Source organism: Nonomuraea sp. NPDC050153 (genome assembly GCF_044460125.1).
Lineage (GTDB): Bacteria > Actinomycetota > Actinomycetes > Streptosporangiales > Streptosporangiaceae > Nonomuraea.
Window position 1 is genome coordinate 1 of sequence record NZ_JBITJQ010000053.1, and the last position, 57,286, is coordinate 57,286.

Annotated in this window: 50 protein-coding genes and 1 pseudogene (1 of these 51 cut by a window edge); 32 read left to right on the top strand and 19 right to left on the bottom strand. The window is 69.6% G+C overall.

Translation table 11 applies throughout. The annotated features are described in order from the left end of the window. Positions 1-126: 126 nt before the first annotated feature. The 6 genes from ACIBQ1_RS58175 (at position 127) to ACIBQ1_RS58200 (ending at position 10,282) form a co-directional block, all read left to right on the top strand. Entirely contained in the window at positions 127-1,893 is a 1,767-nt protein-coding gene (locus ACIBQ1_RS58175; RefSeq protein WP_397291884.1) for an aldehyde ferredoxin oxidoreductase family protein, read from the top strand. 206 nt (positions 1,894-2,099) lie between these two features. Then, positions 2,100-5,051: a formate dehydrogenase subunit alpha gene (fdhF, locus tag ACIBQ1_RS58180; protein WP_397291885.1), complete on the top strand. Its 2,952-nt coding sequence runs from the start codon at positions 2,100-2,102 to the stop codon at positions 5,049-5,051. Beyond that, the gene (locus ACIBQ1_RS58185; protein WP_397291886.1) at positions 5,052-6,797 is read left to right on the top strand and encodes an NAD(P)H-dependent oxidoreductase subunit E; all 1,746 of its coding nucleotides are present in this window, start codon (positions 5,052-5,054) and stop codon (positions 6,795-6,797) included. Then, positions 6,794-8,014 (top strand): gephyrin-like molybdotransferase Glp, encoded by a 1,221-nt coding sequence (gene glp / locus ACIBQ1_RS58190; protein ID WP_397291888.1) that lies wholly within the window; start codon positions 6,794-6,796, stop codon positions 8,012-8,014. The genes ACIBQ1_RS58185 and glp overlap by 4 nt, the downstream gene beginning before the upstream one ends. Then, positions 8,011-9,930 (top strand): molybdopterin biosynthesis protein, encoded by a 1,920-nt coding sequence (locus tag ACIBQ1_RS58195; RefSeq protein ID WP_397291889.1) that lies wholly within the window; start codon positions 8,011-8,013, stop codon positions 9,928-9,930. Before glp ends, ACIBQ1_RS58195 begins: the two co-directional genes overlap by 4 nt. Positions 9,931-10,072: 142 nt before the next feature. After that, positions 10,073-10,282: a molybdopterin-binding protein gene (locus ACIBQ1_RS58200; RefSeq protein ID WP_397291890.1), complete on the top strand. Its 210-nt coding sequence runs from the start codon at positions 10,073-10,075 to the stop codon at positions 10,280-10,282. Positions 10,283-10,385: 103 nt separating this feature from the next. Here the strand turns inward: ACIBQ1_RS58200 and ACIBQ1_RS58205 are convergent, their stop codons facing one another. Then, on the bottom strand, positions 10,386-10,613 hold the full coding sequence (locus ACIBQ1_RS58205) for a hypothetical protein (protein ID WP_397291892.1): 228 nt from the start codon (positions 10,611-10,613) through the stop codon (positions 10,386-10,388). A 267-nt stretch (positions 10,614-10,880) separates the two neighbouring features. On the opposite strand from ACIBQ1_RS58205, the gene ACIBQ1_RS58210 reads away from it, so the two are divergent. The 4 genes from ACIBQ1_RS58210 to ACIBQ1_RS58225 are packed head-to-tail and all read left to right on the top strand — an operon-like array spanning position 10,881 to position 12,707. Next, a complete protein-coding gene (locus ACIBQ1_RS58210; protein ID WP_397291893.1) occupies positions 10,881-11,294 on the top strand; it encodes a molybdopterin-binding protein in 414 nt (137 codons plus the stop codon). 13 nt (positions 11,295-11,307) lie between these two features. Beyond that, positions 11,308-12,111 carry a molybdate ABC transporter substrate-binding protein gene (gene modA, locus ACIBQ1_RS58215; protein WP_397291894.1) on the top strand — a complete coding sequence of 268 codons (804 nt, stop codon included), beginning with the start codon at positions 11,308-11,310 and terminating at the stop codon, positions 12,109-12,111. A gap of 6 nt (positions 12,112-12,117) precedes the next feature. Then, complete coding sequence (locus ACIBQ1_RS58220) at positions 12,118-12,462, top strand: TOBE domain-containing protein (RefSeq protein WP_397291896.1); 345 nt, start codon at positions 12,118-12,120, stop codon at positions 12,460-12,462. Continuing rightward, positions 12,459-12,707 (top strand): hypothetical protein, encoded by a 249-nt coding sequence (locus tag ACIBQ1_RS58225; protein ID WP_397291897.1) that lies wholly within the window; start codon positions 12,459-12,461, stop codon positions 12,705-12,707. Before ACIBQ1_RS58220 ends, ACIBQ1_RS58225 begins: the two co-directional genes overlap by 4 nt. Before the next feature lie 73 nt (positions 12,708-12,780). Here the strand turns inward: ACIBQ1_RS58225 and ACIBQ1_RS58230 are convergent, their stop codons facing one another. Together ACIBQ1_RS58230 and ACIBQ1_RS58235 are read right to left on the bottom strand one after the other, a co-directional pair. Then, positions 12,781-13,806, bottom strand: coding sequence for a M24 family metallopeptidase (locus ACIBQ1_RS58230; RefSeq protein ID WP_397291898.1), 1,026 nt, complete (start codon positions 13,804-13,806; stop codon positions 12,781-12,783). A gap of 177 nt (positions 13,807-13,983) precedes the next feature. Continuing rightward, a complete protein-coding gene (locus tag ACIBQ1_RS58235; RefSeq protein ID WP_397291900.1) occupies positions 13,984-15,171 on the bottom strand; it encodes a molybdopterin molybdotransferase MoeA in 1,188 nt (395 codons plus the stop codon). A gap of 284 nt (positions 15,172-15,455) precedes the next feature. On the opposite strand from ACIBQ1_RS58235, the gene ACIBQ1_RS58240 reads away from it, so the two are divergent. From ACIBQ1_RS58240 to chrA, 3 genes are all read left to right on the top strand, one after another. Beyond that, complete coding sequence (locus ACIBQ1_RS58240; RefSeq protein ID WP_397291901.1) at positions 15,456-15,932, top strand: Chromate resistance protein ChrB; 477 nt, start codon at positions 15,456-15,458, stop codon at positions 15,930-15,932. After that, positions 15,929-16,360, top strand: a complete 432-nt coding sequence (locus ACIBQ1_RS58245) for a chromate resistance protein ChrB domain-containing protein (protein WP_397291903.1) — start codon at positions 15,929-15,931, stop codon at positions 16,358-16,360. The genes ACIBQ1_RS58240 and ACIBQ1_RS58245 overlap by 4 nt, the downstream gene beginning before the upstream one ends. Before the next feature lie 145 nt (positions 16,361-16,505). Continuing rightward, entirely contained in the window at positions 16,506-17,861 is a 1,356-nt protein-coding gene (chrA, locus tag ACIBQ1_RS58250) for a chromate efflux transporter (RefSeq protein WP_397291904.1), read from the top strand. A gap of 151 nt (positions 17,862-18,012) precedes the next feature. Here chrA and ACIBQ1_RS58255 read toward each other — a convergent pair whose 3' ends face one another. Further along, positions 18,013-18,369, bottom strand: coding sequence for an ArsR/SmtB family transcription factor (locus ACIBQ1_RS58255; RefSeq protein WP_397291905.1), 357 nt, complete (start codon positions 18,367-18,369; stop codon positions 18,013-18,015). A 132-nt stretch (positions 18,370-18,501) separates the two neighbouring features. On the opposite strand from ACIBQ1_RS58255, the gene ACIBQ1_RS58260 reads away from it, so the two are divergent. Both ACIBQ1_RS58260 and ACIBQ1_RS58265 read left to right on the top strand, forming a co-directional pair. Further along, positions 18,502-19,470 carry a cation diffusion facilitator family transporter gene (locus tag ACIBQ1_RS58260; RefSeq protein ID WP_397291907.1) on the top strand — a complete coding sequence of 323 codons (969 nt, stop codon included), beginning with the start codon at positions 18,502-18,504 and terminating at the stop codon, positions 19,468-19,470. A 222-nt stretch (positions 19,471-19,692) separates the two neighbouring features. Then, positions 19,693-19,932, top strand: coding sequence for an aldehyde dehydrogenase family protein (locus ACIBQ1_RS58265; RefSeq protein ID WP_397291952.1), 240 nt, complete (start codon positions 19,693-19,695; stop codon positions 19,930-19,932). Positions 19,933-20,029: 97 nt separating this feature from the next. Here ACIBQ1_RS58265 and ACIBQ1_RS58270 read toward each other — a convergent pair whose 3' ends face one another. The 5 genes from ACIBQ1_RS58270 to ACIBQ1_RS58290 form a co-directional block, all read right to left on the bottom strand. Then, positions 20,030-21,208, bottom strand: a complete 1,179-nt coding sequence (locus ACIBQ1_RS58270; protein ID WP_397291908.1) for a cytochrome P450 — start codon at positions 21,206-21,208, stop codon at positions 20,030-20,032. 49 nt (positions 21,209-21,257) lie between these two features. Then, positions 21,258-22,190, bottom strand: coding sequence for a hypothetical protein (locus ACIBQ1_RS58275; RefSeq protein ID WP_397291910.1), 933 nt, complete (start codon positions 22,188-22,190; stop codon positions 21,258-21,260). 52 nt (positions 22,191-22,242) lie between these two features. Continuing rightward, complete coding sequence (locus tag ACIBQ1_RS58280) at positions 22,243-23,388, bottom strand: NAD(P)/FAD-dependent oxidoreductase (protein ID WP_397291911.1); 1,146 nt, start codon at positions 23,386-23,388, stop codon at positions 22,243-22,245. Positions 23,389-23,426: 38 nt separating this feature from the next. Beyond that, positions 23,427-24,755, bottom strand: a complete 1,329-nt coding sequence (locus ACIBQ1_RS58285) for a class II 3-deoxy-7-phosphoheptulonate synthase (protein ID WP_397291912.1) — start codon at positions 24,753-24,755, stop codon at positions 23,427-23,429. A gap of 325 nt (positions 24,756-25,080) precedes the next feature. Then, complete coding sequence (locus ACIBQ1_RS58290; RefSeq protein WP_397291914.1) at positions 25,081-26,463, bottom strand: PLP-dependent aminotransferase family protein; 1,383 nt, start codon at positions 26,461-26,463, stop codon at positions 25,081-25,083. 373 nt (positions 26,464-26,836) lie between these two features. On the opposite strand from ACIBQ1_RS58290, the gene ACIBQ1_RS58295 reads away from it, so the two are divergent. Further along, on the top strand, positions 26,837-27,241 hold the full coding sequence (locus ACIBQ1_RS58295; RefSeq protein ID WP_397291953.1) for a hypothetical protein: 405 nt from the start codon (positions 26,837-26,839) through the stop codon (positions 27,239-27,241). A gap of 54 nt (positions 27,242-27,295) precedes the next feature. Here the strand turns inward: ACIBQ1_RS58295 and ACIBQ1_RS58300 are convergent, their stop codons facing one another. After that, the gene (locus ACIBQ1_RS58300) at positions 27,296-28,510 is read right to left on the bottom strand and encodes a CynX/NimT family MFS transporter (protein WP_397291915.1); all 1,215 of its coding nucleotides are present in this window, start codon (positions 28,508-28,510) and stop codon (positions 27,296-27,298) included. A 129-nt stretch (positions 28,511-28,639) separates the two neighbouring features. Here ACIBQ1_RS58300 and ACIBQ1_RS58305 point away from each other — a divergent pair, with 129 nt between their 5' ends. Beyond that, positions 28,640-29,476, top strand: a complete 837-nt coding sequence (locus ACIBQ1_RS58305; protein WP_397291916.1) for a helix-turn-helix transcriptional regulator — start codon at positions 28,640-28,642, stop codon at positions 29,474-29,476. Positions 29,477-29,613: 137 nt separating this feature from the next. Here the strand turns inward: ACIBQ1_RS58305 and ACIBQ1_RS58310 are convergent, their stop codons facing one another. Both ACIBQ1_RS58310 and ACIBQ1_RS58315 read right to left on the bottom strand, forming a co-directional pair. Next, entirely contained in the window at positions 29,614-30,636 is a 1,023-nt protein-coding gene (locus ACIBQ1_RS58310) for a hypothetical protein (RefSeq protein ID WP_397291918.1), read from the bottom strand. Positions 30,637-30,784: 148 nt separating this feature from the next. Further along, a complete protein-coding gene (locus ACIBQ1_RS58315) occupies positions 30,785-31,513 on the bottom strand; it encodes a FadR/GntR family transcriptional regulator (RefSeq protein ID WP_397291919.1) in 729 nt (242 codons plus the stop codon). A 170-nt stretch (positions 31,514-31,683) separates the two neighbouring features. Between ACIBQ1_RS58315 and ACIBQ1_RS58320 the strand changes: the two genes are divergently transcribed. The 5 genes from ACIBQ1_RS58320 to ACIBQ1_RS58340 are packed head-to-tail and all read left to right on the top strand — an operon-like array spanning position 31,684 to position 38,878. Beyond that, a complete protein-coding gene (locus ACIBQ1_RS58320) occupies positions 31,684-32,976 on the top strand; it encodes an enolase C-terminal domain-like protein (RefSeq protein WP_397291921.1) in 1,293 nt (430 codons plus the stop codon). Beyond that, on the top strand, positions 32,973-33,890 hold the full coding sequence (locus tag ACIBQ1_RS58325) for an ABC transporter permease (protein WP_397291923.1): 918 nt from the start codon (positions 32,973-32,975) through the stop codon (positions 33,888-33,890). Before ACIBQ1_RS58320 ends, ACIBQ1_RS58325 begins: the two co-directional genes overlap by 4 nt. Positions 33,891-33,918: 28 nt before the next feature. After that, a complete protein-coding gene (locus ACIBQ1_RS58330) occupies positions 33,919-34,857 on the top strand; it encodes a carbohydrate ABC transporter permease (RefSeq protein WP_397291925.1) in 939 nt (312 codons plus the stop codon). Between the two features lie 32 nt (positions 34,858-34,889). Further along, complete coding sequence (locus ACIBQ1_RS58335; RefSeq protein ID WP_397291926.1) at positions 34,890-36,539, top strand: hypothetical protein; 1,650 nt, start codon at positions 34,890-34,892, stop codon at positions 36,537-36,539. A gap of 17 nt (positions 36,540-36,556) precedes the next feature. Further along, positions 36,557-38,878 carry a glycosyl hydrolase family 95 catalytic domain-containing protein gene (locus ACIBQ1_RS58340; protein WP_397291927.1) on the top strand — a complete coding sequence of 774 codons (2,322 nt, stop codon included), beginning with the start codon at positions 36,557-36,559 and terminating at the stop codon, positions 38,876-38,878. 11 nt (positions 38,879-38,889) lie between these two features. Here the strand turns inward: ACIBQ1_RS58340 and ACIBQ1_RS58345 are convergent, their stop codons facing one another. From ACIBQ1_RS58345 to ACIBQ1_RS58355, 3 genes are all read right to left on the bottom strand, one after another. Further along, on the bottom strand, positions 38,890-41,742 hold the full coding sequence (locus ACIBQ1_RS58345; RefSeq protein ID WP_397291929.1) for a hypothetical protein: 2,853 nt from the start codon (positions 41,740-41,742) through the stop codon (positions 38,890-38,892). A gap of 91 nt (positions 41,743-41,833) precedes the next feature. Beyond that, entirely contained in the window at positions 41,834-42,847 is a 1,014-nt protein-coding gene (locus ACIBQ1_RS58350) for a hydroxyacid dehydrogenase (RefSeq protein ID WP_397291930.1), read from the bottom strand. 215 nt (positions 42,848-43,062) lie between these two features. Continuing rightward, a complete protein-coding gene (locus tag ACIBQ1_RS58355) occupies positions 43,063-44,136 on the bottom strand; it encodes a LacI family DNA-binding transcriptional regulator (RefSeq protein WP_397291931.1) in 1,074 nt (357 codons plus the stop codon). A gap of 276 nt (positions 44,137-44,412) precedes the next feature. Between ACIBQ1_RS58355 and ACIBQ1_RS58360 the strand changes: the two genes are divergently transcribed. From ACIBQ1_RS58360 to ACIBQ1_RS58380, 5 genes are all read left to right on the top strand, one after another. Next, on the top strand, positions 44,413-45,753 hold the full coding sequence (locus ACIBQ1_RS58360; RefSeq protein ID WP_397291933.1) for an ABC transporter substrate-binding protein: 1,341 nt from the start codon (positions 44,413-44,415) through the stop codon (positions 45,751-45,753). 22 nt (positions 45,754-45,775) lie between these two features. Further along, entirely contained in the window at positions 45,776-46,777 is a 1,002-nt protein-coding gene (locus tag ACIBQ1_RS58365) for a carbohydrate ABC transporter permease (RefSeq protein WP_397291934.1), read from the top strand. Beyond that, positions 46,774-47,649, top strand: coding sequence for a carbohydrate ABC transporter permease (locus ACIBQ1_RS58370; protein ID WP_397291935.1), 876 nt, complete (start codon positions 46,774-46,776; stop codon positions 47,647-47,649). Before ACIBQ1_RS58365 ends, ACIBQ1_RS58370 begins: the two co-directional genes overlap by 4 nt. After that, the gene (locus tag ACIBQ1_RS58375; protein ID WP_397291937.1) at positions 47,646-48,320 is read left to right on the top strand and encodes a hypothetical protein; all 675 of its coding nucleotides are present in this window, start codon (positions 47,646-47,648) and stop codon (positions 48,318-48,320) included. Before ACIBQ1_RS58370 ends, ACIBQ1_RS58375 begins: the two co-directional genes overlap by 4 nt. Positions 48,321-48,382: 62 nt before the next feature. Beyond that, positions 48,383-49,168 (top strand): alpha/beta fold hydrolase, encoded by a 786-nt coding sequence (locus ACIBQ1_RS58380; protein ID WP_397291938.1) that lies wholly within the window; start codon positions 48,383-48,385, stop codon positions 49,166-49,168. Positions 49,169-49,286: 118 nt separating this feature from the next. On the opposite strand, the gene ACIBQ1_RS58385 is transcribed toward ACIBQ1_RS58380, so the two are convergent. Then, positions 49,287-49,682, bottom strand: a complete 396-nt coding sequence (locus tag ACIBQ1_RS58385; protein WP_397291939.1) for an ArsR/SmtB family transcription factor — start codon at positions 49,680-49,682, stop codon at positions 49,287-49,289. A gap of 66 nt (positions 49,683-49,748) precedes the next feature. On the opposite strand from ACIBQ1_RS58385, the gene ACIBQ1_RS58390 reads away from it, so the two are divergent. Continuing rightward, complete coding sequence (locus ACIBQ1_RS58390) at positions 49,749-51,785, top strand: heavy metal translocating P-type ATPase (RefSeq protein ID WP_397291941.1); 2,037 nt, start codon at positions 49,749-49,751, stop codon at positions 51,783-51,785. Here ACIBQ1_RS58390 and ACIBQ1_RS58395 read toward each other — a convergent pair. Together ACIBQ1_RS58395 and lepB are read right to left on the bottom strand one after the other, a co-directional pair. Further along, positions 51,700-52,299 (bottom strand): class I SAM-dependent methyltransferase, encoded by a 600-nt coding sequence (locus tag ACIBQ1_RS58395; protein ID WP_397291942.1) that lies wholly within the window; start codon positions 52,297-52,299, stop codon positions 51,700-51,702. The genes ACIBQ1_RS58390 and ACIBQ1_RS58395 overlap by 86 nt on opposite strands. Further along, the gene (gene lepB / locus ACIBQ1_RS58400; RefSeq protein ID WP_397291944.1) at positions 52,283-52,810 is read right to left on the bottom strand and encodes a signal peptidase I; all 528 of its coding nucleotides are present in this window, start codon (positions 52,808-52,810) and stop codon (positions 52,283-52,285) included. The genes ACIBQ1_RS58395 and lepB overlap by 17 nt, the downstream gene beginning before the upstream one ends. A 331-nt stretch (positions 52,811-53,141) precedes the next feature. Between lepB and ACIBQ1_RS58405 the strand changes: the two genes are divergently transcribed. Then, the gene (locus tag ACIBQ1_RS58405; protein ID WP_397291945.1) at positions 53,142-53,495 is read left to right on the top strand and encodes a hypothetical protein; all 354 of its coding nucleotides are present in this window, start codon (positions 53,142-53,144) and stop codon (positions 53,493-53,495) included. Between the two features lie 369 nt (positions 53,496-53,864). Further along, positions 53,865-54,356, top strand: coding sequence for an SRPBCC family protein (locus tag ACIBQ1_RS58410; RefSeq protein WP_397291946.1), 492 nt, complete (start codon positions 53,865-53,867; stop codon positions 54,354-54,356). Between the two features lie 255 nt (positions 54,357-54,611). On the opposite strand, the pseudogene ACIBQ1_RS58415 reads toward ACIBQ1_RS58410, so the two are convergent. Further along, positions 54,612-55,145, bottom strand: a pseudogene (locus ACIBQ1_RS58415) (recombinase family protein); the annotation flags it as partial. A gap of 195 nt (positions 55,146-55,340) precedes the next feature. Here ACIBQ1_RS58415 and ACIBQ1_RS58420 point away from each other — a divergent pair. Together ACIBQ1_RS58420 and ACIBQ1_RS58425 are read left to right on the top strand one after the other, a co-directional pair. Next, complete coding sequence (locus ACIBQ1_RS58420) at positions 55,341-56,906, top strand: serine hydrolase domain-containing protein (protein ID WP_397291948.1); 1,566 nt, start codon at positions 55,341-55,343, stop codon at positions 56,904-56,906. A 131-nt stretch (positions 56,907-57,037) separates the two neighbouring features. Then, positions 57,038-57,286, top strand: partial view of a MerR family transcriptional regulator gene (locus ACIBQ1_RS58425; protein ID WP_397291949.1) — the beginning only. Its footprint extends 534 nt past the window's final position; the window shows 249 of its 783 coding nt (coding positions 1-249); the start codon lies at positions 57,038-57,040; its stop codon lies beyond the right edge, outside the window.

Here is a 57,286-nt window from a genome sequence, read left to right on the forward strand (position 1 = left end):
TCGGTAAGCCGTATGCGGGAAAACCGCACGTACGGAATTGAAAGGGGGATGGGGAACCGGGCCTTCACGGCACCGCGCCCCTGACTACCAATGGCGCCTGGTGGATTCTTCGGACGAGCGTTGCTCGTGGACGTCGCCGGCCGGGGGGCGAGAGGCGCCTCCTATGAGCTGAGCGATCGAGTGTTGCGGTCGTATGTGGGCGGGGTGGGGCTCGGCACGTGGCTGTTGCACCGGTTGGCGCCCGCGGGGGTCGATCCCCTGGATCCTGAGGCGCCGCTGGCCTTCGTCTTCTCCTCGCTGGTCGGGACCCCGTTGACGACCAGTGCGAAGTTCGCGGTGGTGGCCAAGTCGCCGTTGACCGGACTGCTGACCGATGCTCTCGCGTCCAGCCAGTTCGCCATCGCCGGCAAGCTGACCGGGCATGACGCGATCGTGATCCGTGGCCGTGCCGACGAGCTGTCGGTGCTGCTGATCGACGGCGACGGCGTCCGGCTCGAACCGGCTCCCGAGCTCGCCGGACTGCCCGCGTCCGAGGCGGAGACCGCGGCGAGGGCGCGGTTCGGCCGCACCTGGCGCACCGCGGCCATCGGCCCGGCGGGCGAACGCCAGGTGAGATACGCGACCATCAGCCATGACGGCCGCCACGCCGGCCGGGGCGGCCTGGGTGCCGTGATGGGTGCGAAGAACCTCAAGGCCGTGCTGGTCAGAGCGGCGACCAAGGTGTCGGTCGCGGACCAGGCCGGGGTCCTTGCCGCCGCCCGCGACCTGCGCCGGCGCAGTTTCGGCCCGGCCACCGCGAAATACCGGGAGCTGGGCACGCTGGCCAACCTCCTGGCTTTCAACGCCGTCAGCACCCTGCCCACCCGCAACTTCACCGCGGCGACCTTCGAAGGTGCGCCCCGGCTGGCCGCCGAGGAGCTGCACGAGCTGCGGGGGGTGGCGCGTAACAGCTGCGCGTCGTGCTCCATCGGCTGCGAGCACATCTACTCGCGCAAGGGCGGTGGCCGCCAGCGGATGGAGTACGAGAATGTCTTCGCGCTCGGCCCGCTGTGCGGGGTGTCCGATCCCGACGAGGTGTTCGCCGCCAGTGCGCGCTGCGATGAGCTGGGCATCGACACCATCTCGGCGGGGGGCACGATCGCGTGGGCCATGGAGTGCGTCGAACGTGGTCTGCTCGATGAGCCGTGGCTGCGGTTCGGTGACGGTACGGCGTTGTTGCGCGCGCTGGACGCGATCGGGGAGCGGTCGCCGGGCGTGGGAGAGTTGCTCGCGCAGGGCTCGCGGCGGGCTGCCGGTGTGGTCGGGCAGTCCTCGATCGATTTCGCGCCGCAGGTCAAGGGGCTGGAGCTGCCCGGTTATGAGCCGCGTAGCCTGCAGACGATGGCGCTCGGGCTCGCGGTGAACGCCAGGGGAGCCGACCACAATCGGTCGGGTGCCTACGAGGCCGACCTGTCGGGTGAGCTCGACCGGCTGGCCGGCGGCGCGGCCCATGTCGCCGCCGCGGTCGACACCGAGGACCGAGCCGCGGTCATGGACTCGATGATTCTCTGTAAGTTCCTGCGGGGTGTATTCGATGACCCCTTCACGGAGTGGGCCAGGTTGCTCGCGCTGGTCACCGGGTGGCGGCTGGACGCGGATGAGCTGCGGGACACCGCCCGGCGGATCGTCCGGGCGAAACGCGCGTTCAACCTGCGCGAGGGGGCCACCGCGGCCGACGACACGCTGCCGGCCCGGATGCTCGAAACGCCGCTGGAGCTCGGCTCCGGCCGCCGTGCGGTGCTGGACGCGGGCCGCCTGAAGTCGATGATCGCCGGTTACTATGCTGCGCGCGGCCTGGACGAGGAAGGGCGCGTCGCGGCGGCTGATCTTGAGGATTTGCTGCTCGACGCTTAGCACGGTGCGGTGTCAGCAGTGTGCGCGCAGATGCCCTGGTAGGGAACCCCCACCGGAGCCGCGAAAGCACACGGTCACGAATCTTGACAATTTGCCCATATTGGTACTAGCACCGGATTTAGTGCGAAACGTTACCGCTGACATTGTAGCGAGAACTGTATGCCGTATTCTGTATGCTCTCTAACCGCTCGACTGACGGGGTTGAGATGACGACTCTCGAAGAGCCGGTGACGGTGGTCCGGACCGTGACAGCCGAGATCGACGGCCGTACCGTGACCGTGCCGGAGGGCACCAGTATCTACGACGCCGCGAAGCAGGTCGGCATCGACATCCCGGTGTTGTGCCACGACGAGCGCTATGACCCCGTCGGGGTCTGCCGCATGTGCGTGGTGGACACAGGCGGGCGGGCCTTCGCCGCCGCGTGCGTACGCCCTTGCGAGGAGGGCATGCAGGTCAGGACCAGCACCCCGGAGCTGGAGCGCAACCGGGCCACCTTGACCGAGCTGCTGATCTCCGACCAGCCGCCGCGCGTGGAGGACCCGAAACAGACGACCACCGGCGACAACCTGCTCCTCGGTCTCGCCGACCGGTTCGACGTGGCCAAGGAGACGACCGACCTGCCGTGCGGTTCGGGCCGGGGGCTGGACTCGTCGAACCCGGTGATCGAGGTCGACCACGACGCGTGCATTCTGTGCGACCGCTGTGTCCGCGCGTGCGACGACATCCAGGGCAACGACGTCATCGGCCGCTCGGGCAAGGGCTACTCGACCAGGATCGCCTTCGACCTCAACGACCCGATGGGCGCCAGCTCGTGTGTGACCTGCGGCGAGTGCGTGCAGGCCTGTCCCACCGGAGCCCTGACCAACAAGGCGATCAACAACATCCCCATCCGGCCCCGCGAGGAGCTGGACGCGGTGGACAGCGTGTGCCCGTACTGCGGCGTCGGCTGCGCGCTCACCTACTACGTCGACCGGTCGCGCGGCGCGATCGCCTTCGCGGAGGGGCGTGACCAGCCGGGCTCGAAGAGCAGGCTGTGCGTCAAGGGCCGGTACGGCTGGGACTACGCGGCCTCGCCGCAGCGCCTGACCGTTCCCCTGATCCGGAAGGAGTCGTCCTATCCCAAGGGCCCGCTGTCGGCGGACGTGCGCGGCGAGGCGTACAACGACCGGGGACGCGGCGGCGCCGGCGGGAACCGCAGCGGCGGCGGTCGCAGCGCCGAGCTGAGCAGGAACGGCAAGGACAGGCGCCGCAAACCGGGCGGTCTGGTCGACTACGACGAGGTGTTGCCGCACTTCCGCGAGGCCACCTGGGAGGAGGCGCTCGAGCTCGTCGCCCGGCGGCTGAGGGAGATCCACGCGCAGCAGGGCGCCGGGGCCATCGCCGGGTTCGGCTTCGCGAAGTGCTCCAACGAGGAGGCCTACCTCTTCCAGAAGCTGATCCGGACCGGGTTCGGCACGAACAACGTCGACCACTGCACGCGGCTCTGCCACGCCTCGTCGGTGGCCGCGCTCTTCGAGGGGGTGGGCTCCGGCGCGGTGTCGACCACGTACGGCGACGTCGCCAACGCCGAGGTCGTGATCATCACCGGTTCCAATCCGACGGCGAACCACCCCGTCGCCAGCTCCTTCTTCAAGCAGGCCCGCCGGCGCGGTACGAAGATCATCTATGTCGACCCGCGGGCCAGCACCGTCGCTGAGCACGCCGACTACTACTGCCAGGTCAAGCCCGGCACCGACGTGGCGTTCTACAACGGTGTCATGCGTGAGGTGATCCGGCTCGGCCTGATCGACCGGGAGTTCATCAAGGCCCGGGTCTCCAACTTCGAGGAACTGGTCCGCACGGTCGACGACTACCCGCCGGAGCGGGCCGCGCAGATCACCGGTGTCGACGCGGACCTGATCCGGCAGGTCGCGCGAGTCTGGGGTGAGGCCAGATCCGGCGTCATCTACTGGGGCATGGGCATCTCCCAGCACACCACCGGCACCGACAACGCCCGGTGCCTGATCGCGATGTGCTCGATCACCGGCAACGTGGGCAAGCCGGGGGCCGGCCTGCACCCGCTGCGCGGGCAGAACAACGTCCAGGGCGCCTCCGACGCCGGGTTGATCCCCATGTTCTACCCCGACTACCAGGGCGTCGACCGGGAGGCCGCCCGCCGGCGGTTCGAGGAGGCCTGGGGCACGGAGCTCGACCCCAACCGCGGCCTCACCGTCACCGAGATCATCGGTTCGGTGCTCAAGCCCGGCGGCGTGCGCGGCATGTACATGCTGGGCGAGAACCCGTTCCTGTCCGACCCCAACATCAACAAGGTCCGCAAAGCGCTGTCGAAGCTGGACTTCCTGGTGGTCCAGGACATTTTCCTGACCGAGACCGCGGAGTTCGCCGACGTCATCCTTCCCGCGTCGTCGTACCTGGAGAAAGAGGGCAGCTACACCAACACCGATCGCCGGGTGCAGCTCGGCCGTAAGGTGATGGACCCGCCGGGCCAGGCCCGGGTGGACTGGGAGATCATCCAGGACATCGCCCGGCGGATCGGGCTGGACTGGTCGTACGCCTCGCCCAGCGAGGTGTTCGACGAGATGGTCGCGCTCATGCCGTCGTATGCGAACCTGCGCCACGACAACCTCGGGCTGACCGGCAAGCTCTACCCGAACCACGACCCCGACCACTCCGACGGGACCGTGGTCCTGTTCGACGAGCGGTTCAACACCGACGACGGCCTGGCTCACCTTGTACCGGCGCACTGGCTGCCGGCGAAGGAGCTGCCGGACGCGGAGTACCCGCTGGTGCTCAACACCGGCCGGCTGCTCGAACACTGGCACACCGGGTCGATGACGCGCCGGTCGTACGCGCTGGACACCATCTCGCCGATCGCCGAGGTGTACATGCATCCCAAGGACGTCGCCGACCGCGGGCTGTCGCATGGCCAGCTGGTCCGGGTGAGGTCCCGGCGCGGGGCCATCGAGTTGCAGGTGCGGGTCTCCCACCGCGAGCAGCTGGGCAACTGCTTCATCCCGTTCCACTTCCGGGAGGCGGCGGCGAACCTGCTGACGATCGACGAGATCGACCCCTACGGCAAGATCCCCGAGTTCAAGTTCTGCGCGATTCAGGTCGAGGCGCCGGGCGCGGAGCCCCTCAGCAGCATGGGAAGTGACTGAATGACCCTGAGTTTCGAGCTGGGACGTCGCCAGGTGCCGGGTGTGGAGGCACGGGCTGGGAAGTTCCCGGGGCCGTCGCTGATCCCGGCTCTCAACGCCATCCAAGCGCGGTTGGGCTGGTTGCCGCGGGAGGAACTCGAAGAGCTCGCCCGCACCATGCGGCGTCCGCGGTACGAGATCGAGGGCCTCATCTCGTTCTACCCGCACTTCCGCACGACCCCGCCCGCCAAAGTCGCGATCAACGTTTGCCACGACCTGTCGTGCTGGTTGCGCTCCGCGGACGACCGGATCGCCGAGATGCGTGCACGCTACGGCGACGACACCGAGATCGAGCTCGTCGAGGTGTCCTGCCTCGGCCGCTGCGACAACGCCCCGGCGCTGGCCGTCAACGAGTATCCGGCACCGGTTGCCGACGTTGACGCGCTCGTGGCCGCCGCGCGTGAGGAGGAGCTCGCCGAGGCCACCGTGACGGGACGTCCCGAGCCCTGGCCGAACGACCCGTACCCGGCCGGATCGGATGTCCCGGCGCGGTACGCGAGCCTGCGCGCGCTGCTGGCCGGCGAGATGAGCGCCGAGAGCGTGGTGGCCACGCTGGAGGCCTCCGGATTGCGCGGTATGGGGGGCGCGGGGTTCCCCACGGGCAGGAAGTGGGGCCTGGTCGCCTCCACCGAACCGGGCAGCGTCAAATACGCGATCTGCAACGCCGACGAGTCCGAGCCGGGCACCTTCAAGGACCGTCAGATCCTGACCGATCAGCCGCACCTGGTGATCGAGGGTCTCCTGCTCGGCATGGCCGTGGTCGGGGCCGAGCAGGGCTGGATCTTCATCCGTCACGAGTACGGCCCCGAGGAGCGCGTGCTGCACGCGGAGATCGCGGCACTGCGCCAGGCCGGGGTGATCGGCGAGAACGCCTGCGGCAGCGGCCGCCGCCTCGAACTCGACATCTTCGTCTCGCCCGGCGGCTACATCCTCGGCGAGGAGACCGCGCTGCTGGAGTGCATGGAGGGGCACCGCGGCGAGCCGCGCAACAAGCCGCCCTTCCCGGGCAACTACGGTTTGCACGGCCGTCCCACGTTGATCAACTCGGTGGAGACCTTCGCCGACGTGCCGGTGATCCTGCAACGCGGTGCCGAGTGGTGGGCCGGGCAGGGCGAGGGAGACTCCGCCGGCTGGAAGTTCTTCGCCGTGTCCGGGCACGTGGAGCGCCCCGGCGTGTACTGCGTGCCGATGGGCACGACGGTGCGCAGCCTGATAGACCTCGCCGGCGGCGTGCTCGGCGGCGCCCAGGTCGGCGCCGTGCAGCCGGGTGGGGCTTCCTCGAACTTCATCGGCCCCGACAAGCTGGATCTGGCACTGGACTTCGGCACGCTCGCCGAAGCCGGGACCATGCTGGGTTCGGGCGCCCTGGTGGTGCTCGCCGAGGGTACCGATCTGCTGGCCGCCTCGACGAACGTGCTGCGCTTCTTCCGCAACGAGTCGTGTGGCAAGTGCGTGCCCTGCCGGGTCGGGTCCACCAAGGCCCACGAGCTGCTGCGCGGCGTGCTGGACGCGGGTTCCTCCGCCCTCGACGACGCGCGGAGCAGGCGGATCCTGCAGTTGGAGGAGACCATGCGCAAGACGTCGATCTGCGGGCTCGGGCAGGTGGCGCTGGGCCCGGTGGTGTCCGTGCTCGGGCTGAACAAGGGGGCTGCGGCGGCCGGGCCGCAGCCCCGGCCCGAAGGCTCGAAGGAGCGGCCGGACCGTTGAGCGGCAGGGAGTTCTTCACCGTCCGTACCCTCGCCGAGGTCCGGTCCGGCTTCCGGCCCGCTCACCGTACGCCCGCGGAGCGCGTGCCGCTGTCGGCGGCGCTGCACCGGGTGCCCGTCGCGGACATCTCGGCGCCCGCCGCCCTGCCCGGCTTCGCGCGGTCCACCGTGGACGGCTTCGCGGTTCGGGCGATGGACACCTACGGCGCCTCCGATGCGCTCCCGTCCTACCTCGATCTGCTCGGCGCGGTGCGGATGGGCGCCGAGCCCACCGTGGCGGTCCGGGCAGGCGGATGCGTGGCGATGCCGACCGGGGGAGTGCTTCCGGCCGGCGCCGACGCGGTGGTGATGGTCGAGTACACCGCCGAGACGATGCCGGGCACGATCGAGGTCACCCGGCCCGTCGCACCGGGCGGCGGCATCGTCCGCGCTGACGAGGACGTGGCGGCCGGCGGCGTGCTGGCGCCCGGCGGCCGGTCGCTGCGCGCCCCTGACCTCGGCTTCCTCGCCGCCGCCGGGGTGACCGCGATCCCCGTGCACGCCCGGCCCCGGGTGGCGATCATCTCCACCGGCGACGAGGTGGTGCCGCCCGGCACCGTGGAGCTCGCACCCGGACAAGTGCGCGACGCGACCGCCTCCGCGCTGGCGGGACTGGTCGCCGACGCGGGTGGCGAGCCGGTGATCGCCGGCATCGTCCCGGACGAGCCCGGGGCTTTGAAGGACCGGCTGACCGCGGTCGTGGCCGAGTCCGACCTGGTCGTCGTGTCGGCGGGCTCGTCGGTCGGCGCGAGGGACGAGACGGCGGGCGCGGTGGCCGCCATCGGCGACATCTGGTGTCACGGCATCGCCATCAAGCCGGGCAAGCCCACGCTGCTGGCCGAATGCTCCGGGATCCCGCTCATCGGGCTGCCGGGCAACCCGCTGTCCGCGCTGGTCGTGTTCGGGCAGGTCGGGGTGCCGCTGCTGTGGCGCATCGCCGGGTGCGAGGCTCCGCCGCCGCAGCCGAGCACGCGTGCGCGGCTCTCGCGCGACCTGGCTTCGGCGGCCGGCCGGCTTGACGTGGTCCAGGTCACGGTCCGGGACGGCGTGGCCGAGCCGATCTTCGGCCCGTCGGCGCTGTTGTCGGTGCTGACCCGCGCCGACGGATACGTGATCGTGCCCGAACCTGCCACCGGCTTGGACGCGGGCACCGAGGTTGAGGTCATCCTGTACAGATGAGCGCAGAAAGTCCTTTCGTTTCCGACGTTCCCGCGGCGCAGGCCCTCGCCGTCTGGCGCGAGGCACGTGCCGCGGCGGGATGCCCCGCCCGGGTCGAAGCGGTCCGGGTATCGGTCGGTGCCGCCGTGGGCCGGGTGACGGCCGAGCCGGTGTGGGCGCTGCGGTCCTCGCCCGCCTTCGACTCCGCGGCCATGGACGGCATCGCCGTACGCGCCGCCGACACCGTCGGCGCGGCCGAGACCAGCCCCATCCTGCTCGCCAGGGGCGACTTCGAGGTCGTGGACACCGGCGACCCGCTGCCTGATGGATACGACGCCGTGGTGATGCGCGAACACGTACATCGCACCGCGCAAGGGGAGGCCGAGCTCCGGGCGGCCGTACCGCCCTACCAGCACGTCCGATCCATCGGGGAGGACATCAGCGCCGGCGAGCTGCTCCTGCCGGAAGGCCACCGGCTGCGTCCCGTCGACGTCGCCGCCTGCGCCGCGGCGGGAGTCGTCGAGCTCGGCGTCCGGCGCGCACCACGGGTGGTGATCGTGCCGACCGGTGACGAGATCCGCCCGATCGGTGCGGAGCTCGCCCCCGGGGACATCCTCGACACGAACTCGATGATGCTGGCCGCGCAGGCACGGGACGCGGGCTGCGAGGCCCGGGTCACCGAGATCGTCCACGACGACCCCGAGGCGATCACCGCGGTGCTCCGGGCCGCCACCTGCGACGCCGACCTGGTCCTGCTCATCGCCGGCTCCAGTGCGGGGCGGGACGACTACACCGCCCGCGTGGTCGCCGGGGCCGGCGTCCTCGCGGTCCACGGGGTCGCCGTCCGTCCCGGCCATCCCGTCGTCCTCGGCGCGGTCGTGGCGACGCCTGTGATCGGCGTTCCCGGCTATCCGGTGTCCGCGGCGCTGACCTTCGACATCTTCGCGGCTCCGATGCTGGCCGAGCTGGAGGGAGCCGCACCGCGAGAACGCCCGTCGGCCACGGCTTATCTGGCCAGGAAGCTGCCGTCCGCCATCGGCATGGACGACTGGGTGCGGGTACGCCTGGGACGGGTGCGGGACCAGCTCGTCGCCACCCCGCTGCCCCGGGGCGCCGGCGTGCTCACCTCGCTCGTCCGCGCCGACGGCCTGCTCGTCGTACCCGCAGGTGTGGAGGGGCATCACGCCGGGGAGCAGGTCCGGGTCGAACTGCTACGCGGCCTGTCCGAGATCGGCCGGACCATCGTCGCGATCGGCTCGCACGACATGGTGCTCGACCTCGCGGCCTCTGCCCTGCGCGCCGCCGACCCGTTGATCACGCTGGCGTCGTCGAACGTCGGCTCACTGGGCGGCCTCGTGGCGCTGCGCGACGGCCTGTGCCACCTGGCCGGGTCGCACCTGCTGGACCCGGCCACCGGCGAGTACACCCTGCCGTACGTGGACAAACTCCTGGGCCTGGACGCCGACGTGGTCGTGGTCCGGCTGGTCCACCGCGAGCAGGGGCTGATCGTCGCGCCCGGCAACCCGCTCGGCCTGACCGGGATCAAGGACCTGACCAGGCCCGACCTGCGGTACGTGAACCGGCAGCGCGGCGCCGGCACGCGGGCGCTGCTGGACCACGAACTGGCCGGCCTCGGCATCGACGCGAGCGAGGTGCCCGGCTACTCCCGCGAGGAGCACACCCACCTGGCGGTGGCCGCGGCGGTGGCCGCGGGACGCGCGGACGCCGGCCTGGGCATCCTCGCCGCCGCCCGCGCCTTCGGACTCGACTTCGTCCCGGTGGCCCAGGAGCCTTACGACCTGGTGCTGCGTACCGACGCGCTGTCCGAGGAGCTGCTGGCTCCGCTGTGGGCACTCCTGGGGCGGCCGGACTTCCGCGCCGAGGTGGAGGCGCTGGGCGGCTACTCCTGCGCGGAGACAGGGCGCCGCATTCGCTGACTGTCGCTGACTCCCCGTTCTCACCGGCCGGCATGAGTCCGGTACGCGACTCGTGGGCGGCGGGCGGACGGCAGAGACGTGATCTCAATGCTGGTGGGCAGAGGGCTGGATGGCTCGGTTGCCAGTGGAGGGAGCGGACACCATGCGGTTGAGCGCGCGTAACAGGATCCCGGCGAGGGTGGTCGGCGTCACGAGGGGCGAGGCGACGGCGAATGTGGAGCTGGACGCCAATGGCGTGCGGCTGGTGGCGGCCATCACGGTGGAGGCCGCCGAAGATCTTGGGCTGGAGCCGGGCAGGGAGGTCATTGCGGTGATCAAGGCGTCCGACCTCATGCTGGGTGTGGACAACTAGCCCGGCAGCGGGGCCTGGCCAGGCTGCCGCGGCCCCGCCTCGGCAGGGTGGTCAGGCAGGGTGGTCAGGCAGGGTGGTCAGGCAGGGTGGTCAGGCAGGGTGGTCAGGCAGGGTCGAGGGCGTCGGTGTCGCCGACGTACAGGCGGACGACGCCGCTGACGTAGCGGCCGCCCTTGACGTCGCCGGGCACGACCAGGCGCGGGCCTTGCTTGTCCAGCTTCGCGCCGTCCTGGGCGACGGCGAGCAGGACCTTCTTGCCGGAGAAGGACGGGTCGAGTTCGGCCCAGGCCACGGTGGCGTGGTAGCCGTCGGAGCCGGTGGCGGTGACCACCAGGCGTAGCTGCGCGTTCTTGATGCCGGGGTCGATGCGGGGCTCGGTCAGTTTGAGGACGTCGGCGAGCAGGGGGCCGGAAGAGGCGCAAGCGTGGTCAGCAGCGCTGCCGCGAGCGCGGACGCGGCGGCCCGGCGGCGGGAGGTACCGAGGGTCATGACGAACTCTCCGATCTCGTGGATGCCATGGCAGAACGGTAGATCATGCCGCTGATGCGGTGGAAGGCGGGTATTCAGGCTGGAATGTGCGGAGGGTATCGTGAGGCATGTGACGACGTTTCGGATCAGCGAGGCCGCGGCGTTGCTCGGGGTCAGCTCCGACACGGTCCGCCGGTGGGTGGACGCGGGTCGGCTGGGAGCCGAGCGGGACGAGCATGGCCACCGCCAGGTCAACGGCGCCGACCTGGCCGCTTTCGCCCGTTCGCAGATCGAGGAGAGCAGCGATGGCGGCCGTTCCTCGGCGCGTAACCGTTTTCGCGGGATCGTCACCGACGTGATCCGCGATGCGGTGATGGCGCAGGTGGAGATCGCCGCCGGGCCGTTCCGGGTGGTGTCGCTGATGAGCCGCCAGGCCGCGGACGAGTTGGGCCTGGAGGTGGGGGTGGTGGCGGTCGCCGTGATCAAGTCCACCAACGTCGTCGTGGAGATTCCCGGTCACGAGCGCGTGGCCAGCTATTTGTGAGGAGCCCCCCTTGGTGTTCAGGCGTTTTTCCCGATGGGCGATTGCCCTGCCCGTCGCACTCGCGCTGGCGGGCCTGTCCGGTTGCGGCTCCGGCGAACCGACCTCGGCCTCGACCTCTGCGTCAGCCTCCGCGGGCGGTGGCGGGGCCAAGGAGGTGACGGTGTTCGCGGCTGCCTCGCTGACCGGTACGTTCACCGAACTCGCCAAGACCTTCGAGGCCGCGCACCCGGGTACGACGGTGAAGTTCAACTTCGGCTCCAGCGCGACCTTGGCTCAGCAGATCATCCAAGGGGCGCCGGCCGACGTGTTCGCCGCGGCGAGCCCGGCCACGATGAAGACGGTCACCGACGCGTCGCTGGCGAGTTCGCCGACCACGTTCGTGCGTAACAAGCTGGAGATCGCCGTGCCGAAGGACAACCCGGCCAAGGTGGACGAGCTGAAGGACCTGACCGACAGCAAGGTGAAGGTGGCGTTGTGCGCCGAGCAGGTGCCGTGCGGGGCGGCGGCGATCAAGGCGCTGGACGCGGCCGGGCTCAAGGTCAAGCCTGTGACCCTGGAGCAGGACGTCAAGGCCACGCTGACCAAGGTCGAGCTGGGTGAGGTGGACGCGGCGCTGGTCTACAAGACCGACGTGATCGCCTCGGCGGGCAAGGTGCAGGGCATCGAGTTCCCGGAGGCGGACAAGGCCATCAACGACTACCCGATCGCCACCTTGGCCAAGGCCCCGGAGGGTGACCTGGCCAAGCAGTTCGTGGATCTGGTGCTGTCGCAGCAGGGCAAGGACGTGCTGACCAAGGCCGGCTTCGAGGCGCCCTGATCCCGGATGAGCCCTTCGGCGCCGGAGCAGCTCGACCCGGCGGGCCCGCGTGGCGGGCCCGCCGGGGGTCCCGCCACGGGCCGTGAGGTCTCCGACCGGCTGGCGTGGATGCCGGCGCTGCCGCCGGTGGCGTTGTACCGCTCGCGGCCGGACGGCAGCCCGCGTAACGTCCGGCAGGCCCGCATCGACGGCGTCGAACGGCACGGCGGCAACGTCCGGGTGCACCTCGACGGCCCGATCATGGCCGTCGCCGACATCACCCCCGCCGCCCTGGCCGGCCTCGACCTGCCCCCCGGCCAGACCATCTGGGCCCCGGTCAGGGCCACTGAGACCCGCAGCTACCCGGCATGAACGCCGAACGGCCCGGTGACGGCCACGACTGCAACGCCATCTGCCTGGGCGGGCCCTGCCACGGCCTGCTCACCCACATCGACCAGGAGATCGGCATCCTGGTCATCCCCGTGCCGCGCAGCTCGTCCGGAGAGCCCGAGGAGTGCGCCCGCTACCGCATCACCCGCGAACGGGTCCGCTACTGGGGCCAGGCCGAGCCGTACATCGCCCTGCACTGGGCCGACCCGCCCTGCTCCTGCGTCTAGCCGTATCGACCCGCGGGGTTGTCGACGCGGGTGATCGGTGGCCCGGTGCGGCGATCAGGAAGCGCAACCGGGCTCAGCCGAGGTCGAGGAGTTGTTCGTAGAAGCCGCCGTAGCCGCCGGCGGCGTCGATCAGGTGGACCTCCAGAATCCAGTGGCAGACGCGGCCCGCACGGTCGGTGCGCCGCATCGGCGTGGTGTTCCCGGGGGCGATGTAGGACTCGATCTTGGCGGCGTCGATCTCCTCGTGGGGGAACTCGCCGACGAGATGTCCTGCGTGCGTGCCGCCGAGCGTCCAGCCGGCCTCTCGCGCGAGTCTGCCGACCTCGGCATGGAGCTGGGCTCCGGTGACGTCGGGGTGGTCGGCGAAGTAACGGCGCCCGGCCTCGAAGATGGCGGGCAGGTCGGCGGCCAGGCGGTGTTTGACGGGGTCGTCGCCCAGAACGTAGGTACGGCCGAGATCGGCTTCGAACTCCTGGAAGATCGGGCCGAAGTCGGCGAAGACGATGTCGCCGTCCTCGACGGTCCGGTCCGGCGGGTTCTCGCGGTAGGGGAAGAGGGTGTTCGGGCCGGACCGGATGATGCGCTTGTGCCAGTGGCGGGTGGTCCCGAACATCTCGTTCGCCAGATCGCGGATCTTGTCGCTGATCACCCGTTCGGTCTCGCCCGCGACGATGAGGTCTCGCTTGACGATCTCGTCGAACAGCGTGATCGCCTTGTCCTGGGCGTCGAGCAGGCGCTGGGCGCGGAAGTCCTCGGCGGTCGCGACGTCGACGTAGACCCAGGCCTTCTCGCCGGATCGCAGATCAGCCTTCACCCTCAGGTAGTCGTCGACCTCGTAGGCGTCGGCGGCCGCGAGATCCTCCGGAGTGAGGGTGAACACCATGCCGTCGATCGCGTCCTGCGGGTCCTCGGAGCGTACGGCCATGGGGTGCTCGTCGCTTCCGCTGTCGGCGATCACCGCAGGATCGGTGATGGTCACCGTCTCCAGGCGGAAGCCCAGCAGCGCGTCCGGGCGCCCGTCGAGCTCGCGTCCGAACCGGGCCACCTGCACCTGCGGCAGCCGCAAGGTTCCGTAGGAGAACAGCAGATGATTGGACAAGTGAGCTCCCTGAAGGCCTGCCGCATCTTCGAGATGGGACCACGTACGGTTTTCGCAATCGCCAGGATATATGGGCATCTGTCTTGTGATCTGAGGGGACCTTCTGGACGTCGCCGACCGGCGGGCGTCGCCCCCAGGGGAGCAGCGGCACCGGGTAACGACCCCATCGGCCGGTGTTCAACCGCGCAGCAGGACCAGCGGCACCGGCTGGCCGGGTTCGGCGCCGTGCGGGATCGCGGCCAGGGCGTCCCCGACGGCCGCGCCGTTGAGGAACGCCGGACGGTCTCCGCCGAGGGCCCGCACGCCGGGGCCGTCCCAGACGACCGGGACGATCCGGGTGCGGCCGGCAGGCGCCGGGACCTGAGTGATCAGCGGAGCGTGCGGCAGGCCGACGAGTGTCCGGCCGGACAGTCCGGCGAGGAGCGGGCCGAGCAGCGTGTGCGCGGCGACCAGCGCGGCGAACGGATTGCCGGGAAGGCCGATGACGTAAGGGCCGCCGCGCGACCGGGCGAGGAGTTGGGGGTGGCCGGGCCGGCACGCGACCGCGTCGACGATCCAGCGGGCGGAGCTTTCGGCGAGCAGGCGGCGCAGCCCGTCGGTGGCGCCGACCGAGGTCGACCCGGTGACCACGATGACATCGGCGTCGGCGGACGCCTCCACCGCCTCGCTCAGCGCGGTGTCGGGCCGGTCGGGGACATGGACGAGGCCGTCGAGGCACCCGCCGAGCTCCTCGATCAGCGACGGCAGCAGCGGGCCGAGGGCATCGCGGACCCGGCCCGGACCCGGCGGGCCGTGATGGACCAGCTCATCTCCGGTGACGATCGCCCGTACGGCCGGCTTGCGACGGACCGGCAGCTCATCATACCCGCAGGAGGCGGCCAGGCCGAGGAGCGCGGGACCCACAGGGATACCCGCGGGAACCAGCCGCGCACCGGCGCACGCGTCCTCTCCCGCGTGCCGGATGTGCATTCCGCTCGGCAACTCGGGACCGGCCACACCCCCGTCGCCGGGAACGGCCGACTCGACCGGAAGCACCGCCCACGCCCCGGGAGGAACGACGGCCCCGGTCGAGATCTCCACGGCGCGACCGGCCTCCAGCCGCTCACCCGTCCATGGCCCGCCGGGGCGGGAGCTGCCGACGATCAGCCACGGACCGGCGCCCGCCACGGCGAACCCGTCCATCGCGGCCGTGTCGAAGGCCGGCAGCGGCGTCGCCGCGACGAGCTCCTCGGCGAGCACCAGGCCTGCCGCCTGACCGAGTGCCACGCGCACGGGTGAGGTCGGCTCGGCCGCCGCATGCGCGTACTCCCTCGCCGTCGCCCAGGCGACGTCACGACGTGTTCGCCGATCGGCTGTAATGATCATGTGTCACTCTCCCATCTGCAAGTTTGGGCTGTGGTTCGTAGAGCCTCACACCTTGTACCCGCGATGGCGAGTCGGATGGGACTTTCGATCACGTGGAAAGCGATGCGCTTGCGAATCGTGTTGAGGCCGCGTCCGCCCCCGAGCTCACCGGGCCGCCCCGCCCGCGGGCGTCGGCCTGCCCGCAGTCTTCGAGGGCTCCACCGCGCCCGCCGTTGCCTACTGTCGTCTGGACTCCTAGGTGCAACCATGGTTACAGTAACTGTGGTTGCGAAGAAGGAGGTCTGATGACAGGGACGGTGGGGCAGTGGGTGCTGCTGGCGTACCGGATCCCGCGCCAGCCCTCGACGTTGCGGATCACGATCTGGCGCAAGCTGGACCGGCTCGGGGTGGCGCGGCTGGGCGACGGGCTGGTCGCGTTGCCTGCCGACGCGCGTACCCGTGAGCATTTGGAGTGGATCGCCGAGGAGATCGGTGAGATGGGCGGCAGCGCGACCATCTGGCTGGCCGCCGCCGGCAACGTGGCGCAGGAGAGGGCCATCGCCGCGGACATGCGCCAGGCGCGGGCCGAGGAGTACCGCGCGGTGATCGCGGAGGTCGAGGCGGCGGCGCGGGCGCGGCCCGGCGAGCGCAGCCGGGCGGTCAAGCGGTTGCAGGCCGAGCTGCGCAGGATCGGCCGCCGCGACTACTTCCCACCCGTCGAGCGTGAGGTCGCGCAGCAGGCGGTACGCGTTCTGGCCCAGACGGCGGAGGGCGTCGTATGAGGTGGGCCACGCGTGCGGGAGTGCACATCGACCGGGCCGCGTGTGCCTGGCTCATCCGTCGCCGTGTCGACGCCGAGGCGGAGTTCGTGTTCGTGGGGGATCCCGCCGAGGTCCCGGACGATGCCACGCCGTTCGACATGCGGGGTGTGGAGCTGTCGCACCACGGCGGCTACTGCAGCTTCGAGACGATCCTGCGCCGGTACGAGCTGGACGATCCGGTGCTGTGGAAGCTGGCCGAGATCGTGCACGAGGCCGACATCGACGACGAGAAGTTCGACGCCCCGGAGGCGGCCGGTCTGGATGTGGTCCTGCGCGGGTTGTCGATGATCTGTGACGATCCGCGCGTTCTGGAGATCACGGGGCCGGTCTTCGACGGGCTGTACGAGTTCTACCGGCGCTCGCTGCTGCTGGGACGCGAGCCGTCGTGATCCGGAATGTCGTCGGCGTCCTGCCGAACCGGCGGGCCTGCTGCTTGGCGCCGGCGTTCGTGATCGCCGGGAGTCATCAAGACCGGCTACGACCTGACCTTGTGGCGGATCTTCCGCTCCGTTCGTCTGCCCTCATGAGGTGGCTGTGAGTATTGACGTCCATACCGACGTGATTCCGTTCCGCCAGGCCGTGCGCGCCTGGTTCCTGATCTCGCTGCAGACGTTCGGCGGTCCGGCCGGGCAGATCGCCGTCATGCAGCGCACGCTCGTGGAGGAGCGGCGCTGGATCGGCCAGCAGCGGTTCAACCACGCGCTCAACTACTGCATGCTGCTGCCGGGCCCGGAGGCCCAGCAACTGGCCATCTACGTGGGCTGGCTGCTGAACGGCACGCGCGGCGGCCTGGTGGCCGGGACGCTGTTCGTGCTGCCGGGCATGCTCGCGTTGCTGGCCCTGTCGGCGGTCTACGTGCTGTGGCAGGACACCGCGGTGGTGACCGCCCTGTTCGCCGGGATCGCCCCGGCGGTGCTCGCCATCGTGGCCCAGGCCGTCATCCGGGTGGCCAGGCGTTCGCTCACGCATCCGATCCTCGTCGTCACCGCCGTGGCCGCCTTCGCCGCGCTGGCGCTGTTCGGCGTGCCGTTCCCCATGGTCATCGCCTTCGCCGCGCTCGTCGGCTGGACCGCTCACAAGCTGGCGCCGCACGCCTTCAAGCCCGGTAACGGGCACGGCGGGGAGGATGGGCCCGCCCCGCTGATCTCCGACGACGCGCTGCACCACGCCCGGCCGAGCCGGCGTTCCGCGGTCAGGGTCCTGGCGGTCGGGCTGGCGGCGTGGTGGTTGCCGGTGGCGGCGGTCGCGCTGCTCACCGGGACCGACAGCGTCTTCACCACCCAGGGGCTGTTCTTCTCCGGCACCGCGCTGGTCACCTTCGGCGGCGCGTACGCGGTGCTGGCCTTCGTGGCGCAGCGGGCCGTCGAGACGTACGCCTGGCTGAGCCCAGGCGAGATGGTCCGCGGCCTGGCCATGGCGGAGACCACGCCGGGGCCGCTGATCATGGTGGTGCAGTTCGTGGCGTTCCTGGGCGCGTACCGGGATCCCGGGGCGCTGCCGCCGTGGGGCGGCGCGCTGGTGGGGGCGTTGCTGACGACGTGGGTCACGTTCGTGCCGTGCTTCCTGTTCATCTTCCTCGGTGCCCCGTACGTGGAGCGGCTGCGGCACAACCGGGCCATCAGTGCCGCGCTGACCGGCATCACCGCCTCGGTCGTGGGGGTCATCGCCAACCTGGCGCTGTACTTCTCCGAGCACACCCTGTTCGCCAGGACCTTCACCTGGGAGGCGGGCCCGCTCCACGTCCAACTGCCCGAACTGGGCACGGCGAGCCCGGTGGCTCTGGCGATCACGGTGGCCGCGCTGGTGATGACGTTCACCCTCAAATGGCCGATGCTGCGCATCCTGGCCATATGTGCGGTGCTGGGCATGGGCACGGCGCTCCTTCCCTGAGCCGGTCAGGCGGCATCGTGCGCGAAGGGGGCGATCCTCCGGCCCATGCTCCGGGCGGCTCCTGGCCTGATGGACAAGGTGCGATGGCCTCGAGGCGTTCTGGCGACTCCGAGCTCCACAGCGGCGTTCGCGCCGGCAGTCGCCGGCTCGCTCAGTCGTGCCGGGGGAGGCCTGACACCTCGTGGCCGGCGTGGAAGAGGGCCTCCTTGATGAGGGAGCGGACGTGGGCGTCGCGTGCCCGGTACAGCACGCGGCGACCGTCCCTGCGCGTCTCCACCAGCCCGGCGTAGCGGAGTTTCGCCAGGTGCTGGGAGACCGAGGGGCGTGCGACCGCGATGGCCCCGGTGAGGCTGGTGACGTCGTACTCGCCGGACGAGAGCAGCCACATCAGCCGCAGCCGGGTGCCGTCGCTGAGCAGGCGGAAGGCGTCGACAGCCGCTCTGACCTGCCTGTCGGTGGGTTGCTCCTGCGCAGAGTTGGCACCTGATTCGTTGTCGCGTGCGTACATGACTACATATACTGCCGCCGGGAGTCATTTCAGGCAAGGAAGGTGGACATGTCGGATCAGCACGGACACGGACATGGGCATGGACACGGGCATGGACACGGGCACGGGCATGACCGTGGGATCAAGCGGGCCTTGGGCTCTCTCAAGCACGTGATCACCCCGCACAGCCACGACAGCGCGGACAAGACCGACGCGGCCCTGGAGTCCAGCAGCCGCGGCATGCGGGTGCTGGCCATCTCGTTCGCCGCGCTCATGGTCACCGCCGTGGCCCAGGCGGTCATCGTCGCCTACTCCGGCTCGGTCGCGCTGCTCGGCGACACCTTGCACAACTTCGCCGACGCGCTCACGGCCGTCCCGCTGGCCATCGCGTTCTCGCTCGGCAGGCGTGCGGCGACGCGCCGCTTCACCTACGGGTACGGCCGGGCCGAGGACCTGGCGGGCATCGTCATCGTGCTGCTGATCGCGGCGTCGGCGGGGCTGGCGGGCTACGAGGCGGTCAAGCGCCTCATCGATCCGCAGAACGTCGAAGCGCTCGCCTGGGTGGCCGGGGCCGGTTTCGTCGGGTTCCTGGGCAACGAACTCGTGGCCCGGTATCGGATCAAGGTCGGCCGGGAGATCGGCTCGGCCGCGCTGGTGGCCGACGGGCTGCACGCGCGTACCGACGGCTTCACCTCGCTGGCCGTGCTCATCGGCGCCGGCGGCACCGCGCTGGGCTTCCCCGTCGCCGACCCGATCGTGGGCCTGCTGATCACCGTGGCCATCTGCTTCGTGCTGCGCGACGCCGCCCGCGAGATCTACCACCGGCTGATGGACGGCGTCGACCCGGCACTGGTCGAGCAGGCCGAGCAGATCCTGACCGCGGTGCCCGGCGTCCGGCGGGTGGGGGCCGTACGGCTGCGCTGGATCGGACACGCGATGCGCGCGGAGGTGGACATCCAGGTCGATCACGAGCTGTCGCTGGTCGAGGCGCACGCCGTGGCCGTGGCGGCCGAGCACCGGCTGATCCACGACCTGCCGAGGCTGAGCGCCGCCACCGTCCACGCCGACCCCGACGGCCCGCACGGGACGGATCACCACGCGCCGCTGCTGGCCCACCGCTAGCCTGAGCATGCCGGCCCGAGCGGCTCCAGGATCTCGGCGCCCGGCGGGGGGTGACATGGCCACCGTGCCCGGAGGCCACTCCGCGTCCGGCGGCAACGGGACGTCGTAGGCGTTGAGCACCATCGAGATGGCGGCGTACTGGGCGATCAGGAAGACGAGCTCCGCCGTGCCGAACTCGCCGAAGCAGTCGATCACGGAGCGATAGAGTGCGAGCTCGTCGCCATCGCGAACTCCTCGCGCTACGGACAGAGCAGCAGCCTGTGGAGCACCGGCACCGAGCACGCCGCATCCGTGAGCGGAAGGATCCACGCGGGAGCCGTCTTCGTCAACATGATCTCCACGACCGATCCGCGCCTTCCCACCGGCGGCATCAAGGTCAGCGGCTACGGGCGGGAGCTCGGTAAGTGGGGGGTGTACGAACTGGCCAACCTCCAGACGCTGCGGATCCGCCGCAGAACCTGATCGAGGCGGCAGAGGGGGTGAGTGAATGTCACCTCCTCTGCCGCCTCGATGGCGCCACCTGCGTCGCCTTTGCCGCAGGTGGCCGGCTGGCAGAATGTCAGGAAACGGTGCCGTTCGACGGCGTCAGGACCACATCAAGCGACACGATGTAGTCCTTCATCTGATCCAGAGATCGCATGGGCTTCTCCGAAGAAAAGCGAATGTCGGAGAAGGAGCCGACGATCCGCTCCAGCACAATGCGCCCCAGCACCCGCACCAGCGGCAGGCCAAGACAGATGTACATGCCCTGTCCGAAGGTCAGGTGAGGATTCGGGGAGCGCCTGATGTCGAATCGTTCCGCGTTCGGGAAGTAGTTCTCGTCGAAGTTGGCCGACGAGTCCCAGACCACTACGTACTGACCTGCCCTGATCTCGCGCCCGCCCAGCACGGTGTCGCTCCGGGCCGTGCGCCAAAGGTTGAACCACGAGAAGTCGTAGCGCAGGATCTCCTCGATGGCTCCCGGAATCAGCGAGGGGTCGCGCCGCAGCGTCAGGTAGAGCTGCGGATCCAGGCAGAAACGAGCAATGGCGTAGGCCAGCATGAGGGACAGCGGGGCATTGCCCGCGGTCGCCAGATCCAGGCACATGTGGATGATTTTCTCCTCCGCCAATCGTCCGTCCCTGCTCCGCTCCGCGAGCAGGGCGCTCATCAGATCGTCGCTCGGGTTGCGCTTGCGCTCGTCGAGTTGCTCCGTGAACAGGGCGACCACGTCGGCGTGATCCGGAGAACGGACCCCGATCAGCTGGCCGAACATCTGGTCGGACCATTCCCGAAAACGGCCGACGCCGGTGATCCGCAGCCCGAACATGTCCGCGACGACGCGTTCCATGAGCGGATAACACAGCTCCCCGAGTATCTCCATCCTGCCGGAGGTCAGGGCGTGCGCCAGCAGCGAGTCGACCATCGAGGTGAATTCCGGCGCCCGGCTCTCGATGTTGCCCGGCACGAACGACCGCGCGACGAAACCGCGCAGGAAACGATGCTCCGGGATGTCCGCCCGGCCGAAGGAGAACGGCAGACCCAGGTGGGTCTTGTTGGTCACCGAGAAAGTGTCTGGATTCTTGAGCACGTGATTGACGTCTTCGTACCGGAACACCTCCCAGAGGTTGTACTCCGGGCGGAAGCGTAATGGTTCGTCCTTCTGCATCTGCTGAAACCAGGATATCCGCTTCTCGATCGAGTCGCTCAGCTCGGGAAACAGCAGGTCCCTCGTCGGCTTGCTTGATGTGCTGGTCATGTCGTCACCTTTTCTCCGGCGGGTCGCGCGTCCTGGTGCGTGATGGTCACTACAGGAGCTCGGCCGTGAGCCAGATGTGCTCCTTCGTGCGGAACGTGCTTTCCCACACGGCCTTGCCGACCTCGGGGAGCCTGTCGGTGTGCTCGTCGACCACCTTGCCCAGAACGGGACTGCTGAGCGTCTCCGAGGTCGGCCCGTACTGGACGATGAGCTTGTTGCCCGTCGCCTGGCTGAACCGGAGCCTGCCGACCGGCGCGTCGCAGATGCGTTCCCGTACCGGCGTCGGCGCCACGCTCACCAACGGCGCCCAGGCGTACATGGACTCGCCACTGACGACCGCGTGGTCCTGCAGCACCGTGAACGGCAGCGACTTGACGAAGTCCACGCAGAGCTCCTCGTTGAGATCGCAGGCGAGCTCGGCGGTGACCTCCACTCCCAGGGGTTGCCACGTGAGCCTGATGGGAATGCGCCGGAGCGGATCGTCCTCGATGTCGACCGGCGCGGGCGCGTACCCCGGTCGCATCGTGACGTCGCTCGTGGCGTACCGGTAATGCTCGCCGACATGCCACGGGAAGTAGTGATGCGACCAGGCCGTCAACCGGTTCGCGTATTCGGTGAACGTCGACAGCCGGTCCACGAGCTCTCGGCGATCCTCGGCGGGCTGACCGACCTTGACGGCGTACTCCGCCAACGTCGGGAAACCGTTGTAGCCGAGAAAGGTGCTGTAGATGGGATCCAGCGTTCGGAAGACCGTGAGCACGTTCTCGACGGGCAGGCTCGCGTCCGCCGCCATTTTTGTCAGCTGGTAGAGATTCATGGCATAGTCGCGCACGATGCTGTTCGCGAAATCCCACGCGGTGAAATACTGATCGTAGGATCCGGGCAGATCGGGGAGTGTTCCCGTCCGCATCTTCTGGATCTCCGAGGGCTCCTCGGAAATGAACGTCGTGATGAGTTCCCTGAGCTCTGGGTAAACAGACACCTATTCCCCCAATTGATGTGCGCGTTGCCGCGCCTGGTTTTCTCGAGAGTCCTTACGACGCCACCCGCAGCCGATCGGGCGAGCATCGGGCCCACAGGGGGTGGATCTCTCCCGTGACGATCTGCGTTGCCAGGGTCCGTCCGATGAACGGGGCGAGAGTGATGCCACTGTTGGCGAACGCCTCGTAGTAGCCGTAGACGCCGGACAATGCGCCGACGCTCGGAAAGCCGTCCGCCGGGAACACCGCGGTGCCGATGCGGATCCGCTCGACGGTGGACGACGCCAACGCCGGAACCGTGCCGTACACGCGCTCCAGCAGGTCCTTGACGATCTCGTCGCCGGGCTCGGACCGGATTCCGGCCGGAAGACAGGCGTCGACCTGATCGGATCGCACCCGCACGCGACCGGGCCCCGCCGACCTGACGTGCGCCTCTGCTCCGCGCAGGACATGTTTTACCGGATCGCCGTCGGTCGCGAGGTCGATCACGAGGCTGCCGCGTGTCGCGACCGCCCCGGCCATGGGAGCTCCGAGCGCCGCGGCCACCGTGACGGCCTCCGGACCGGCGGCGTTGACGACGGCGTCGACCTCGATGCGGTCCTGGTTCTCCAACCGGAGCGCCACGACCCGGTCGCCGTGGACCTCGATGTCCTCGACCGCGCCGTTCCACAACCTCAGACAGCCGGACTGCTTCGCGGTCTCGATCAATGCGGAGACCAGTTGCGGCCCGTCGATCCAACCCTCGTCGGGGAACCGCACGATCGGCGCTTGAGCGGGCGAGAACGCGATGCCCGGCTCCCACTCCCGGTTCACCCGGGCAGCGTCACACCAGATCGCACGATAACCCCAAGCGCTGAGTCGGTCGACAACCTCCACGAACGACTCGCCGGTGCGGGCGCCGCCCGCGCCGGCGGCGTCGCTCCACGCCAAACTGCCGGTGGGATGCCACCAGGCAGCGGAGGCGAACTGCTTGGCGAAGCGTACATGTTCGATCATCCCGGTGTGACTCAGTTCGAACCGCGGGTATGTCGGCTGCTGGTAGGCGCTCAATCGCGCGAAGCTGACATCCGTCGTCAGACCCCCAGGTTGCGCGCGCTCCACGCAATGAACCCGCACCCCGCGTTGCGCGAGGGAGAACGCCACGCAGGCTCCGATCACACCGGTCCCCACGACCCCTACGGTTTTCACTGTCTCCTCCATGTCTTGCGGCAGAGCGCGAACTCGAATCCGGCGCACGGTCACAGGAGTTCGGCGAGGTCGAAGGCCAGGTCGAGAGACTGGCCGCGGTTGAGCCTCGGGTCGCACGCGGACTCGTAGCGGTGGTGCAGGTCGCCGGCCAGGATCTCGTCGCCGCCGCCGATGCACTCGGTCACGTCCTCGCCGGTGAACTCGATGTGGATGCCGCCGGGGTGGGTGCCGAGCGCGCGATGGACGTCGAAGAATCCGCGCACCTCGTCGAGGATGTCGGCGAGGTGCCGGGTTTTGTGGCCGCTCGGCGCGAGGAAGGTGTTGCCGTGCATGGGATCGCTGATCCAGGTCGGCTTCCCACCGGTCTCCTGGGCGGCACGGATCAGCTCGGGCAGCCGGTCGCGGATCTGCCGCGCGCCCATTCTGGTGATGAAGGTCAACCGCCCCGGCTGCCGGTCCGGATCGAGGATCTCCACATAGGAACGAACCTCGTCCGGCGTCGTCGTCGGGCCGAGTTTGACCCCGATGGGGTTCGCGATGCTCCGGCAGAAGGCGACGTGCGCGCTGCCCGGCGCGCGCGTGCGCTCGCCGATCCAGAGCATGTGGCCGCTGGTGGCATACGTCAGGCCGCTGTCGGGGTCGATGCGCGTGAGCGCGTCCTCGTAGTCCAGCAGCAGGCCCTCGTGGCTGGCGAAGATCTCGACCGAACGCAGCTCGTCGAGCCGGACCCCGCAGGCGCCCATGAACCGCAGCGCGTGGTCGATCTCGTAGGCCAGCTCCTCGTAGCGGGCGCCTGCCGGCGAGCTCGCCACGAAGTCCCTGTTCCACCGGTGCAGCTGATCCAGGCCCGCGTACCCGTCGCGCGCGTGGCCGGCCACGATGTCCAAGGTGAACCGCGAGGCCTCGTACATCCGCCACAGCCGAGCCGGGTCCGGCACGCGGGCCGCCGGGTCGAAGTCGAAGCCGTTCACCGCGTCGCCCAGATACACCGGGAGCGTCACGCCGTCGCGGGTCTCGCTGGGGCTGGAGCGCGGTTTGGCGTATTGGCCCGCCATCCGACCGATCTTCACGACCGGCCTGGCCGTCGCGTAGGTGAGGACGACGGCCATCTGCAGCAAGGTCTTGGTCTTGTTGCGGATCGCGTCCGGGGTCACTCCGTCGAACGTCTCCGCGCAGTCGCCGCCCTGCAACGCGAACGCCTCGCCGTCGGCCACCGCCGCCAGCCGGGAGCGCAGGCTGTCGCACGCGTTCGGCGTGACCAGACCGGGTGCGGCGGACAGCCTGGTCAGCACGTCCCCCAGGGCCGCGCGGTCCGGCCACTCCGGTTGGTGCGTCGCGGGCGCGTCACGCCATGAGACGAGTAACTCGGAATTCGTCACGGAGAGCAGATCACCACAATTTCTCGCCGACGCGCAATGAATAGGCCGAGTGGTCCGGTCAGGCGGCCATCGAATGGTACGGCCGACTACGACGGAGTTTGTTTCTCCGTGCACTTGACAAAGAAGGGGTGTGTATTCTCCGGAATGGCTGAATTGCTAAACGTCACCGTGATCGCGATTTCCGTGACACCGCCACCCGCCCCAGCTCGATCATCGTGCCCGAGCCGTTGCCACCGGAACTCGCCGGGACGGCACCCTCGACGGCGGGTCCCGGTGACGCAGTCCCATCGCCTCGACGGCATGACGGTGACGGCTCCCGGCTGGATTACGACGCGAGCAGCCCGGTGACCTGGCGCATCGCGGCGGCGAGCACGCCGACGGCCTCCGGGAGCCGGCCGCTGCGCACTGCGCCGTAGCCGACCGCCACCCCGGGTGCGGACGGCCGGCGGCCGAGCCGGAAGTGCCCGCCGGGGTGTACGAGAACCGACCTCGCCCGTGCGACAGCGGCCAGCCGGACGTCGTCGACCCCGTTGGGCCACTGGATGTACGCGTGCGTACCGGCAGGCACGCCGGTCATCCTGGCACCCGGCAGGTGCCGCTCGACGGCGTCCCGCAGCGCCGAGCGCCGTTCCCTGAGGACGCTCCGGACCTGCCGGACGTGCTGGTCCATCACGCCTGACGACACGAAGTGGGCGAATGTCAGCTGGGTGAGCGGGTCCGGGGCGCCCAGCTGCATCCGACCGAGCCGGTTCGTCACGGGGTCCGGCGCCACCGCCCAGCCGAGCCGTATGCACGGACCGAGCAGGGTCCCGGTCGCCCCGATGTAGATCACCCGTTCCGGACGATGCCGTTGCAGGGCGAGCGGGCCACTTCCGGCGCCGAACCACAGGTGCCCGTCCCGGTCGTATTCGATCACCCAGCCGTCCACGTCGGCGGCCCAGCGCAGCAACGCCTCCCGCCGGCCCGGTGACAGCCCGACCCCCGTCGGCACCTGCGACAGCGGTGTGACCAGCACGGCGCGCGCCCCGGACCGTTCGAGCGCGTCGACGTCGATGCCCTCGCCATCCACGGGGACACCGGTCACCGCCAGGCCGGCATGCTCGGCGAGCCTGGCCTGCCAGGGCGGGCCGGGGCTCTCCACGGCGAGGTGGTAGTCCCCGAGCTCGCGCAGGACGTGGCACACCACGCCGACGGTGTGGTCGAAGTCCGCGGTGACGGCGACTTCCGCGGCGGTCGCCAGGACTCCCCGCGAACGGCCCAGGTATGCCGCGAGTTCGGCTCGGAGTTCCGGAACACCGAGGGGGTGCCGCCGCGGACCGGGTTCGCCGATCGATCGCCCCACGTGCTCGTAGGCCTGCAGCCATTCACGCGAGGGGAAGAACACCGTGCTCGTCGCGTCGACCCGCAGGTCGAAGCGGGCTTCCGCGCTTCTGGTCGGCTCGACCGCGGCTCGTCCGGGATGAGGCAGATGTGTCGCCACCCTGGTGCCCGACCCCTGAGCCGCCCGGACATAGCCTTCGGCGATCAGCTGTCCATAGGCCTGGACCACGACGCTGCGGGAGACCCCGAGGTCTCTGGCGAGATCGCGGCTTGACGGCAACCGGACGCCTGGATGCAGGGTGCCGTCCTGTATCCGTCCGCGGATGGCTGACTGGATCTGCGCGGTCATGGGCAGCCGCGACTTCCGTTCGATGGCGATCGGCAACATTCTTCCCCCCGGCGCTGATTTTCCATTCAGCGCGAATTTCCCCTCGGCGCCGGCTTTCCTCTCAGTACGGAAATGGCCCGCCCGCGGGGGCGTGAAATGGACTTGGCCGGCGCCGTTGCCGACTGGAACGCGTGGCACGAAAGAACAGCGAAGAAGCAGCGGCGACCGGCCGGGAAACCGCACTCGACCCGGCTCGAAGACGACGGGCGGAGATTCTTTCGCCGCGCACGGACGAGTGGTCCATGGGTGAGGTCATGCGTGGCGATGCCGGGCTGGTCGGTCTGCGTCCAGGGGAGAATCCGTCGCGGAGCTCGACGGGCCGGTGCGCATTATGGACGCGGTCAGGGTCGCTGTCGACTGACCTCCGCTGGACATCGTCGGCACCGGCGGAGACAAGGCCGACACGGTGACCATCTCCACCGTCGCCGCGGCACCGGGCGCGCGGATCGTCAAGCACGGCAACCGGTCCATGTCCTCGGCGGACCTGTGGGCTCCGGTCGTCGCCGGTCACCCGCGCGGCGACGGGCCGGCGCGCGACGCGGGGAGCACCCTGGGGATCCTCGCGGGACCACGCGGGCCGGTCCTGCTGCCCGCGGGTGGCGGGACTCACCGCTGCCACCCGCGCCCATCACGGAGCGGTTGGGTGCCTGCGTCGTACGGGCCGCTCGCGCCGCCGGTCGTCAGCTCGAACAGCGCGACCACGACCCGCCCGCCGAATCGTCGGAAGTGGCCGGTGTGGTCCGGCGGCCTGCTCGCGTTGGTCGGCATGCTCACCTGACAACGCCCTGCCCCCGCGTTCGTGGCACACCCGGTTCCCCTGCCCGGATGGAGATCAGTGTCCGGGGGAGGGGACGCGATCGGGCACCTGGCCGTCGGCGGAGTGCACCGTGCCCCAGCCGGCCACCAGCGCAACGATCGTCTGACCGGCCGCGGCCACGCACATCAACGTGATCGGTGCCTGCCAGCCGGAGCTCATCGTGTGCAGCAGCCCGAAGATCACCGGCCCCACGGCGGCCAGCAGGTAACCGATCGACTGCGCCATGGCCGACAACGCGCCCGCCACGGTCGCGTCCTGGGCGCGCAGGCTGATGAAGGCCAGCGCGAGCACCAGGCAGGCCCCGCCGCCCAGCCCGAGGACGACACTCCACAGCAACGCCGATCCCGGCGCCACGAGAAGTCCCAGGTAGCCGAGGAGCATGATCGCCGAGCAGATCGTCGCCAGCGCGCGCTGGTCACGCGCCCACCGCAGCGCGCCGGGCACCGCCAGGCTGGTCAGCACCGCGACCGCCTGGAACAGGAACAGCAGCCATCCCGCCCCGGCCGCGCTCATGCCGTTGTCCTGGAAGACCTGCGGCAACCACGTCACGACGACATAGAAGCCCAGCGACTGCAGTCCCATGAACGCCGTGACCGCCCACGCCAGCCCGGAACCCCACGGCAACCGGTGTGCGCGAATCGCCTGTGCGGCCCGCCGCGGAGCCCGCATCTGAGGAAGCCACAGCAGGACGGCCACCAGCGAGAACAAGACCCAGCAGCCCAACGCGGTATACCAACCACCGGGGGCGACCTCACTGATCGGCACCGCCACCCCGGACGCCACCGCGGCGACACCGCCCATCACCGTGGCATAGGCGCTGGTCAGCAGTCCCACCTTGCTGGGGAAATCGCGCTTTATGAGGCTCGGCAGCAGCACGTTGCCCACGGCGATGCCCGTTCCGATCAGCACCGTTCCCGCGAACAGCCCGACTGCCGTCGGCACCCACCGGAGCGCGATCCCCAGCGTCAGCACCACGAGCGCGTACCCGAGGAGCTGGTCGGCTCCCCATCGCGCGGCCAGTCGAGGCACCAGCGGGGACACCGCCGCGAACGCCAGCAATGGCAGTGTGTTCAGCAGACCCGCCACGGCCGGGGCCAGACCCAGATCAGCCTGTACGCGATCCAACAACGGCCCGACGCCGGTCAGACTCGCTCGCAGGTTCGCTGCCACCACAAGCAGCCCCCATACCAGCAACGCCTGACCGGAACGGCGCGTCAACGTGTTCTCCATGGACACCACGATCAAGCCGCACCGCGGCCGACAACCAGGCCGTGCTCAGGCTAGCCCCCAAAAGGCCACCCTCCGCATCGCGCGACGAGGCACTGCGCGATCAACGGGCGGCCCCGGTACCCTGTCGACGTGGGGACGCCATTGGGGAATTTCATCCGGGCCAAGCGCGACAGCATCCAGCCGGAATCCCTCGGACTGCCGGACCGCGGCCGCCGCCGTTCACCGGGGCTGCGCCGACAGGACCTCGCCACGTGGGCCGGCATCAGCGTCGAATACCTGACGCGCATCGAGCAGGGCCGCGACCGCAATCCATCGCCGGCGGTGATCAACGCCGTCGCCGACGCGCTCCGCCTCGACCCCTCGGAGCGCAACCACCTGCGCTACCTCGCGAAGATCACCGGCGACGAATGCTCCGTCCACATCCGGCCCGTGCCACCGTCCCGACGCGTGCGACCGTCTGTCCTGCAGACGCTCGGCCTCCTCGAACCCGGCGTCGCCATCGTGACCAACCGGCTGGGCGACGTCCTCGCCCACACCAGCAGCTACCAGCTGGTCACCAGCGGGACCGGACTGCTCGACGCCCCCCGTCCCAACCTCAACCGCTACCTGTTCACCGACCCCCGCGCCCGGACGTTTTTCGTCGACTGGGACGACATCGCGGACGAGCAGGCCTTCGACCTGTGGCAGGCCCCGTCCCTCGAGAATCTCGAGTGGCTCACCGCGGAGCTCACCCCCATCGCCGGGCCCGACTTCACCCGCCGCCTGAACCGTCATATGGTGCCGCGACGTGGCATTCTCCGGCTCAACCACCCGGCCGGGCACCAGCTTCGACTGCTTCGTGAGACGCTCGAACTGCCCGTGGAGGCCCAGCAGCTCGTCGTCTTCCTCCCGGCCGACGACCAGACGGCCGAGGCCATCGACCAGCTCCAACGCCAGTCCCACGGCCGGCTCCGGTCCATCTCGTGACACACCGCGAGTTGCTTGCCGTCGGGTGAGGGGGAGCGGGCGTACGGTGATGGACGGGGGAGTCGGCGGTCGGTTTGAGCGAGCCGTCCGCGAGGATCGCGAAGCCGAGCAGACCACCGGGGGGTGTGGCGCCGTCGCTACCGGGTGTCGGTGAGGCGGAAGACGCCGAGCATGTCGGAGTAGCGCGGATCGCTGCCCGAAGGGTAGAAGGACGCCTCGGCGCCCACCCAGCCGTGGAAGCCGCCGTCGTCGTCGAGGATCTGCAACAGCGGCTTGACGTGGGAGTTGCCGGTGTAGCAGAACTCGCCGCGCTCCCTGGCCAGGCACGTGCACCAGTGCCAGAGCGTGTCGCGCCGGTCGTTGCTGGAGACCTTGACCAGGTAGTACTGGATCGAGCTGTCATCGGTGGCCGTGCCGCCGCCGTAGTTGGGGCAGCCGCCGCTCGCCTGGCACGCGCTCGCCGACGACGGCTGGGCGTAGGTCAGGCACCAGGTCGTCGTCGTGCAGGTGCGATAGGCCGTGTTGGTGAACACCTGCCCGTTCGAGGTGGTCACGTTCTCCTTGGTCCAGGAGGCGAGATCCTGCTTGAGCGTCCCGGAGAAGGCTTGCACGGTGCTCATCGCCCGGCGCGTGGACAGCGCCGCGTTGCTGCCGTAGCCGTAGGCGTGGGTGGCGAAGGTGTTGTACTTGCTTTCCAGCCGGACGAGCGTGCCGTTGCTGTTGGGCCGCAGGTACCACTGTTCGGACCAGGTCTGGGCGAAGTTCCACGTGATGTTCAGGACGTCGTCGGCGACGCTGAAGGTTCCGGTGCGCGACTCGGACGGGGAGTCCATGAACCCGCCCGCCGTCAGCACCTCGCAGTGGCGGGCGCGGGTGTGGCCGACCGCGCCGCTGATGGTCGAGCAGCTGTCGAGGTCGGGGGTGGTGCCGGTGCCCTCGCGGGCGGCAGGCGCGCTCTGCCGCCACAGGTACGTGCGCGCCGTGACGGTGCCGTCGGTCGCGAACTGGTACGTGCCCAGACGCACCCAGTTGTCGCGGACGTCGGCGCGCAGCCGGCCCAGGGTGACGACGTAGTTGGCCTTGCCGCCGGGCAGGTCGACGGCGTAGGCGGGGGTCGGAAGCAGCGGTAACAGCAGCAGGACGAGGGCAACGAATCGCATCGTGGCTCCATATTTCGGCCAAGTCCGGAATGCTCTCTGATGGCAGAGAATAGCGCCTTCTTGGCTTCCGGTCATGACCCTTATTGAGCGACTCTTCCTGCGGGGCTCGTGACCCCGTGCCCGCCGGGGCACGGGTCGTCGCCGGCTGTCAGGCGGGGCGAAGGTTCGGTTTGGCGGGGCGCCATCCGGGCTCCCCCTCCTGGAGGTGCGCCTTCAGCCAGGTTTCGGTTGTGGTGACGTGCATCAACGCAGCGGCCTCGGCTCGGATCGCGTCATTGGCGACCAGCGCCGCGTAGATGGCCTGGTGTTCGATCAGCGTACGGCCTGCGGCGTCGGCGTCGAGGAGCCCGCGCCACACGCGGGCGCGCAGGGTCCGGCTGGCGATGCCGTCGAGAACGGCCGACAGCGTCTCGTTGCCCGTTGCCGCCACGACCGCGCGATGGAACTCGGCGTCGTGGTGGTTGAGCAGCTCGACGTCGTCCTTCGCCTCGCGCATCGCGTCGAGATGCGCCCTGACCTGGGCCAGTTGTTGCTGGTTGATCCGAGTGGCCGCCAGCCCGGTGGCGGCGGGTTCGAAGAGGCGGCGTACCTCGGTGAGCTCCAGCATGGTCTCACCCTGGAGCAGCTCGACAGCCTCGGAGATGCCCTCTTGGAGGAGGAGGCGCGGCTCCAGGCTGGTGACGTAGGTGCCGCTGCCGCGCCGGACTTCGAGGACGCGGGTGGCCACGAGCGCCTGTACGGCCTCGCGCATCAGATTGCGTCCGACGCCCAGCTCGGCCGCGAGTTGCTGCTCCGGTGGCAGCTTCGAGCCGGGCGGCAGCTCGCCGGACTGGATGAGCTCCCGGATCCGGGCGATGGCTTTGTCGGTCAGCGACATGTTCGAAATCGTAGCAGGCAATCCCATGTCTCTGTAGATGACATCCCATGGCTTGAGGTGCTTCTGCCGGGTTTCGTCCATATATCTAGACGACAGAGGGGAGGTGAGCTATAAAGACATCCCATATCTACGGGATGTCTTTGGGATGTCTGACGCGGAAGAGGGCCCGCATGACCCATACGCGAGAGGTCGTCACAGCAATCGAGGCGGTCGACGTCCGCTTCCCCACCTCGCAGGAGCTCGACGGTTCGGACGCGATGAACCCGGAGCCGGACTATTCAGCCGCCTACGTCACCATCCGGACCAGCGCGGGCCGGGAAGGGTACGGCCTGGCGTTCACGGTCGGGCGCGGCAACGACGTACAGGTCGCCGCGGTGAGAGCACTGGCGCCCCTGGTGACCGGCCTGCCGCTCGTCCGGATTCTCGCCGATCCGGGCGGGTTCTCCCGGCTGCTGACCGGTGACAGCCAGCTGCGGTGGCTCGGCCCGTACAAGGGGGCGATCCACATGGCCGCCGCCGCGATCATCAATGCCGCCTGGGACCTCCACGCGCGCATCGAGGGCAAACCGGTCTGGCGCCTGCTGGCGGAGATGACGCCCCGCCAGCTGGTCGATCTCGTCGACTTCCGGTACCTACGCGACGCGCTCACGCCCGAGGAGGCGCTGGAGATCCTCGAACGGGCGGAGCCGGGCCGCGCCGAGCGGATGGACGATCTCCTCGCCCGCGGCTATCCGGCCTACACCACGACGCCGGGTTGGCTGGGCTACTCCGACGACAAGCTGGTCCGGCTGTCGAAGCAGGCCGTGGCCGACGGGTTCACCCTGATCAAGCTGAAGGTCGGCGCCGACCTCGACGACGACGTACGGCGGCTGCGGCTGGCCAGGCAGGCCGTGGGGCCCGGCATCCGCATCGCCATCGACGCCAACCAGGCGTGGGGCGTGGGCGAGGCGATCGACTGGCTCCGGCCTCTGGCGGAGTTCGACCCGTACTGGATCGAGGAGCCCACCTCCCCGGACGACGTGCTGGGCCACGCCGCGATCCGCAAGGCGGTCTCGCCCGTCAAGGTCGCCACCGGCGAGCACGTCGCCAACCAGGTCATGTTCAAGCAACTTCTGCAGGCGGACGCCGTCGACGTGGTGCAGATCGACGCCAGCCGGGTGGCCGGGGTGAGCGAGAACGTGGCGATCCTGCTGCTGGCCGCCAAGTACGGCGTGCCGGTGTGCCCCCATGCGGGCGGTGTGGGCCTGTGCGAGATGGTGCAGCACCTGGCGATGTTCGACTACGTCGCGGTCAGCGGCAGCACCGAGGACCGGGCCATCGAGTACGTGGACCACCTGCACGAGCATTTCGTCGACCCGGTGTCGATCCGCTCCGGCCGCTACGTCGCGCCGGCGTCTCCCGGCCTCGGCGCCCGGCTGCACCCCGGATCGGTGGAGACCTATCGCCACGTGGAAGCGCCGTGAGCTCGCTGAAGGCGGACGCGGCCCGCAGCTTCCGCCGCCACTGGCAGCTCTACCTGCTCCTGCTGATCCCGCTCGGCTACTTCGTCGTCTTCAAGTACGTCCCGATGATCAACGCGGTCATCGCGTTCAAGGACTACAGCGTCATCGACGGGATCTGGGGCAGCCCGTGGGCAGGCCCGAAGCACTTCCTGGCCTTCTTCGACAATCCGGTCTTCTGGACCCTGGTGCGCAACACCTTCCTGCTGTCGGTGTACTTCCTCATCGCGAGCTTCCCCATCCCGATCATCCTGGCGCTCGCGCTCAACGAGGTTCGGCGGGGACTGTTCCAGCGCACCGTCCAGATGGTCACCTACGCGCCCTACTTCATCTCGACGGTCGTGGTCGTCTCGATGACCATCCTGATCCTGTCGCCGAGCATCGGCCTGGTGAACGACGCGATCGGCCTGTTCGGGATCAGCTCCGTCGACTTCCTCGGCGATCCAGACTATTTCCGGCACATCTATGTCTGGAGTGACGTCTGGCAGACCGCCGGGTACTCCGCCGTCGTCTACATGGCCGCCCTGTCGGGGATCGACCCCGGCCTGTACGAGGCCGCCAGGGTCGACGGCGCCAACCGCCTGCAGAAGATCATCCACGTTGACCTGCCGGGCATCATGCCCACGGCGGCGATCGTGCTGATCCTCGGCGTGGGCAACATCATGGCGATCGGATTCGAGAAGGCGTTCCTCCTGCAGAACCCGCTGAACCTCAGCCAGTCCGAGATCATCGCGACCTACGTCTACAAGACCGGGCTGCTGAACGCCGACTTCAGCCAGGCCACGGCCGTCGGCCTGTTCAACTCGGTCGTCAATCTCGGCCTGCTCGTCGGCGTCAACTTCGTCGCCAAGCGCGTGTCCGGGTCCGGTCTGTGGTGACCGGCGCCGTGGAAGGGAGCACCCGGCAATGACCATGACAACCGCGGCCCGCAAGCCGCGAGCGGCCGTGCCGGCACGGCCGGGCCGGGTGCGGGACTCGCGCGTCGACCGCCTGTTCATGGTGGCCGTCCACGTGCTCCTCGTGACGTTCCTCGCCGTGGTCCTGGTCCCGCTGATCTACATCGTCGCCAGCTCACTGAGCAGTGCCGACGCGGTCTCCTCCGGGCGGGTCACCCTCTGGCCGGTCGACTTCAGCCTGCGCGGTTACGAGGTGGCGCTGTCCGATCCGCAGATCGTGACCGGATTCGCCAACTCGCTGTTCTACACGGTCGTGGGGACGCTGATCAGCGTCACCCTCACCATCGCCATCGCCTATCCGCTGTCCAGGAAGGACTTCTTCGGCCGCAACCTCATCACCCGCTTCATCGTCTTCACGATGCTCTTCGCGGGCGGCGTCATCCCGACGTACCTGGTGGTCAAGTCCCTCGGGATGATCGACACCAGGTGGGCGCTGATCGTCCCGAACGCGATCGGCGTCTGGCAGGTGATCATCGCTCGCACCTACCTGCGCCACGCGATCCCTGAGGAGCTCTACGAGGCCGCCGAGCTCGACGGCGCCAGTGATCTGCGCGTCCTGTGGTCGGTGGTCCTGCCGCTGGCCAAACCGATGATCGCGGTCATCGCGCTGGTGTACGCGATCGCGCAGTGGAACTCCTATTTCGACGCCCTGATCTACCTCAAGAACGACGACCTCTACCCGCTCCAGCTCGTCCTGCGGAACATCCTCATCCTCAACACCCAGGGCGACAGCAGCATGGACGTCGCGACCATGCTCGAACGCCAGCAGATGGCCGACCTGCTCAAATACTCCCTCATCGTCATCTCCACCGTGCCCGTCCTGCTCATCTATCCCTTCGTCGCCCGCCACTTCACCAAGGGCGTCATGCTCGGGGCGCTCAAGGGCTGATCCACCCCCCAACTGCCACACGAGGTGCTGACATGTTGTCCACAATCAGAAAGCCGCTCGCCGTCCTCACCGCCACGGGCCTGCTGTCACTGGCCGCCTGCTCGGGCGCTCAGGAGGACAAGCAGCAGCAGGCATCGAACGCGATCACCATATTCGCGCCCCAGGGACCCGAGTACGACCTCGCCAACAGCACGTTCACCAGACATCTCCAGCAGAAGTTCGGCATCAAGCTCCAGTTCGAGACCACCACCTACGACGCCGCCGCGGCCAAGGAGAAGCGGCAGATCTCCCTGGCCAGCGGCGACTTCCCCGACGTCTACATGCTGATCGCGTGGGTCGACGTGTTCAGCCAGTCGGAGCTGCTTCGCCTGGCCAAGCAGGGTGTCCCGGTGCCGCTCAACGACCTGATCGACAAGTACGCGCCGAACATCAAGAAGGCCTTCGAGCAGTCGCCCGAATACAAGAAGATGGCGACCGCGCCGGACGGCAAGATCTACGGCCTGCCGCAGTGGAACGACTGCTTCCACTGCTCCTACTCGGCCAAGCTGTGGATGAACTCCGCCTGGCTCAAGAAGCTGAACCTGAAACAGCCGACCACGACGGAGGAGATGCGGGAGGTCCTCAAGGCGTTCAAGACCAAGGACCCCAACGGCAACGGCAAGGCCGACGAGATCCCGCTCAGCGGCAGCACCTCCGACACGCTGCTGTCGTACTTCATGAACGCCTTCCTGTACGACCCGCAGGCCGGTGGCACCTACCCCTCGACCCTTGCGCTGGGCAACGGCAAGGTGCAATACCAGCCCGCACAGCCCGGATGGCGCGAGGGTTTGCGCTACGTCGCCTCCCTGTACAAGGACGGGCTCATCGACAAGGGGGCCTTCACCCAGAACCGGGACGCTCTGAAGGCCACGGGCAGCAAGGCCGACGCGGCGATCGTGGGTGCCGCGACCGTGCAGCATCCGGGCATTCTCGTGTCGGACGGGCTGAAGGACGACCGCCGCAAGCACTACGACGCCGTGCCACCGCTGGCCGGCCCGACCGGAGTCCGGTACACCGCCTACAATCTGCCGAGTGTCCCCGGGGCCGCGTTCGTCATCACCAGCAAGGCGAGCGAGCAGACCCGGATCTCCGCGATCAAGATGCTGGACTACGTCTTCACCACCGAGGGCCATCTGCTCGGGGAGTTCGGCGACGAAGGCGTCTGGTGGACCAAGCCCGGCCCCGGCGACGTCGCGCTGGACGAGAAGCTGACACCGCTGTTCAAGACGATTCCCGCCAAGCCCGATGTCCAGGCCGACAAGGCGGCCAGACCGTGGGGCGCCATGGCGCAGTACTACGCCCCCAAGGAGTTCCGCAACGCGCAGGTGCAGGCGACCGACGTCTACAGCCCCGACGGGTACGAGCGCAGACTGTTCGACGCCACCAAGCTGTATGAAGGCAAGGAGCCGAAGGACCAGATCTACCCGTACTGGAACGTCTGGATCTCGCCGGACGTCGCCAACGAGGTGGCGACCCTGCAGACCAACATCGAGAACTTCGCCACCCAGTCCAGCCTGCAGTTCGTCACCGGACAGAAGAACATCGACGACGACGTCGCCTGGAACGCCTATCTGAAGGGCCTGAACGATCTGGGCCTTCCCCGCTACCTCGAACTTCAGCAGCAGGCCTACCAGGGCCGATAAGCACAGAGAGAAGCCCCATGTCCGCACGCCACCGCATCCGCTTGTCCACTCCCGCCGCCCACTTCCACGACGGCTTCCCTCTGGGCAACGGCGCTCTGGGCGCGATGCTCCACGGCAGCGCCGGCGCCGAGCGTTTCGACCTCAACCTCGACACGCTGTGGTCAGGTGGCCCGTTGCCGGCCGAAGAAGGGCCCGCGCCCAGCCTGCTCCTGCCGGAGCTGCGCGAAGTCATCCGCAAGGGCGACTTCGTCCAGGCCGACGGCCTGGCCAGACGGATGCAGGGGCCCGGCTGGACCGAGTCCTACCAGCCGCTCGGCCGGCTGGACTGGCGCTACGCCACCACCGGCCAGGCCGACGACTACGGCCGGGAGCTCGATCTCGCCCAGGCGATCACCACCACGCGCCACCGCGGCGACGGCGGCCCGGTCGAGCTCTCCGCCTTCGTCTCGGCGCCCGCCAACGTGCTCGTCGCCTCGGTGACCGGCGCCGAGCCGCTCGCGCCGCCCTCGTTCACCTCCCCGCACCCCGGCGTCCAGGTGTCCGAATTCGAGGAGGGCGGCGCGCGCTGGCTGGTGGCCACAGGGAGGGTGCCCGCGCACGTCCTGCCCAACTACGTCGACCAGCAGAACGCGATCGTCTACGCCGACGACGAGCCCGACCAGGACGGGACGGTCGCCGCCGGCATGGGCTTCGCCGTCGCGGTGGCCCTGCAGCGGACCGCCTCGGGGGAGGTCCGCCTCATCGCCTCGGCGGCCGGCGGTTTCCGCGGCTTCGACCAGCGCCCCAGCGCCGACCTCGCGGCACTCGCCGAGCAGGCGCGCGGGCCCGTCGCGTCCGCGCTGGCCAGCAGCACGGCCGAGCTGCGGGCCGGGCACATCGAGGACTACCGAGGCTACTTCGACCGGGTCGACCTGGACCTGTCCGCCTCGCCGGACGCCGCCCGCGCCGAGCTCTTCTACCACTACGGCCGCTACCTGCTGATTTCCAGTTCGCGTCCGGGCACCCAGGCCGCCAATCTCCAAGGCATCTGGAACGCCGACGTCCGCCCCGGCTGGAGCTGCAACTACACCACCAACATCAACGTTCAGATGAACTACTGGCCCGCCGAACCCACGGGCCTGCAGGACCTGCACGGGCCACTGCTCGACCTGATCCGCGACCTGGTCGCCACCGGCGCGACCACGGCGCGGCGCTACTACGGGGCCGCCGGATCGGCCGCGCACCACAACACCGACATCTGGCGCTTCACCACGCCCGTGATCGGCGAGCCCTGGTTCACCACGTGGCCCTCCGCGCTGTTGTGGCTGGCCGCCCACGCGTGGGACCACGCGGAGTACGGAGGCGCCGGCGACCTCGCGCTCCCCGTTCTGCGTGCCGGGACGGAGTTCGCCCTCGACATGCTGGTCCCCGACGAGGACGGCCGGCTCGTGATGAGCCCGTCGACCTCGCCGGAGCATCGTTTCCTGGTCGCGGGCTCCGACGCCGCCACCTCCGAGGGCGCGGCGATGGATCAGGAACTCATCCACGAGGTGCTCACCCGCTACACCCGGCTGGCCTCCGACGACCTCGCCGAGCGCGCCCGCTCGGCGCTGGCCCTCCTGCGTCCGGTCGCCATCGGCGACGACGGCGCGCTGCTGGAGTGGTACGGCGAGCGCCCCTCGCACGAACCCGGGCACCGCCACGTCTCCCATCTCTACGGCCTGTATCCAGGCACGCGCATCACCGAAACCGGCACTCCGCGCGACTTCGACGCGGCGCGACGCGCGCTGCGCACGCGGCTGGAGAACGGCAGCGGCCACACCGGCTGGAGCCAGGCGTGGATCCTGTGCCTGGCCGCCCGGCTGCGCGACGCCGAGCTCGCCGAGCGGTCGATCTCGATCCTCCTCGACGAGCTCAGCTCCGAGTCCCTTCTCGACCTGCATCCCCACGGCAGCTGGCCGGGCGGCCACATCTTCCAGATCGACGGCAACTTCGGCGCCGTCGCGGGCATGACCGAGCTGCTCGTCCAGAGCCACGAGCAGATGATCAGCCTGCTCAAGACGCTGCCGCCCAGCTGGCACAGCGGATCCGTCCGCGGCGTCCGGTGCCGCGGCGGACACCGCGTCGGCCTCACCTGGCGAGCGGGGACACTGGTGGGCGCGGACATCACGATCGGCCGCCCCGGTCCGGCGATCCTCGACATACCCGGCGACACTCCGCCCCTGACCATCGTCGACGAGGACGGCACCCTCGTGCCTCATGCCGAGGCCGAGGGAGCGATCCCCGGACGGCGCCGCCTGACCTGGGACGGCCTGCCCGCCCGTCGCTACACGGCCCGTACGACGACAAGTGAGAGGTGACGCGGATCCGGTCAGCGGCGACGCAGCACGACGGTGGTGCCAGGTGGCACCGTCAGCGTGGCGTCGTCACGGACCCCGGCGCCGGTGACGAGGTTCACCGAAGGGCCGAAGCCCTTGGTGGTGAAGGTGTACCTGCGGTTGCCGGTGGTGTTCATGGCGATGAGATACGGCCCGTACCGGCACCGGTAGAAGGCGGCCCGCCCGACGAACGGGGTCTCCTGCCCGAGAGGGGAGGCGGGCACGTCCGGCGGCGCGGCCGCGAGGGGCAGCTTCTGCCCGGCGAACGCCTGATGGACAGGCTCGCCGGGCGGCGGGAAGCCGCCGGGAGGGATGGGCGCGTCGGCACCGACGGAGAACTCCCAGTTGACCCAGTCGGGTTCGGTGTGGACGCGGCCGTCGCCGATGACCTCCACCTCCTGCCAGACGGTTCCGGAACGTTCGACGCCGTCGGGGGTGATGTGGTGGATGCGGGCCAGGCGGTTGACGCCCCAGCGAGCCCGCCAGTAGAGGGAGACGTAGAGGATCTCGTCCCCGTGCTTGACGGCGACCACGCCGTTCTCCTCGTCGGCGAAGACGAGGCCGGGCTGCCCGGGGGTCATGGGCAGCGGGCGCTTGCCGGCGGAGGCGGTGGTGATGACCTCGTAGTCGCGCCTGACCGACAGCAGGTTCCGGTCGACGACGGCGCTGTTGGCCGCGTTGTGGGCGTCGAGCAGGATGCTGAACAGCTGGTTGTCGGCGATGGCCTGGCGGGTGTACGCGATCAGGTCGGGGTCCTTGAGCAGGGCGGCGAGCTGCATCGGCTGCCCTTCCCAGCTCTGGCCCTGGTCGTAGACGCGCTTCCCCGGGTACAGCGGGTCACGCCAGCCGGTGAGCGCTTCCAGCCGCATCGTGCGATACCCGTCCGCGTCCAGGGCGGGGTGGTGGAAGTAGCCGCGGGTTTTGGCGATCTTGATCAGGTGATCGCGCAGCCGGTCGTCGCGGACGCCGCCGAAGACGGTGACCACCTCGTAGACGAGCCGGAGCCAGCCCTGGAGCTCGCCGTAGCTGCCGACGTACCCGAGCTCCTTGGACAGGCCCTTCTTGGTCACCTGGTAGTAGGACCCGCCGAGGGGCCGGCTGGGGGTGCCCTGCTCGTCCTCGGCGCCCAGCCAGGGGGTCAGGCCGACGGCCTCGTACAGGTAGCGGCGCGCCCGCTTCTCGCCCCAGGCCTCGGGGGCGCTGAGGAGCTCCAGGCCGCGGTCGGCGAGGTAGATGCCGAGGTCGACGATCATCGCCTGGTTGGTGTACGAGCGGCGGTTCCTGCGCCAGTACTCGCGGCTGCCGAGCAGCAGCTCGCGCCAGGCGTCGCGGCGGACGACCGGCCTGTAGGGCGAGCCGGCGGGCGGCGTGAGCGCCAGGTCGTCGAACCACGCGGTGCCGGGGCCCTTGAGCCGGACCTGGAGCTCCACGGCGACGGCGCCGGCCGGAGTGTCCAGAGCGGTGCTGACCTGTTCCCAGTCGTGCGTGCCGGCGGCGGCGAAGACCTTCTTCTCCGCGCCGACGACCTTCCCGGCGGCGTCGAAGAAGAGCACGTCCAGGTAGGCGCCGTCGGCGCTCACGTTCTCGGTCCTGATCCAGGCGGAGTAGGCGTGGGTGCCGGGACCGATCGGGATCCTGCTGTGCGGGACCAGGCCGACGACGCCGGCGGACGGGACGGTGATCTTCGCTGAGGCCGCGCCGCTCCGGGTCACGGTGGCGTCGCGGGTGGCCGTGCCCGAGCCGGTCCAGGTGCTGCCGCGCCAGCCGGTGGGATAGCCGTGGCCGTCGTCGAAGCCCGGATTGTTGATCACCGCGGGTTCCCCGGTGAGCGGGGCGTCGAGCCGCGCGGTCAGGGTCTTCCCGAGCTGGAGGAGGAACTGGGCGACGATGCCGGCGCCCATCCAGTTGCCCTCGACCACCGCCGGGTCGGCGAGGTATCGGCGGTAGTAGTCGTCCACGCTCTGCACGATCTGGGCGGCCACGGCCGGGTTCCGGTGGGCCTCGGTGTACGGCAGGTCGTAGGCGCGGGCCAGGACGTCGAGGTAGTCCATGTTGCCCTGGACCGAGGTGCGGTTGAGCTCGGTGCGCACCCGGGCGGCCACGCGGGCGTCGATCGTGTCCAGCACTTCCCGGCCGGGCGTGGTGCGCACCGGCGCGTCGGCGATCGAGCCGGTCAGGTCGCCGGAGGTGAGGTCGAAGTACGGCTGCTGATGAGTGTAAAGGCGGTAGATGCCCCGGGACGGGCGGGTCAGGCCCCGGAAGTAGGTCTCCGGGGTGTTGGCGTAGACCGGGATCCGTCCCATCGAGCGGATCTCCAAGGTGAGGCTGGTCTTGCCCGCGGTGAGCTCGGGCGGCAGCGGGAGCGTGTGGAAGTAGAAGCGGCCCGGCGTGCGCGGCTCCCACCCGGCGATGTCCAGCGGGTCCACCGCGCCCAGGTGGTAGTGGCCGACCTGCCTGCCCTCGGCGAACAGCTGCAGGCGGCCCATCTCCTCGCCGGCGTCCCCACCCCAAAGCTTGATCGTCACGTAGGTGGGGCCGGTGGGGCGGCAGGCCATGGTCACGGTCACCGTGCCGCCGAAGAATCCGGCTGTCTCCAACGGCTTCAGCACGCGGGACGGCTGGCCGAGACCTCCCGTCAGCACGTCCGAGGCGTTCGCGACCAGGCGATGAGCGGTCTCGGAGCTCTGATCGCCGAAGACGACCGTGTCCAGCGCGCCCGCCGCGCCGGCGAGCGGGGCCGTGGCCGCGCCGGCGGGACCGGGCTGCCACAGCCGGCCGCCCGCGGTGGCGGCGGCCGCGCCGCCGGCGAGCTTGAGGACGGATCTGCGGTCCAAGGGTTGGGACATGGCGATGCTCCTTCGGGGGTGAGTGCGCGCCGACCGGCCGCTCGTGCTGCGGCGTGGGACGCGCCCGGTGGGGCGGAGGCGGATCGTGCGATCAGGCGCTGGTGGCGAGGTCGGCCGGCCGCACCTGATGGGCGAGCGGGAGTCCCGCGGCAAGGCGTTCCAGCTCGGCCACGACGGTGCGGCCGAGTCGCTCCAGTTCGTTGCCGATGGAGCCGGCGATGTGCGGGGTGAGGAACACGTTCGGCAGCCGGTAGAGAGGGGAGCCGGCAGGCAGGGGCTCGGGGACGGTGACATCGAGCACCGCGCTGATCCGGCCGCTTGCCAGCTCGTCGGTGAGCGCCTCGTGGTCGATCAGGTTGCCGCGGGCGGTGTTGATCAGCACGCCGCCGTCCGGGATCAGCGCCAGCCGCGCCCGGTCCAGCATCCGGTACGTCTCGGCGGTGTCGGGGGCGTGCAGCGTGATGATGTCGCTGCCGCGCAGCAGGTCGTCGAGTGCCAGTGGTACGGCTCCGAGCGCGGCGGCTGCCGCGTCGCCGACGTACGGGTCGTGGAGCGAGAGTGCCAGGTCGAAGGGGCGCAGCAGTTCCATCACCCGACGCCCGACGCGGGAGGCGCCGACGACGCCGACGCGCCGGCCGAGATTGCCCAGGCCGGAGACGTCGCCGGCGGTGGGGCGGGCGTGCCCGAGCCGGTAACGCTCCGCCAGCGTGAAGACGCCCTTGCCGGCCAGCAGGATGACGGCGAGGGTGTATTCGGCGACCGGCAGGGCGTTGGCCTGCACGGCGCTGGAAACGGTGCGCCCGCGTTGCCAGAACGCCTCCCCGACCAGGTGCCGGACGCTGCCGCCCGCGTGCAGGACCATCCGCAGCCTGGGCATGGCCGCCAGCGCGGCGTCGTCGATGCGCGGGCAGCCCCAACCCGTGATCAGCACCTCGCTTTCGGCCAGCGCGGCGGCCGGCGCCGGGTCGGCGAAATCGCGCACGACGAGGTCCGGGTCGATCCGCGCGAGTTCCCGCAGCCGTTCCATCAGCGGCGGCGGGAAGAGCGCGGGAAGGTGCACCGGGTCCATCGCGAACAGGGCTGCGGGCAGCGGGGCAGAAGGCATTCTTTTCCTGGTTCGACGGGGGGATCAGGACGCCGGCAGCCGGTCTGCCGGCTGCGTGGAGCGAGTTATGAAACTAGTATCATTGACTTGCCCGCGCAACAAGCCCGTAACACCGCCGACGTGAGTCGGGCCATGGTTGTCCCGCTCTGGCGCATGACGCAGGGATCGAGCCGGCGAACCTCAGCCCGCCGGGGCGGGCTCCACCGGCTCGCGGATCAGGGTGCGGACTCCCTGACGACCAGCCGGCTCGGCAGCTCCACATGGCCGGTGGCCTCGTCGAGGCCCAGCGCCAGCCGGGCCCCGCGGACACCGACCTCCCAGAACGGTGCCCGGACGGTCGTCAGCGAAGGTGTGAGGTCGACCATGTGCGGGGCGTCGTCGAAGCCCACCACGGCGACGTCGGCCGGGATCGCGAGGCCGAGGCTCCGCGCGGCGCGGTAGACGCCGATGGCGACGCCGTCGGTGACCCCGACCACCGCCGTGGGCCGGTCTGATCTGCGCAGGAGCTCCTGGGACGCGTGCGCCGCGGCCTCGGTCTCGTTGGGGCACTCGAGCGCCAACGATGGATCGACCGTCAGGCCGGCATCCCGCAGGCCCAGCTCGTATCCGCGCAGGCGTTGCAACGGGGAGGTCTTGTTCGGGTGCGTGCCGATGAAGGCGATCCGCCGGTGGCCCGCCGAGGTGAGGTGGTTCATCGCGGTGCGCACGCCGCCGACCTGGTCGTAGTCGACCGACAGGACGTTCGGCAGCGCGGGGATGGCCGGGTGTCCGCACAGCACGAGCCGGGCGCCGATCGTCTCCAGGTCATGGGCGTACTCGGCGATGCGCCGTTCGAACTCCACGCCGGTCGCCGTCGAACCGGCGAACAGGACCGCGGCGGCCCGCTGCTCGCGCAGCGTCTCCATCAGGTCGCGCTCTCGCGCGGCGTCGTCGCCCGTGGTGCTCACGATGAAGAGGTTTCCCTGCTCGGCGGCGACGCTCTCGGCGCCGGCGGCCATCGCGGCGAAGGTCGCGCCGATCATGTGGGTGGCGAGGAAGGCCACCGAACGCCGGCCCCGCCCCATCATGGCCTGTGCCAGCCCGTTGACGACGTACCCGAGCTCCTCGGCCGCGGCGAGGACCCGCTCGCGGGTGTCGGGGCGCACGAGCGGGCTGCCGGCGAAGACGCGAGAGGCCGTCGACGGGGAGACGCCCGCGCGGGCGGCCACGTCACGCAGATTCGCCCCTGAGGTCGGGGCCGGGCCGCGCGTCCCGCGCCGCCGGTTCGGAGCGTTGGTGGGCGCGGTCATGCAGGTCATTGTAGGACTCCTGGCCGACGCGGGGCGGCGGAGCCGGGCGCGTCACGTTCGGCCGGACGGCGACGCCGTGCCTGCGGCCCTCTTGACGGCCTGCCGCTCAACTCGTAATTTACCGCTCTGAAACTAGTTGCAAACGACGGCGGAACGCGGCAGCGTGGGCGCGCCGACCGTCCGAGACACACGCTGTTCGATGGCTGCGGGGGCCAGTTCGAAGGACAGGGCGATGGCAGTGAACGCACGTCGCAGCGGCTTTCGAAGGAGAAGAAGATGCACAACCCGCGAACTCCGGCACAACGGACCCGAACCGGACGCCGGGTGGTCACCGCTATCGCGGCCATGGGCCTGATCGGGGCGCTCGCCGGGTGCGGAGGGAACGCCGGATCGTCGGGGAAGACGGAGATCCGCTTCGCCTACGCCGCCGGGGACGAGACGTTCAACACCGTCCTGAAGGCGGTGGCCGACGCGTACAACGCGCAGGCCAAGGGCTCCACCGTGCGGCTGGACCCGCTGGCCGGGGGCATGGACTATGCTACGGCGGTCAAGACGATGGACGCCACGGGCAACTGGCCGGCGATCATCGACATGAGGGAGACGCGGACCTACATCGCCGCCGGCAAGCTGGCGCCGATCCCGGACCAGGTCACCTCCCTGCTCGACGACAACGTCTACGGCAAGGCCGAGGACGGCAACGTGTACGTCGTCCCCGCGGGCCCGCTGAACGGCGAGATCGGGATCAACATCGTCTACGACAAGGACTACTTCGCCGAGCACGGCCTGAAGGTGCCGGCCACCTACGACGAGTTCGTCAAGCTGCTCCAGGCCGTCAAGGCCAACGGCGACACTCCGCTGGCGACGGCGGCGGGTGAGATCTGGCCGAGCGATCAGCTGTGGAAGCCGCTGGCCTCTCCGGTCTTCGCCCGGTGGAGCGACAAGGGCGGGTTCTGGAACGCGGTGGAGGAGGGCAAGGCCTCGATCAAGGATCTGCGTGAACCTCTGGAACGGCTGAAGTACATCACCGACAACTTCGTGCTGGACGGCTGGCAGTCCACCACCGACGCGCAGACCAGCACCCTGCTGGTCAACCACAAGGCCGTCATGGCGACCTCGTCCGCGGGGACCGGCCGCCTCAACGACATCCAGAAGGTCGACCCCAAGTTCAACGCGGGGCTCTTCATCATCCCGGACGACCAGGGCAACCTCGACGTCCTGAAGAACGCGATCAACGGGGAGACGGCCACCGGCCTGTCCATCTCCGCGCAGGCGCGGAAGAACGGGGCCCAGTATCAGGCGGCGGTCGACTTCCTGACCTATTTCTACTCGGTGGAAGCCGCGAACGTCATGGAGAAGAGCGGCGGCATCGCCCCCAACATCAAGCGGTCGGCCGAGATCACCCGCAACACGTCGGTGCCCGGGGCGCAGGACTACTTCGACCTGCTCAAGAACCCGAAGCTGGTCTGGTACGACAACGATCCCCGCTCGACCAGGTTCAGCGCGTTCGCCACCTTCTTCCGCCAGGCGCGGATCGAGATGCAGGACGGTCAGACCACGCTCGACCAGGCCATCGCCAAGACGCAGGCCGAGTTCGACAAGACCGTCAAACAGGGCTGAGCAGGACCACGGGGAGATGGATGTGCGAGACGAGAGGGCACCGGTCGTGACCACCGAGCGTTCCCCAGGCGTGGCCGTGCTGCCGAAGAGCGGCACGAGTGACAGGGCGGCACCCGTGGGAGGCGCTCCGCCGGCCCGCGCCGGCCGCTCGCGGCGGCACCGGACGATCATGTTCCTGTTCATCGCGCCCGCGCTCGTGGTCTACACCGTCATGGTCATCGCGCCGTCCCTGCAGTCGATCCAGATCAGCCTGACGGACTGGGACGGCGTCAACCCGTCATACGACTACATCGGGCTGCGCAACTACGGCGAGATCCTCGGCAGCGGGCGGTTCTGGAACGCCGTCACCAACACGTTGCTGCTGGGCCTCGGCTCGGCGCTGATCATCAACGCGATCTCGCTCGGTGTCGCGCTCCTGCTCGACCGGCTCCGGCGCTGGCAGGGCCTGTTCCGCACCGCCGTTTACCTGCCGGCGCTGGTGAGCGGCTTCATCGCGGCGACCATCTGGAAGTACATCCTCAACTACAACTTCGGCGTCGTGAACACGACCCTGCGGGATCTGGGCGTGGAGGCGTGGGCGCGGAACTGGCTCGGCGACAGCGGCCTGGTCGTCTGGGTCCTGCTGTTCATCATCTGTTTCACGCTCGGCGGGAACACGACGCTCATCTACCTGGCCAACCTGCAGTCGGTGCCGCCGTCGCTGATCGAGGCGGCGCGCATCGACGGCGCCTCGGGCCGGCAGGTGTTCCGCTACGTCACCTGGCCCATGCTCGCCGGTTCGGTGACGGTCAACCTCACGCTCGCGGTGATCGCCGGATGGACGATCTTCGATCAGGTCATGGTCCTCACCGCCGGCGGTCCCGGCTTCGTCAGCGAGACGATGGCGTTCTTCATCTACAAGGTCGGCTTCGGCGAGTACCGGGCCGGGTACGGTAGCGCCGCCGCCATTGTCCTGTTCGTCGTCGTGCTGGTGAGCACGCTGGCGGCGAACCGGTACATGCGCAGCAGGGAGATCCAGGCATGAGCGTCACCTCCGCCGCCCGCCCTCGCACGCGTCGCAAAGAGCCGCGCGCCCGGTTCACGACCGGCGAGATCGTGTCGATGGTCGTCCTCACGGCTCTCGTCGCGGTGGTCGCCTTCCCGGTGCTGTACGCCCTGCTCAATTCGTTCCGCGGCTACGCCGACATCACGCGCGACCCGATGGGCCTGCCGACCTCGTTCAGCCTCGACAACTACGTTCGGCTGTTCCAGGACACCGACTACGGCGAGGCCGTGCTCAACACGCTGATCATCACGGTCGTCACGATCGTGCTGCTGCTCGCGGTCGTGCCGATGGCCGCGTACGGGATCGAGCGCATCGGGGGCCGCCTGTCGCGCGTGATCTACCTGTTCCTCATCGCCGGGCTCATGATCCCGTTCCAGGTGCGGATGATCCCACTCGTCAAAGGGATGAACGAGGTGGGGCTGTACAGCACGCTCACGAGCGTGATCCTGGTCCATCTCGGCGCGTCGGCGTCATTCGGCATCCTGCTGTACTGCAGCTTCATCAAGACCGTGCCGGTCGAGGTCGAGGAAGCCGCGTACATGGACGGCGCCGGGCCGCTGCGCACGTTCTGGTCCATCGTCTTTCCGATGCTTCTCCCGGTGACATCAGCCTTCGTCATCATTCAGGCGCTGCTGCTGTGGAATGACTTCTTCATCCCGCTGGTCTTCCTCGACTCGACGTCGGCGGGCACGATCAACGTCGCGATCAACCGGATGGTCGGCCTGCTCACCTCCCGGTGGGAGCTCGTCTACACCGGGGCGATCCTCGCGGTCATCCCCTCAGTGATCATCTTCATGGCGTTCCAGCGCTACTTCATCAAGGGCATGGCGATCGGCGCGGTGAAGGGATGAGCGCACGCCTTGACGGGCCGGTGGCGCGGACCGCCCTCATCACCTGGCATCTGTTCGTCGCGTCGGCGTGTTTCCTCGTGTGCTGCGCGCCGTACTTCCTGTTCGAGCGGTTGATCGGCTGGCAGCCCAGCCATGGCGCGCTGTGGCTCGGCGCGCTCAGCCTGATGCCGGTGGGCCCGGCGCTTCGAGGACTGCTGGCGACCGTGCACGCGATGGTGAGCGAGGGCCGGTACCCGGGCCGCCCTGTGGGCCGGTTCGTCGGTGCGATCCGGCGGAGCTCCCGTGGTCTGAGAATGCTCTGGTGGTCGCTGCCGGCACTTGCCCTGCTTCTCGCGTACGACGTCGCTCTCTACGGCGGAACGAACTCGGCCGTGCCGGTCCTCGCCGGGACCGTCGGGATGCTGCTGGGACTGATCCTCATCGGCGCCACGGTCGTGGACACGCGACAGCGCGGGCTCGCGGTGACGCTGCGCATCGTGCTCGAATCCGCCGCTCGCCGCCCCCACATACCGCTGGCCTGGCTGTTTCTGCTGCTGACAGCGGTGCTCGTCGCCAATCTTCCGCTCGTCGGCCCGAGCCTCCTGCTCTTCGTCCCCGCCGCGTGGGCGACAGCGGTCGACGTCGTCAACCGCTCCTGGCAGTTCGCCGCGCGAGCCCGCGAGAAGACATGACCGGTGCCCCCGGGGACCGTACGGATCCGTGACGGGCCGATCTGACCTGCCAAGGGAATGAGATGCCATACGCCGACCTCGACGAGATCACGCTGCACTACCAGGACACCGGCGCGGGTGAGCCGACCCTGCTGCTCGTTCACGGGTGGGGTGGTGACCTGCGGGTGTGGGAACCGCTCGACTTCCGTGATCACCGTACTGTCGCCGTGGACCTGCGCGGCCACGGCCGGTCCTCGGCGCCGCGGCACGGCTACCGGCCGGGTGATCTCGCCGGCGATCTCGCTCAGTTGCTGCCCCGGCTGGGGGCCGGACCGGTGGTGGCCATCGGCCATTCGATGGGCGCACAGGTGGTGACCGCCCTCGCCGTCGAACATCCCGCCCTGGTCACCGCGCTCGTCGTGATCGACCCGGCCTACGGCGCCGACGACGAGGAGGCCGGGGGCTTCCACGATCGCCTGGCGCGCTTGCGGGCCGAAGGCGCCGCGGCCGCGCTCGACCCGCCCATCCCTCTGCCGCCGGGGGTGCGCGATCAGGTCCTGGCCACTCCAGGACCGGTGCTCGCCGCCTGCTACGCCGGCCTCTACACCGAGCCGGGCGCGTTCGGGGCACGGCCGGCGTCCGAGCGTTACCTGGCCCGGCGCCGGTGCCCGGTGCTGTGTCTGCGCGCGCGGGCCGAGCCCAGCGTGTGGGAGGCGGCCCTGCCGGCGCCTCCCGGCTCGCGAGTGGAGGCATGGGCAGGCAGCGGCCACTTCCTGCACCTGGAACACCCCGCCAGAACCATCCGCTTGATCACCGACTGGCTGGACCGGCTACCGAAGGAGAAGCAGCCTCCGCACACTTCCGGCTGACCCCAGGAGCTCAACCGGTCAGCGATCATCCCGCACGCCGAGGTCGCCGCGCCTGGGCGCCGTGGCGATCGCCTGCCTCAACACGGTGACGATCCAGATCGTGCAGGGCGATCCCGGCTCAGGAAGCGGTGTGGACGGTCGCGGCGGGGGCCTGATCGTCGGCCGGATGGTCGGCCGGATGGTCGGCATGGACACCGCGGTCGATGCGGTCGGCGTGGTAGAGGCCCTGGGCGAGCAGGCGGCGCACGTGCTCGTCGGCCGCGCTGTAGTAGACGAACGTGCCCTCGCGGCGGCCCTTGACCAATCCGGCCAGGCGCAGTTTGGCCAGGTGCTGACTGACCGTGGTGGGGGAGGCGTCGGCCAGCTCGGCCAGGCAGGCGACGTTGGATTCGCCCTGCAGCAACGCCCACAGGATCTTGATGCGAGTGGGGTCGGACAGCAGCCGGAACGACTCGGCGGCCAGGTGCACCTGTTCCTCGTTCGGCATGTCGAAATCGGTCAGCGAGGTGTGCATGAGGTCAGCATATCCCTGAACCTCACCACTTGCATATCTGCGTGAGTGCGCATATACGATGCTTCGGTGACAACAGACCTGAGACCTTCCCCCGCCGCCCCGACACCGGCAGTGACGTCCCGGACCGCCACCTGGTGGCGGTCCGGGGCCGGCTCGCTGACCGAGGTGCGCTGGGCCATCGCCGCCACCACGCTGTTCGCCGCCGGCGGCCTCGCCCAGCTGGCCGGGACGCCGCCCTGGCTGTGGTGGACCCTGTACCTGGCCTGCTACGCCGCCGGCGGTTGGGAACCGGGCCTGTCCGGGCTGAAGGCGCTGCGCGAGAAGACGCTGGACGTCGACCTGCTGATGGTCGCCGCAGCCATAGGCGCGGCAGCGATCGGGCAGGTCTTCGACGGCGCGCTGCTGATCGTCATCTTCGCCACCTCCGGCGCGCTGGAAGCCGTGGCCACCAAACGCACCGAGGACTCCGTGCGCGGCCTGCTCGATCTGGCCCCGGACCAGGCCGCCCGCGTCGACGACAGCGGCGAGGAGGAGATCGTGGCGGCCGCCGACCTGCGGGTCGGCGACATCATCCTGGTACGGCCGGGAGAACGGATCGGCGCCGACGGCCGGGTGGTGGCCGGCGCCAGCGACGTCGACCAGGCCTCCATCACCGGCGAGAGCCTGCCCGTGGACAAGCAGACCGGCGACGAGGTGTTCGCCGGCACGTTGAACGGCACCGGCGCGCTGCGCGTGCACGTCACCCGGCCGGCGTCCGAGACGGTGATCGCTCGCATCGTGGCGATGGTCGAGCAGGCCGGCGCCACCAAGGCCCGCACCCAGCTGTTCATCGAGAAGGTCGAACAGCGCTACTCCATCGTCATGGTCGCCGCCACCCTCGCCCTGTTCACGCTGCCCCTGCTGTGGGGCACGCCGGTGCAGGACAGCCTGCTGCGGGCCATGACGTTCATGATCGTGGCCTCGCCGTGCGCGGTGGTGCTGGCCACCATGCCGCCGCTGCTGGCCGCCATCGCCACCGCCGGCCGCCACGGCGTGCTGGTCAAGTCCGCGGTGGTGATGGAACAACTGGCCGACGTCACCCACGTCGCCTTCGACAAGACCGGCACCCTGACCGAAGGACGCCCGTACCTGGCCCACCTGCGCGCCCTGCCCGACCCGGCGGGTGACCCCGAGGCGAAGGCGGGAACGGACGCCGACCGGCTGCTCGCGCTCGCGGCCGCGGCCGAGCAGGGCAGCGAGCATCCGCTGGGTCGCGCCATCGTCGCTGCCGCCCACCACCAGGGGCTGCCGCTGCTGGCGGCCACCGAGTTCGCCGCCCTGCCCGGGCGAGGTGTGCGCGCCCGCGTCGACGGCCAGGTGGTCGATATCGGCAGCCCCGCCCACCTGCTGAATCCGGCCACGTCCGCTGACGCGGCACCGGCCCGCGCGGTGGTGGCCGAACTCGAGGACGACGGGCACAGCGCCGTGCTGATGCTCCTGGACGGACGCCCCGCCGCGGTCCTCGGCCTGGCCGACCGCATGCGCCCCGGCGCCGCGCAGGTGGTCACGCAGCTGACCGGCCTGACCGGCACCACTCCGGTGCTCCTGACCGGCGACAACCCGCGGGCGGCGGACCGGGTGGCCGGCCAGGCCCGGATCACCGACGTACGGGCGGGCCTGCTGCCCGAGGACAAGGTGCGCGCGGTGCGCGAACTGCAGCAGCACCAGGCGCGGGTGGCGCTGGTCGGCGACGGGGTCAACGACGCCCCTGCCCTGGCCACCGCCCACGTCGGGATCGCGATGGGCCGCTCTGGCGCCGACCTCACCCTCGAGGCCGCCGACGCGGTCATCACCCGCGACGAACTGGCCACCGTCCCGGCCGTGCTCGCCCTCGCCCGGCGCGCCCGCCGCCTGGTGGTGGCCAACCTCGTGATCGCCGGCACCTTCATCGCCGTGCTGGTGGCCTGGGACCTGTTCGGCGACCTGCCGCTGCCGCTCGGCGTGGCCGGGCACGAGGGATCCACCGTCATCGTCGGCCTCAACGGGCTGCGGTTGCTGCGCGACGCCGCCTGGCGGCGAGCCTCGACCATGACCATGACCACGCCCGCGGGCCGGCAGAACTGACCACGACCGCCGCCGAACTCGTCCCCGTCCGGGGCCCACCTGGGCCTCGGCGGGCAGGCCCGCCACCGACCGGCTCGACTCCGGCGTGCTCCTGCCCGTACGACTCCTCTACACCGGCGCCCCTGGCCTGCACGCCACCCGTGTCAGAGCCGGCTGCCGTTCGAGCCGGCGTCTGAGGGCGGTACGGCCGAGGAGGGCTCTGGGTCAGGTGCTCCACGAACGGGTGGTTCACCGACGCGATCAGCCGGCCGCCGGGTCTGAGCACGCGCCGCATCTCGGCCAGCGTCGGCCCCCAGTCCTCCAGGTAGTGCAGCACCAGCGACGCGACCACGTCGTCGAACGAGCCGTCGGCGAACGGCAGCGGATCACGCAGGTCGACCACGTGCAGGTCCGCGTCGTCACCGAGCCGCCGCCTGGCCACCGCCAGCATCCCGGCGCTGGCGTCGACGCCGGTGACGACGGCACCGCGGTCGCGTAGCGCGGCCGACAGAGGGCCCTCATTGACTCGGCGCACTCACCACGCCGCTGACGTCGGAGACCGCGATGGTGCCCTGCCCAGGGTCAGCGCGGTGAGCGCGAGAGTCCAGAGCGATGTGGCGATTGTCGCTCATCACCCAAAGCCGACCGGGTGGAACCTGAACCTTGAACTGCAGATGCGAAGCGGGTCGGGCGGCCACGTACGGCTCGTCCAGCGCCTTGTCGTCCACCTGAAGCCGACCCTGGGAATCACAGCAGACCACAGTGCTTCCCGGTACGCCGATGACCCTCGACACGTGCATGGCATCTGGGGTGATGCCACTCCAGTCGCCCGGTATGAAGGCGATGACTTCACCCAGGCGGGGAACGTAGTCGTCGTCGGTCCGCCGCACAGTGAGGTCCGCCCCCATCTCGATGGTCGGCTTCATCGACTCGCTCGTCATGGTGATGCGGAACCAGCCGGCAGCCTTACTCAGGAGCCCACAGCCTGCGGTGGCAATCAGGGCCGGAAAGACAAGCGCCACGGCGACCATACGCAAAGGAATCACCAGGGCATTATCCGCGACAACATGTCAGATAACGCCGTGCTCACCGCCCCTGCCTCGGCATGCGTCCACGCGCCCCGCGGCACACACCGTCGACCCGCCTGGTGCACTGTAGCGTTACCAGCGAGTAGGCGACCCAAACAGACGCCGACCGCGAGGTGGCCCGGCTCGGCTCGGCCGGTCCCGTAAACGACCGTTCTCGGGGCGGCCCTCACACACCTCAAACGACCTTGAAAAAGTGGAACCCCGGGCGCTGAGTCCCGTCACGCGGGGACCGGTCCCGGCCGGCCCCGCGCACACTACCGTCACCAGCACCCCCCACCGAGGAGGAGCCATGCGCTTCACCGTCATCGCCGCCCTCGCGATCGTCGCGATCGCCGGCCTGACCCCGGCCGCCCAAGCGTCCACCACCGCCGTCGCCAAGCCCAACGTGCGCGCCTGCTACGACGGCAACTGCAAGCTCACCCTGACCAAGAGCGTCTCGTTCCGGGTCAGCCCCAAGTTAGGTCTCACTCGCCTGTACATCAGCTTCTCCGCGGACGGGCTGGCTGTGAGCGGCACGGGCGGCAGCAGTGTCGAGTCGTCCGGTTCGGTGGACGGGACAGTGACCGTCAACGGCATCAAGATCCGCCCCCTGTCCCTGTCGGACAGCCGGGCCGTGCTGCGCCTCTCCACGAAGAAGCGATAGAGTCGCTCAGCAGCAGAAGCAGCGACATTTACCGTGGCACGTCACATCCAGGGGAACGGGTCATCATCGGCAGGCGGCTTCCGCCATGTTCATGTCGCCTGATCCCAGTTCATGACTGGCTTGATCATCGCCACCTGGCGCTCGAACTCCTGCGACGTCAGGTCACGGTTGGAGTGAGCGGCCACCATCATGACGTAGGCGTCCATGATGCCGTTGTATGCCGCGGCGCCGACAGGATCAGGCGCCAAGGTATCAGACTTGACTTATATAAGCGTAGGCTGGCACGATCTCCGTCGTGCACGCGTTCGACATCCTCGGCGACCCCGTGCGCGGCGCACGTTGTCCCAAAGGAAAAGAATGATGCGCCCCATGAAATACACCGTCTCCATCGAGATCGCCCTGCCGCGGGAGAAGGTGCTCCAGCTGATCGCCGACCCGGCACACCTGCCGAAATGGCTGCGGGGCCTGGTGCTGCACGAGCCGCTGAGTGGGGAGCACGGGCAGCTCGGCACCAAGTCGCGGGTCGTGATGCAGATGGGCCAGCGGAAGATCGAGCTCACCGAGACCATCACACGCCGGGAACCGGCAGACCTGCGGGAGATCCCGAAAACGAGCGTCGTTCACTTCGACCGCGAGATCGCCGGCGAGGGCATGTGGAACGCCGCGCGCGAACGGCTGACCGAAGCCGGCCCGGAAACGACGCTCTGGGAGAGCGAGAACGAATACCGGTTCAGCGGCTTTCTGATGAAGCTGGTGGGACTTCTGATGCCCGGCGCCTTCCGCAAGCAGTCGCAACAGCACATGCAGGACTTCAAGGCGTTCGCCGAGCAGGGAAAGGACGTCCGCGAAGCGACGGACTGATCTGCCGTAACTGGTCAGGCGTCTGACGGCGTGGCGTGTTGATCTTCCCTTCGTTCGTAGATGACCGCTGGGGCAAGCTCCACCGGCGCTGTCCGGAGATGACCGTTGCCGAAGGCGGCGAGGCTGGATGGCTGCGGCGCTGTACTCGGTGGCCAGGTCCGCCAGGGAGACCTCGCCCCCGGCGTAGCGGCGGCGGATGGAGCGTCGGGCGGGTTCGGGCAGTTTGGGTTGCTTGCCCTTGAGCTTGCCGTTCTTCTTGGCCAGGGCCATGCCTTCACGGGTGCGCAGGTGCCCGAGGTTGGCCTCGAACTCGGCGACCATAGCCAGGGTCTGCAGGAACAGCCGCCCGAACGGGTCGTTCCAGTCGTAGACGGACGCGCCCAGGCCGAACAGGACACCGCGGCCGGACAGTCCGGTGAGGATGTCGTTGGCCTCGGCCATGTTGCGGGCGAACCGGTCGAACTTCGTCACCGTGAAGACGCTGCCGTCCCAGACGGCGGCCAGGCCCTGGTCGAGGCCGCCTCGGTTGCGGCGGGTGGTGCCGGAGAAGCCGCGGTCGATGTAGATCCGGTCGGCTGGGACGCCGAGCGCGAGCAGTTGCTCGGTCTGGATAGTGACGCCTTGTTCGTCGGTGCTGCAGCGGGCGTAGCCGACACGTGCTCCGTTCACGCCCTCAAGTGTTCCGGATAGGGGGCCTTGACCGGAACGGTTCGCGGAACACCTATACGGAACACCCCGACCTGGGGCGGTTACCCGGGCGGCTGGTGTTCCGGTTGAGGATCGCCTCACGGAACACCACCGGACCTCCCGCGCGAGATGCGCTTGTCACCCGGCGGGGGACGGCGTCCTGCTCCCAAAGCTGTCTCAAACCCCAATGCATATGTGAGCTAGATCACGGTTGAGGTTGACCCTGGGTCAGGGTGGAAGCTCGGCGCAGCGGCGCGACGCCGACCCGGACATAACAACGTCGAAGGGCAAACCACCATGACGATCAGCCTTTCCGATCAGGACAAGAGCACCCTGCGGATTGCCGCGTACGGCGCCGTGTCGCTGATGACCGCCGCCGGTGCGGCCGACAAGCCTCACAAGATCGCCACCTCCGGCAGCATCGCGCTGGGCTCGGCCACCGGCCTGATCGGGCATGTGCTGGCCGACTACCCCAAAAGCAAGGACCTGACCGGCAAGTCCGTGGCCGAGATCGCCGACCGCGTGCTGCCGGCCCTGACCACGGCCATGAACCTCCTGAAGCAGCAGGATCCGGCCGAGGCCGGCAACTTCCGCAGCACCGTCCTCATCGCCGTCGAAACCGCCCAGATGCACCAGGGCCAGCCGAGCCCCGCCACGGCCGAGATGGCCCGCAAGATCACCGAAGCCCTCGACGCCGCCGGGGCGGCCGTTGCGGACAGCGGGGCCGTGCCGGAAACCGCGGCCGGGCAGGATCGCCCGGAGCTGCAGAAGGCGATTGAGGAGATCGTCGATACCGGTTTCGTCGGGGTGTCGCTGCGCGTGCACGATGAGCGGGGCGAGTGGGCCGGCAGCGCCGGGGCAGCCGAGCTGGGCGGGACCGCCAAGCCGCCGGTCAACGGACATGCCCGGATCGGCAGCAACACCAAGACCTTCACCGCAACCCTGGTGCTGCAGCTAGTGGCCGAGGGCAGGATCGAGCTGGACACCCCGGCGGCCGACTACCTGCCCGAGTTCGGGCTGGACCGCCGGATCACGGTGCGGATGCTGTTGCAGCACACCAGCGGGCTTTTCAACTTCACCGGCGAGGTCTACGACGACGGGTCGATCGTGCACGGGATCCCCGTGCCCTACGGCACCACGGGCAAGGAGTGGGTGGACAACCGGTTCAAGACCTACCGGCCGCAGGAGCTGGTGGAGCTGGCGTTGTCCAGGCCGGCGCGGTTCGAGCCGGGGACGGGCTGGAGCTATTCCAACACCAATTACGTGCTGGCCCGGCTGCTGATCGAGAAGGTCACCGGCCGCTCGCTGGCCGAGGAGATGCAGGAGCGGATCCTGGGGCCGCTCGGGCTGTCGGGCACGGTGGTGCCGGACGCCTCGCCGGAGCTCCCTGAGCCACACACCCACATCTACTACCGCTACGAGGACGCCGGCCAGCAGAAGACGATCGACATCACCCGCCACAACCCCTCCTGGGTCTCCACCGGCGGTGACATGATCTCGACCAGCCAGGACCTGGCCACGTTCATCACCGCGCTGATAGGCGGCAAGCTCCTGCCGGCCCCGCTGCTGGCCGAGATGTGCACCCCGCGCGCCACGGGCATTCCGAACTTCGAGTACGGGCTGGGAGTGATCGTTCAGAAAACGGAGTGCGGCGGCACCGTCATCACCCACAACGGCGGCACGGTCGGCTCCACGACGCTGATGTACGGCACACCCGACGGCAGCAAAACCATGACCGCCGTACTGAACTGGGTGGACGACGCCGACATGTCCATAGCGACAACGGTCCAGAACGCCCAGCAAAGGCTCGTCAACGAGGTGTTCTGCGGCGAGCAGGCCGATCCGGCTCAGCCGGCGCACTGAACACCTGTGACCCGTACGCCTCCAGAGGCGCCCCCTTCCGGTCGTGCATCAGGGAGAACGTGAACCGGGGCCACATGCTCGGCTGGGCTGTACCTGGTCGCCGAGCTCGAGCACAAGGCAGGATATTGCCGATGAACGGAGTCACGATCGGGCAGGCGGCGGCCTTCGTCGGCGTCACCGTCAAGACGGTGCGCCACTACCACAAGCTCGGCCTGGTGAAGGAGCCAGAACGCGACAGCTCCGGCTACCGCAGGTACGGATCGGCCGAGCTGTTGCCGCTGGTGCAGGTCAGGACGCTCGCCGCCGCCGGGGTGCCGCTGGCCGACATCGGGCCCCTGCTCGACGCCGACGCCGCCCAGTTCGCCGCCGCGCTCACCGAC

Bases quoted from the DNA above. Each gene is read 5' to 3' on its own strand.
- fdhF (WP_397291885.1), top strand. From the start codon at position 2,100: ATGACGACTCTCGAAGAGCCGGTGACGGTGGTCCGGACCGTGACAGCC.
- ACIBQ1_RS58185 (WP_397291886.1), top strand. From the start codon at position 5,052: ATGACCCTGAGTTTCGAGCTGGGACGTCGCCAGGTGCCGGGTGTGGAG.
- ACIBQ1_RS58195 (WP_397291889.1), top strand. From the start codon at position 8,011: ATGAGCGCAGAAAGTCCTTTCGTTTCCGACGTTCCCGCGGCGCAGGCC.
- ACIBQ1_RS58200 (WP_397291890.1), top strand. From the start codon at position 10,073: ATGCGGTTGAGCGCGCGTAACAGGATCCCGGCGAGGGTGGTCGGCGTC.
- ACIBQ1_RS58220 (WP_397291896.1), top strand. From the start codon at position 12,118: ATGAGCCCTTCGGCGCCGGAGCAGCTCGACCCGGCGGGCCCGCGTGGC.
- ACIBQ1_RS58225 (WP_397291897.1), top strand. From the start codon at position 12,459: ATGAACGCCGAACGGCCCGGTGACGGCCACGACTGCAACGCCATCTGC.
- ACIBQ1_RS58235 (WP_397291900.1), bottom strand. From the start codon at position 15,171: ATGATCATTACAGCCGATCGGCGAACACGTCGTGACGTCGCCTGGGCG.
- ACIBQ1_RS58240 (WP_397291901.1), top strand. From the start codon at position 15,456: ATGACAGGGACGGTGGGGCAGTGGGTGCTGCTGGCGTACCGGATCCCG.
- ACIBQ1_RS58245 (WP_397291903.1), top strand. From the start codon at position 15,929: ATGAGGTGGGCCACGCGTGCGGGAGTGCACATCGACCGGGCCGCGTGT.
- ACIBQ1_RS58255 (WP_397291905.1), bottom strand. From the start codon at position 18,369: ATGTACGCACGCGACAACGAATCAGGTGCCAACTCTGCGCAGGAGCAA.
- ACIBQ1_RS58270 (WP_397291908.1), bottom strand. From the start codon at position 21,208: ATGACCAGCACATCAAGCAAGCCGACGAGGGACCTGCTGTTTCCCGAG.
- ACIBQ1_RS58280 (WP_397291911.1), bottom strand. From the start codon at position 23,388: ATGGAGGAGACAGTGAAAACCGTAGGGGTCGTGGGGACCGGTGTGATC.
- ACIBQ1_RS58290 (WP_397291914.1), bottom strand. From the start codon at position 26,463: ATGTTGCCGATCGCCATCGAACGGAAGTCGCGGCTGCCCATGACCGCG.
- ACIBQ1_RS58300 (WP_397291915.1), bottom strand. From the start codon at position 28,510: ATGGAGAACACGTTGACGCGCCGTTCCGGTCAGGCGTTGCTGGTATGG.
- ACIBQ1_RS58310 (WP_397291918.1), bottom strand. From the start codon at position 30,636: ATGCGATTCGTTGCCCTCGTCCTGCTGCTGTTACCGCTGCTTCCGACC.
- ACIBQ1_RS58315 (WP_397291919.1), bottom strand. From the start codon at position 31,513: ATGTCGCTGACCGACAAAGCCATCGCCCGGATCCGGGAGCTCATCCAG.
- ACIBQ1_RS58320 (WP_397291921.1), top strand. From the start codon at position 31,684: ATGACCCATACGCGAGAGGTCGTCACAGCAATCGAGGCGGTCGACGTC.
- ACIBQ1_RS58330 (WP_397291925.1), top strand. From the start codon at position 33,919: ATGACCATGACAACCGCGGCCCGCAAGCCGCGAGCGGCCGTGCCGGCA.
- ACIBQ1_RS58335 (WP_397291926.1), top strand. From the start codon at position 34,890: ATGTTGTCCACAATCAGAAAGCCGCTCGCCGTCCTCACCGCCACGGGC.
- ACIBQ1_RS58340 (WP_397291927.1), top strand. From the start codon at position 36,557: ATGTCCGCACGCCACCGCATCCGCTTGTCCACTCCCGCCGCCCACTTC.
- ACIBQ1_RS58345 (WP_397291929.1), bottom strand. From the start codon at position 41,742: ATGTCCCAACCCTTGGACCGCAGATCCGTCCTCAAGCTCGCCGGCGGC.
- ACIBQ1_RS58350 (WP_397291930.1), bottom strand. From the start codon at position 42,847: ATGCCTTCTGCCCCGCTGCCCGCAGCCCTGTTCGCGATGGACCCGGTG.
- ACIBQ1_RS58355 (WP_397291931.1), bottom strand. From the start codon at position 44,136: ATGACCGCGCCCACCAACGCTCCGAACCGGCGGCGCGGGACGCGCGGC.
- ACIBQ1_RS58360 (WP_397291933.1), top strand. From the start codon at position 44,413: ATGCACAACCCGCGAACTCCGGCACAACGGACCCGAACCGGACGCCGG.
- ACIBQ1_RS58370 (WP_397291935.1), top strand. From the start codon at position 46,774: ATGAGCGTCACCTCCGCCGCCCGCCCTCGCACGCGTCGCAAAGAGCCG.
- ACIBQ1_RS58375 (WP_397291937.1), top strand. From the start codon at position 47,646: ATGAGCGCACGCCTTGACGGGCCGGTGGCGCGGACCGCCCTCATCACC.
- ACIBQ1_RS58380 (WP_397291938.1), top strand. From the start codon at position 48,383: ATGCCATACGCCGACCTCGACGAGATCACGCTGCACTACCAGGACACC.
- ACIBQ1_RS58385 (WP_397291939.1), bottom strand. From the start codon at position 49,682: ATGCACACCTCGCTGACCGATTTCGACATGCCGAACGAGGAACAGGTG.
- ACIBQ1_RS58405 (WP_397291945.1), top strand. From the start codon at position 53,142: ATGCGCTTCACCGTCATCGCCGCCCTCGCGATCGTCGCGATCGCCGGC.
- ACIBQ1_RS58410 (WP_397291946.1), top strand. From the start codon at position 53,865: ATGAAATACACCGTCTCCATCGAGATCGCCCTGCCGCGGGAGAAGGTG.
- ACIBQ1_RS58420 (WP_397291948.1), top strand. From the start codon at position 55,341: ATGACGATCAGCCTTTCCGATCAGGACAAGAGCACCCTGCGGATTGCC.